We start from the raw sequence: 54,807 nt of genomic DNA, 5'->3' as shown, positions 1-54,807 counted from the left end.
ACGGCGGGGTCGTCGGAGAGCAGGTAGCCGGGCTGGAGCCGGTCGTCGTCCGCCGGGGTGGGCAGCAGGTCGCCGGGGCCGAGGTCGCCCGGCTTGAGCCGCTCCTGCCACGGCAGCCAGCCGGGGGCGAGCATCGCGTCCGTGCCGGGGAGCAGCACCGTCTCGCAGATGGTGACGTGCCGGCTGCGCGGCACCCGGGTCACGGTGACCGCCCATCGCCAGCCGCGGTAGCCGGCGAGCCGACACTCGAAGTAGTGCGTGACGAGTCGGTCGCCCTCCGCGACGGCCTGCAGGTGGTCGCCGATGTCCGAGGGGTCGACCTCGGTAATGGCGTCACGTGCCACCTCGACGGCGGCGGCGCAGACCTGGTCGAGACGAGCGGCACGGGCGGAGGCGGGCCTGGTCACCCGACCATTGTTCCCCATGCGTACGGCCGACCGACAGGCACCCGCCGACGACGTTCTGGGACAGTGGTGCGGCACGGACGGACCGGATGGGTGAGGATGGTGGACATGCCGCTGTTCTCCCGCTCCGGGCGGTCCGTACTCGGGCGGACCGTCGGCACCGGCATCAAGGCCGTCCGCCTGCTGTTGCGCGGCTCGGTCAGCGGTGGGCGCTGGGTGACCCGCCGGGCGGGCCGGGCCCGCGCCCGGGGCGCCGGCGACGAGGTCGGCATGGTCCGCCTCTTCGATTTGCACGCGATCTCCTGCGCCGGGGACACGCTGATCGCCATCGGGCTCGCCGGGACGATCTTCTTCAACGTGCCGCTCGGCGAGGCGCGCAGCAAGGTCGCCCTCTACCTGCTGGTGACAATGGTGCCGTTCGCCATGCTCGCCCCGGTGGTGGGCCCGTTGCTCGACCACTTCCGCCACGGCCGCCGGTACGCGCTGGCCGCCACCATGCTCGGCCGGGCCTTCCTGGCGTGGCTGATCTCCGACTACATCCACGGCTTCGGCCTCTACCCGGCGGCCTTCGGCGTGCTGGCGCTCTCCCGCGCGTACGGGGTGGCCCGCTCGGCGGCCGTCCCACGGCTGCTGCCGGAGGGGCTCGGCCTCTCCCAGGTGGGCGCCCGGGCCAGCGTCTACGGCACGGTGGCCGGCGCCCTGGTCGCGCCGATCGGGCTGGCCGCCTTCTGGTTCGGGCCGCAGTGGCCGCTCCGGGTCGCCTCGATCATCTTCCTGGTCGGCATGGTGATCTCCCTGCGGCTGCCGCCGAAGGCCGACTCCGAGCCGCCGGAGCGGGTGCCCCGGCCGCTACGGGCACTCGGCCGGCGCACCGGCGACCGCCCGCTGGGCCGGGGGCGACCGGCCGGCCGGCTCGTGATCGCCACCCTGATCGGCGCCGCGACGCTGCGCGGGCTGTACGGGTTCCTGCTGCTCTTCCTGGCCTTCGCGATCAAGGCCGGCGACCTGACCACCGTCGTCTTCGGCCGGGACCTGGGCGACGAGGGGGCGCTGGGCCTCGTCGGCGCGGCGCTGGCCGCGGGCACCTTCCTCGCCACCGCGATCGGCACCCGGCTGCGCATCCACCGACCCGTCGCGATCCAGTCCAGCGGCATGATCATCGTGGGCGGGGTGGCGATCCTCGCCGCGTTGAAGTTCTCGCTGCCGATGGTCGCCCTGCTCTGCCTCGTGGCCGCGCTGATCAGCGGCATCGCCAAGCTCACCGTGGACGCCTCGATCCAGGAGCGCATCCCGGAGCGGCTGCGGGCCAGCTCGTTCGCCCATTCCGAGACGGTGCTGATGCTCGCGTTCGTCGCCGGGGGCGGGCTGGGGCTCGTACCCTTCGACGGCCGGATCGGGATCGCCGTCGCCGCCGGGGTCGGCACGTTGGCCGCCGTCCGGGGCGTGGTGGTGGCGGGCCGCCTGCGCGCCGAGCGCCTGGCCGGTCGCCCGCTCGCCGACGACGAACTGGCCGACGAAACCGACGGAACCGTCACGGACACCGGGGCCGGCACGCCCACCAAGGCGGACACGGACGCTGCGGCAAGCACGGGCACCGGGGCCGGCGCGCGCACCGAGGCCGAGGCCGGCCCCGAGAACGGGGTGGCGCCCGTCTCACCCGCCCCCGCGCAAGGCGGCTCGCCGCTGGACGACCCGGCCCTGGCCCCGCCGGGCTACCACATCTACCGGCCGTCGTCGGCCGTCGGCGGGCCGGGCGGCACGGACGACGAGACCCGGCGGGAACCGCAGGGGCCCCTGCCGTGACGGGCCTGCTGGTGGTCACGGCGGTGCCCGCCGAGGCCGAGGCGGTCCGCGCGGGCCTCACGGATCCGTCGACGGCCGTGCTGCCGGTGGGGGTCGGGCCCGCCGTCGCCGCCGCCACCACCGCCCGGCTGCTGCTGCTCGCCGAGGCGGCCGGGCGTCCGTACCGCGGTGTGGTCAGCGCGGGCGTGGCGGGTGGCTTCGCCGGCCGGGTGGAGGTCGGCGCGACGGTGCTGGGCGCCGTCGCCGTCGCCGCCGACCTGGGCGCCGAGTCACCGGCGGGCTTCCTCCCGGTGGACGAGTTGGGCATGCCCCCGGAATGGCTCGGTGGTGGCGTCGCGCTCGCCGCCGACCCGGGGCTGCTGGCCGACCTGCGGGCCGCGCTGCCGACGGCAACGGTGGGCGCGGTGTTGACCGTCAGCACGGTGACCGGCACCGCCGCCAGCACGGACGCCCTGCGCCGGCGCCATCCCGACGCGGTCGCCGAGGCCATGGAGGGGTACGGCGTGGCCGTCGCCGCCGCGCAGGCCGGCGTCCCGTTCGTCGAGCTGCGTACCGTCTCCAACCCGATCGGCCCCCGGGACCGCGACGCCTGGCGCATGCGCGAGGCGCTCGCCGCCCTCACCACCGCCGCCGCGGCCCTGGCCTCATCCGAACTGCCCTGAGCCTGCCCTGCCCGGACCTGGCTCGGGCTGCTCGGGCTGCTCGGCCCGGCGATCATCCGCCGGACGTCGGTCGCCGGTCGAACCGCAGAGCCGTCGGCCGGCTCGCCTCCACCTGGTAGCCACAGGCAACCAGGAAGCTGGCCCCACCAAAGCTGGCGACGGCGCGCACGGTGCGGATACCGGCCCGCTCCAGTTCCTGACCAAGGAGCTGAAGCAGCCGGCGGCCGATGCCCAGGAAGCGCAACTGGGGCGCGACGAGGACACCGTCCAGCACTATCTCCCGCCGGTCGTCCAGATCCTCACCGAGCAGCAGGTCCTCGCTGCGTTCGTGTGCCCGGAGTTCGCCGACCAGCTCACCGCCCGACAGTTGGGCCACGAACCGCCAGCACCCGTCCGGCACCCCATCCGTCACCCGACGAAAACTGACGGTGGCGCGGGCCCGTTCCCGTACCCGTCGCTCGTCGCGTCGCCCACGGTGGAGGTCGTACGTCCTCTCCGGCACCCGCACCGGCCACTGCTCCGGTGGACGTACCAGTGCCCCCACCACGCACCCGGCCAGTCCTTCAGCGTCCGGACCTCGCGGATGTCGAGATGCGCGGGATAGCGGCGGCCTGCCTCGTCGCGTCGTCCGTCGTGCGGGACGGGCGGCGGCACGGCGACGGCTCCCGGACCGCCGTCCGTGCTGGAGTGGTCAGCGGTCCGGACGCCGACCGCCAGCTCTCCGCCAGCAGCCCGGACCAACCGCTCCACCGTCCGCAGCCTCGGGTCGGCTCCCGGATCGGACTCGATCCGCGCCACGGTGCTCTTGGGTACGCCCGACCGACGCGCCAGCTCCCGCTGGCTCAGGTCTGCCTGGCGCCGGAGAGCACGCAGCGCCGCCCCCACCTCGATCGGTCTGGTCGACTCCGCCACCTGTCGATCGTTGCGACGCCACGAGCGACCGTCAACAGGCGCGGCACACCTGTGGACAAGCCTGTGGATAAGTGGCTCAGCGCTGTGCGGTGACGTGTTCTTCGGGGCGCTGTCGAGCTGCCCCGTTCGTGAGACCACCGGTCTACCAGAGCTGCCGGCACCGTTGAACGACCGGCATCCAGGAATGGGCCGTCTGCACTGGTCCCGCCGCGCGATGCGGGTGCACTCGGGCATCAGCCAGGTCATCCGGCAGCAGGAGTGCGTTCCCGCGCTGGTACGGCCGACGCTGGCACGGCCGACGCTGGTGCGGCCATCGCTGGCGCAGCCAACGCTGACACGGCCAACGCTGACACGGCCAACGCTGGCGCAGCCAACGCTGGCACGGCCGACGCTCGTGCGGCGGGCGTTGGTGCGGCCGGCGCTCGCCGGATCGCAACCTGCCCATCTGTTGCATCGCGGCTTGCGCTATCTGCCGGATCGCGGCTTGCCCCATCCATGAGGGCAGCTCGACAGGGCCGAGCAGGACTCCGTTGCCGCCCTGGTTGTCGCCGTCGGGTTCCCACTCTGCCCATGGCTCGTGGCGTCAGGAAGGACGCGGCTCGTCGTCGTGGGACATCTCCCAATCGCGTCGTCGCGAGTACCGTCACCGCACACACCCTTACCTCCGCGCCCCCACCTAGCTGAGCAGGGCCACCTGGCGGAGCAGGTCACAGTCGTGGGGACCGGGCGAAGCCGGGCCGCCGGCGGCGGGGATACGGTGAGGGCGTGGCGCTCTCACTGGCGATCTCGCCCTGCCCCAACGACACGTTCGTCTTCCACGCCCTGGTGCACGGCCTGGTGCCCGGCGCCCCGCCGGTCGACGTCACGTACGCCGACGTGGACGTCACCAACACGGCCGCCGAGCGTGGGGCGTTCGACCTGGTCAAGGTGAGCTACGCGGCGCTGCCGTGGCTGCTGGACGACTACCACCTGCTGCCCTGCGGAGGCGCGCTCGGCCGTGGCTGCGGCCCGCTGGTGCTGACCCGTGGCGGCCACCCCGACCGGCCCGCCGACCCCGGCCGCGCCGACCGGCCCGCCGACCCCGGCGACGGCAGCCTCGGCGGCGTCGACCTGAGTGGCGCCACCGTGGCGGTGCCGGGCGACCGGACCACGGCGTACCTGCTCTTCCGGCTCTGGGCGGCCGAGCGGCCCCCGGCGCGGATCGAGGTCGTGCCGTTCCACGAGATCATGCCGGGCGTCGCCGCCGGCCGGTACGACGCCGGCCTGGTCATCCACGAGGCACGGTTCACCTACCCACGGCACGGCCTGACCGCCCTGGTCGACCTCGGCGAGTGGTGGGAGGCCGACACCGGTCTCCCCATCCCCCTCGGGGCCATCCTGGCCCGGCGCGGCGCGGTCGACCCCGGGGCGGCGGCCGGGTGGATCCGCGAGTCGGTCCGCCGAGCCTGGGCCGACCCGGCCGCCAGCCGGGAGTACGTGCTGGCGCACGCGCAGGAGATGGAGCCCGACGTGGTGGACCGGCACATCGGGCTCTACGTCAACGAGTTCACCGCCGACCTGGGGGACGCGGGGTTCGCCGCCGTGGAGGCGCTGCTCGGCCGGGCCGCCGACGCCGGGCTGGTGCCTCAGACCTCCAGCTCGTTGGCGACCGCGTGGACCAGCTGAGCGATCTTCTGCGCCGTCTTGCGGTCCGGGAACCGACCCCGGCGCAGGTCCGGCTGAACCTTCGCCTCCAGCACCTTGATCATGTCCTCGACGAGGCCGTGCAGCTCCTCCGCCGGCCGGCGACGCAGCTCCGCCATCGAGGGCGGGGCGTCGAGCAGCTTGACCCCCATCGCCTGCGCGCCCCGGCGGCTGTCCACCACGCTGAAGTCGACCCGCTGGCCGCCCTTGAGGTCGGTGACACCCGTCGGTAGCGCGCCCTTGGGCAGGAACACGTCGCCACCCTCGTCACTGGTGACGAACCCGTATCCCTTGGCCGCGTCAAACCACTTCACTCGACCCGTCGGCACCTGAGAACCCCTGCTTCGCTTGAGCTTGAGACGTCTACCGCTCCAAGGCTAGCCGGATCATGCCGTCCAGCGCCGCCGGGAATCCGGTGAGATCATCCAGCACCACCTCCGCGCCGGCCGCGCGCAGCTCGTCGGCGGTGCACGGGCCGGTGGCGACCGCGATGCCCGGGACGCCCGCCGCCCCGGCGGCCACCATGTCGGCCACGTGGTCGCCGACGTAGTGGGTCGCGCCGTGCCGCCGCAGCGCGGTCGCCTTCTCCTCCGCGAACAGGTCGCCGGCCACCTCGTCGGCCACCAGCCCGAGATGGTCGAGGTGCAGCCGGGCCAGGCGGCCCAGCTTGGCGGTCACCACGAGCACGCGGCCGCCGCGTGCGCGTACCGCGTCGAGCGCGGCGACGGCGCCGGGGAGCGGGATGGTGGGCGTGATCGCGTACGCCGGGTACAGCTCGCGGTACGTCCGGACGGCCTCGTCGACCTGCTCCGGCGGGAACCAGCGGGCGATCTCGGTACGCAGCGGCGGGCCGAGCCGCGACACGGCGGCCGCCGCGTCCACGTGCACCCCCGTCCGGGCCGCCAGCGCCCGGAAGGCGTCGGCGATACCGGGACGCGAGTCGACCAGGGTCATGTCGAGGTCGAAGCCGACCGTCAGCGCTGCCATGCAGGAGAACGTACCCGCCCAACCCCGGGCCAGCCGGACGTCCGAGGGGCGGGAGGACCCTCGGCCGGGCTAGCGTGGAACGACGATGACCACCTCACTCGCCGACCACCTGCGGTCGCTGCCCGACGAGTCGCTCGCCGCCCTCCTCCAGCTGCGGCCGGACCTCGTCGTACCCGTGCCGGCCGATGTCTCCGCGCTCGCCACCCGGGCCCAGTCCCGGGTCTCGGTGGCCCGCGCGCTCGACGCGCTGGACCAGTTCACCCTGCTGATGCTGGACGCCGCCCGGCTGACCCGGAACGCGACCGACGGGACGACCTCCACCGAGGCGGTGCTCGCCATGGCCACCGCCGGGCCGCACCCGCCCGCCCCCACCACCGTCCGCGCCGCCGTGAACCGGCTGCGCGCGCTCTTCGTGCTGTACGGCCCCGAGAGTGCCCTGCACGTGGTGGCCAGCGTCGACGAGGTCTCCCCGTACCCGGCGGGGCTGGGTCGACCGGCGACGGAGCTGGACCCACGGGCGGCGGCGCTCTGCGCGGACCCGGCGAAGCTGCGGCGGACGCTGCTGGCCGCGCCGCCCTCGGCCCGGGCGATCCTGGACCGGCTGGCCGCCGGACCGCCGGTCGGCAGCGTGCCGGCGGGCGCGTTGCAGGCGCCCCCGCTCGGCGCGGAGGACGACCTGCCCCCGGACCCGACCAACGGCGGCGCGCCGACCGGCTCGCCGGTGCGCTGGCTCGTCGACCACCACCTGCTGGTGCCGGTCTCCGGCGGCAGGGCCGGCGTCACGGGCACCGTCGAGCTGCCCCGGGAGGTCGGCCTGCTGCTGCGCCGCGACAGCGGCCCGCTCGGCCCGCTGCGCAGCAGCCCGCCGCCGGTGGCGACCGCGCCGCGCGAGCCGAAGGCCGCCGACTCGGCCGGGGCCGGGCAGACCATGGAGGTGGTACGCCACACCGAGGCGCTGCTGGAGCAGCTCGCCGCCGAACCGGCGCCGGTGCTGCGCTCCGGCGGCCTGGGCGTCCGCGACCTGCGCCGGCTCGCCCGGGTCGTCGGGGTGGACGAGCCGACGGCCGCCCTGCTGCTGGAGGCGGCGTACGCGGGCGGGCTGGTCGGCGAGGTCGACCTGCCGGGGGCCACCACCACCCGGCACGGCGCGGACCAGCAGGTCCTGCCCACCGCCGGGTACGAGGTGTGGCGGGCCGGGACGCTCGCGCAGCGCTGGGAGCAGCTCGCCCGGGCCTGGCTGACCATGACCCGGCAGGCCGGCCTGGTCGGGCAGCGCGACGACCGGGACCGGCCGATCACGGTGCTCTCCGCCGAGGCGGAACGGGCCGGCGCGCCGGCCGCCCGGCGGGCCGTGCTGGAGGTGCTCGCCGACCTGGAACCGGCCACCGGGCCCACCCCCGAGGAGGTGCTGGCCCTGCTCGACTGGCGGGCGCCGCGGCGCAGCCGGGGGCGGGAGGCCGCGCACCGCGAGGTGCTGGCCGAGGCGGCCACGCTGGGCGTGACGGGGCTGGGGGCGCTCACCTCGTACGGGCGGCTGCTGCTCGCCGACGTGACCGCCGCCGACGAGCGGGGTGGGGACGACCCCCTCGGGTTGCGTTCGGACGCCGAGAGCGGGGACCCGTCCAGCGCCGTACGAGCGCTGGACGCGCTGCTGCCCGCCCCGGTCGACCACTTCCTCGTGCAGGCGGACCTGACCGTCGTGGTGCCCGGCCCGCCCGATCCGGCGCTCGCCGCCGAACTGGAGGTGGTGGCGGAGCACGAGTCGGCCGGCGGGGCCAGCGTGCACCGGGTCACGCCGGCCAGCGTGCGCCGGGCCCTGGACGCCGGCTACTCGGCCGACGACCTGCACGGCCTGTTCCGGCGGCGGTCCCGCACCCCCGTGCCGCAGGGGCTGACGTACCTGGTGGACGACGTGGCCCGCAAGCACGGCGGGCTGCGGGTCGGCTCCGCCGGGGGGTACGTGCGCAGCGACGACGAGGCGCTGCTGACCGAGGTGCTCGCCGACCGGCGGCTGGAGCCGCTGGCGCTGCGCCGGCTGGCGCCGACGGTGCTGTCGACGCCGTACCAGGTGGGCCGGATGCTGATGGCGCTGCGCGACGCCGGGTACGCCCCGGTGCCGGAGGACGCGAGCGGGGCGGCGGTGCTCGCCCGCCCGAAGACCCGGCGGGCCCCGGCGCGGGTGCCGGTGACGACCAGGACGCTCGACCCGCTGACCACGCCGAAGCTGGCCATGCCCCGCCTGCTGGGCGTGGTGGAGCAGATCCGGCGCGGCGACGCGGCGGCCCGGGCCGCCCGGCGGGCGCCGGCCGTGGTGCGGGGCGCGGTCGGGCACGCCGGTCCGGCGCCGGTGCCCTCGCACAGCGACGCCCTCGCCGTGCTCCAGCAGGCGGTCCGGGACAAGGCGCTGGTCTGGGTCGGGTACGTCGACGCGCACGGGGCGACCGCGTCCCGGCTCGTCCGGCCGGTCTCGATCGGCGCGGGCTACCTGCGCGCCGAGGACGACCGGACGGAGATGCTGCACACCTTCGCCCTGCACCGGATCACGGCGGCGGTGCGGGAGGACTGAGCGGGTCAGCGCCGGCTGCGGCGTACCGTCCCTACGACGGAGACGATCAGCAGCAGCGCGAACCCGGCGCCGGCCGACTCGCCGACCGAGTCGACGAAGCCCTGCTCGAGCACCAGCCAGCCGAAGAGGAACCAGCCGACGAGCACCACCGCCGCCACCGCGTACGCGACCACGGTGGCGGTGGAGACCTCCTCGACGGGCGACCGGTCGTGCGCGGGACTGTGCTCCGGGATCACTTCGCGGTCGACTGTCATCTCCAGCCTCCCCGTCCGGTTCGACGACTGGCATCCAGCGTGACACCGCCGTGGCGGGAGTGACAGGGGATAAGACCCGGATCGGACGGGGTGTGCGACGGCGCCGGGGACGTGCCGGGGCGGCTCAGGTGCCGGGACGCCGACCGACCAGCACCACCTTGCTGCCGACCTTGCCCAGCTCCCAGTAGCGGACGGCGTCGCCGGGCAGCAGGTTGACGCAGCCGTGCGAGCCGATCGCCTTGTCGTGCAGGTAGGTGGTGGTCTGGTGGAAGCCCATCCCCCGGGTGAAGTGCTGCCAGTACGGCAGCCACACCTCGTACGGGTCGGACCACTCCTTGACGTTGCGGTAATTGATCGTGAACGTGCCGGCGGGGGTGCGGTAGCCGGGCATGCCCGTGCGGGTCACGGTCGGCTTCACGAGCACCTTGCCGTTGCGCATGACCCAGGTGGTCTGCCGGGTCAGGTCGATGCAGAAGGTGGTGCCCGAGCCGGCCCGGCAGCGCGCCGTGTCGGTGGTGGCGAGCCGCTTCGCCACGTCGTACGTCGTGGGCCCGGCGCGGCCGTGGGCGGGACGGATGTCGTACCGCTTCTGGAACTTCCTGATGGCGGCGCAGTCGGCGGCGGACTGCCGGCCGTCGACGGTCAGGCGGCCGAACCCGCCCAGCCGGGCCAGGTACGCCTCCACCTCGCGCTGGTGCTCGCCCTGCGGGCAGCCGGCGGCGGACGGCGACGCGGTGGGTTTCGTCGCGGGCCGCGTCGGCTTCACCGCCGGACGCGTCGGTTCGGGCGTGCTCCGCGTCGGCTTGACCTTGCGCTTCGGCGGCGCCGTGCTGGACCGCGCCCGCTGGTCCGGCCCGGGCGCACCGCTCGCCCCCGTTACCCGCTCCGCAGCCCCGGCCGGTACGGGACCCCCGCCCCCGCCACCGTCGGCCTGCGGATCGAACGCGCACGCACCGGCGCCGACCAGCGTGACCACTGCCAGGGCGACGAGCCGGCTGGTGATCCGGACCTTGCGCATGGCGCCTCCCCTGACAGGTGTTCCCTTTGGTAGACGTTGCGAGTACCGCTCCGGTTGCTCCAGGTGACCAGATTTTTCTGCCGTCACCCGGGTGCGTGCAACACTGGTGGGTCGGCCTGGGCGGGTCAGTCGCCTCCCGGACAGCCGGCGACCCGAGGCGGAGGAGAGGCACTGGCGTGAGCGGTGGACCCCTGATCGTGCAGTCGGACAAGACCCTGCTGCTGGAGATCGACCACCCCGACGCGCAGGCGTGCCGGATGGCCATCGCGCCCTTCGCCGAGCTGGAGCGCTCCCCCGAGCACGTGCACACCTACCGGCTGACCCCGCTCGGGCTGTGGAACGCGCGCGCCGCCGGCCACGACGCCGAGGGCGTGGTGGACTCCCTGATCAAGTACTCCCGCTACCCGGTGCCGCACGGGCTGCTGGTGGACGTGGCCGAGACGATGGACCGGTACGGCCGCCTCCAGCTCGCCAACGACCCGGCGCACGGCCTCGTCCTGCGGGCACTGGACCGGCTGGTGCTGATCGAGGTCGCCAAGAGCAAGAAGCTCGCCGGGATGCTCGGCGCGAAGCTCGACGACGACACGATCGCGGTGCACCCGTCCGAGCGGGGCCGGCTCAAGCAGGCGCTGCTCAAGCTCGGCTGGCCGGCCGAGGACCTGGCCGGCTACGTCGACGGCGAGGCGCACCCGATCGAGCTGGCCGAGGCCGGCAAGGACGGCCGGAAGCCGTGGACGCTGCGGTCGTACCAGCGGGAGGCCGTGGAGGCGTTCTGGGCGGGCGGGTCGGGCGTCGTGGTGCTGCCCTGCGGCGCCGGCAAGACGCTGGTCGGGGCGGCGGCGATGGCCGAGGCGAAGGCGACCACCCTGATCCTCGTCACGAACACCGTGGCGGGCCGGCAGTGGAAGCGCGAGCTGATCGCCCGCACGTCGCTGACCGAGGAGGAGATCGGCGAGTACTCGGGCGAGCGCAAGGAGATCCGCCCGGTCACCATCGCCACGTACCAGGTGCTCACCTCGCGCAAGAAGGGCACCTTCACCCACCTGGACCTGTTCGGGGCCCGCGACTGGGGTCTGGTCGTCTACGACGAGGTGCACCTGCTGCCCGCGCCGATCTTCCGGTTCACCGCGGACCTCCAGGCCCGCCGCCGGCTGGGCCTCACGGCGACTCTGGTCCGCGAGGACGGCCGGGAGGGCGACGTGTTCAGCCTGATCGGCCCGAAGCGGTACGACGCCCCGTGGAAGGACATCGAGCAGCAGGGCTGGATCGCGCCGGCCCAGTGCACCGAGGTGCGCGTGACGCTCACCGACGCGGAACGCATGTCGTACGCGACGGCGGAGGCCGAGGAGCGCTACCGGATGGCGGCGACCGCCCGCACCAAGCTGCCCGTGGTGAAGGCGCTGGTCGACCGGCACCCGGACGACCAGGTGCTGGTGATCGGCGGCTACATCGACCAGCTCCATCAGCTCGGGGAGTACCTCGACGCGCCGATCGTGCAGGGCTCGACCACCAACAAGGAACGGGAGCGGCTCTTCGACGCGTTCCGCTCCGGCGAGGTGCGCACCCTGGTGATCTCGAAGGTCGGCAACTTCTCCATCGACCTGCCCGAGGCGGCGGTGGCGATCCAGGTCTCCGGCACGTTCGGCTCCCGCCAGGAGGAGGCACAACGGCTCGGCCGGGTCCTGCGGCCGAAGGCCGACGGCCGCCAGGCGCACTTCTACACCGTCGTCTCCCGCGACACCATCGACACCGAGTACGCGGCGCATCGGCAGCGCTTCCTGGCGGAGCAGGGGTACGCGTACACGATCGTCGACGCCGACGACGTCCTCGGCCCGAAGCTGCCCACCGTCGACTGATCCTCGCGTTCCGGCTCACCGGCTCAGGACGGTCTCCCGTTCCATGTGGGACAGCTTCTCGGGGTTGCGTACGGCGTAGATCCCGGTGATGAGGCCGCCGTCGACGCGTACGGCCAGGACCGTGTCCATCTCGCCCTCGAGTTGGACGATCAGCGCCGGGTGTCCGTTGACCTGCGCCAGCCGCCACGACGTACTGCCCGCGACCTTGCCCCACCCACCGGCCAGCAGGCGGGCCACCTTGTCGGCTCCGAGGATGGGCCGCGGCACTGCCTGTTTGACGCCGCCACCGTCGCCGAGGAGGACCACGTCCGGCGCGAGGATGTCGAGCAGGCTCTGCAGGTCGCCGGTCTCGACCGCCCGCTGGAACGCGTCGAGCGCGTACCGGGTCTCGGCCGCGGAGACGACCCGGCGGGGTCGGCGCGCCGCGACGTGTGCCCGTGCCCGGTGGGCGATCTGACGGACGGCGGCGGCGTTCTTGTCGACGGCCTCGGCGATCTCGTCGTAACCGAGGTCGAACACCTCGCGCAGCACGAACACCGCCCGTTCGGTCGGTGCCAGCGTCTCCAGCACCAGCAGCATCGCCATCGAGACGCTGTCGGCCAACGCGACGTCCTCGGCGACGTCCGGAGCGGTGAGCAGCGGCTCGGGCAGCCAGGGGCCGACGTAGGACTCTCTGCGCCGGCTGAGCGTACGCAGCCGGACGAGTGCCTGGCGGGTGGTGATGCGGACCAGGTAGGCGCGCCGGTCCCGGACCGTGCCCAGCTCGACGCCCGCCCACCGCAGCCAGGTCTCCTGCAGGACGTCCTCCGCGTCGGCGGCCGAGCCGAGCATCTCGTACGCGACGGTGAAGAGCAGGTTGCGGTGGGCGAGGAACGCCTCGGTGGCCGGGTCCGGGCGATCGTCGGCGGCGGTCTGCGGCGTGCCCACCATGGGTGACTCCTGTTCCCTCTCGACTGCGTCACCCATCAGATGCCGGGCCCGGCCGTTCTGTGACACCTCCGGCTGTGGCAGTCGTCACCCCGGCCGCGCCGTCACATGGCGTTGCTCGCCGGCATCTCGTGTTCGTCCAACCGAACACCAGGAGCGAAGGACGGAAGCATGGACGCCCGATTCAACTTGTTCGACAACGAGGTCGCCGGGAAGTTCGCCAAGCGGTTCGCGAACGCCGGCCTGGTGATCCAGCAGTCGCCGCTGCCCAAGGCCACGCAGGAGCTGGTGTCGCTGCGGGCCAGCCAGATCAACGGCTGCGGCTGGTGCATCGACATGCACACCAAGGAGGCCGCGGCGGCCGGCGAGAGCGCGGTCCGGCTCAACCTGGTCGCCGCCTGGCGCGAGTCCACCGTCTTCACCGAGGCCGAGCAGGCCGCGCTGGCGCTCGCCGAGGAGGGCACCCGGCTCGCCGACGCCTACCAGGGCGTGTCCGACGAGACCTGGGCCCGGGTGCGCAAGCACTACGACGACGACCAGGTCGCCGCGCTGGTCGTCCTGGTCGCCCTGATCAACGCGGCCAATCGGCTCGCCGTGATCGTGCACCAGCGGGGCGGTTCCTACCAGCCGGGCATGTTCGCCGCCGCGTTCGACTGAATCGAGGTCCGGCCCGGGATCAGCCGATCCGGGACCGACGGTGGCGGCCGGTCACTGACCGGCCGCCACCTGCGGCACTGCGTCAGCCGGCGCCGCCGGCCCGGAACGCGACCCAGGCGTCGCTCATCCGGTCCGCCTGTCCGGCGGTGAACATGTTCATGCAGGAGTCCTGCGTGTAGTCCATGAAGTTGTGGATCGGGTCCAGCCCGGGTGCGGTGCAGGTGTCCGCGCCCACCGGGCAGTTGAACTGCGGCGTCGCCTCGCGCGGGGTGTCCGCGACGAAGTCGCCGGAGGCCGAGCAGCCGTGCGCGAAGGTGTGCTCCAGCATCAGCCAGTGCCCGACCTCGTGCGTGAGCGTGTCGCCGAGGGCGTACTTGCCCGCCGTGCCGCCCGGCATCGACTCGTCGAGCATCACCACGCCGTCGATGAAGTCCCGGCCGTTGTTGTAGCCCTTCGGGAAGTACGCCCAGCCGAGCAGGCCGCCGCCGATGTTGGCCGCGTAGACGTTCAGGGTGCGGGAGTCGCCGGTGTACAGCGCCTTCTTCATGTCCCGCTCGTTCTTGCCCGGCACGACCGTGTACCAGTCGCTGTTCACCGTCCACGTCGTGTCGACCAGGTCGAACCGGAACGGCGTGTCGGAGGCGTTCGCGGCGGTGCGGCCGGCGAACGAGTCGTTGAGCACCTTCATCTGCGCCGCGATCAGGGTGTTCCACCTGGTCGTCTCGGCCGCGCTGAGGGGGTGGTCGGAGATCATGTGGAAGACCGTCGGCACGGTGACGCTGCCGTTGGCCAGGCGCGGGGCGTCCTTGATGACGCCGTAGGCGTTCGCCTCGTTCTTGGAGTACAGCTCCGGCTCCTGCGCGGTGGCGCCCTCGGCGAGCCGGGCCGCGCCGTGCCCGTGGGCGTCCGGCTCGCACTCGGCGACGCCCGGGGAGACGGTCACGGGGGCCGCCGATGCCGCGCCGTAGGCGCCACCGGACGCCAGGAACGTCGCGGCGGTGGCGGTGAGGACTGCAAGTCGGAAGATCGGTCTCCTGTGCATCGGTGCACCTTTCAGGAGGATGGAGGCGGTGCGGAGACGACGCGGGGGTACCACGACCAGGTCGAAGACGTCGTCATCCCGGTATGAGACCACGTCGATGGCGCGGGCGACAGACCTGCGAAGAGGGCCTGGTTTCCCTGTAACGCCAGGGGGCCGGGGAACGCTGATCCCAGGCGCTCGGGGCGTTCCACGAGCCGCGGGGGTCTCCTCGGGGCGTACCGGCGAGGCTCGTTTCGTCCTTTCGGACGGCTACGGCCGGCGGACCCGGTAGTAGAGGTGGGTCACCCGGTCGCCCTCGACGACCGTCGGGTTCGACAGCTCGACGGGGGCGTCGCGGACCTGGTCGAAGAACGGCACGCCGCCGCCGAGCAGGACCGGCACCAGGTTGACCCGGATCTCGTCGAGCAGCCCGGCCTCCAGGCACTGGCGGGCGATGCTGCCCCCGTTGACCCCCACCCAACGGTCGCCGGCCAGTTCGCGGGCCTGCGCGACGGCGGCCCCGATGCCCTCGGTGACGAAGGCGCTCGCCGCCGAGGTGCGGAACGTCATCTCCGGCTTGGCGGTTCCAATGGCGACGTCGCCGTTCTCGTAGGACTGGAAGAGCTGGTCGAAGCCGGTGTCGCCCGGGGCGGCGATGTAGCCGTCCAGCGACATGCTCGCCTCGGTGTAGACCCCGCCCATCTACAGCACCCGGGTGATCTGCTCGGCGGCGATCCGGGCGTCGAGCCGGGCCGGGTCGAGGTTGGCGCAGAGCACCACCGACGCGCCGACGGCCAGGGGCGCCAGCAGCCAGTACACCGGCTGTTCGTGCTCGGCCACGTCGACCAGCAGCCGGTCGCCGGCCCGCAGGTCGAGCCGCTCCGCCACGGCCAGCGCGACGCTGCCCCACTCGCGGTAGCTCGTGCCGTCGGGGCTGGCCGCGTGGGCGCTGGTCAGCGGGGCGGACGCGGGCAGCGCGTCGCTGTGCCGGGCCACCTCGGCCAGCCAGTCCCGGTATTCCTCGGGCGCCTCGGCGCGCGGGTTGGCACCGAGCCCGAGGACGAACCGGTGCCGCGCCTCGGGCACGTCCTCCAGCCAGTCGTCGAGCCGCTCGGCGCTGACGAAGACGGCGTCGTACGGCTCGTCGGCCCCCGGCTCGATCGGCGGCAGGCCGGCGGTCGCCCGCGGGCGGAAGGACACCGCCACCCCGGCCGACCAGGCGCCCAGCAGCACGGCGGCGCTCTGCCAGTGCGCGGGGAGCAGCACCGCCGCCCGGTCCCCGACGCCCAGCCCGCAGCCCTCGCGCAGCAGCCCGGCGGCCCGCGCCGCCCAGCCGCCCAGCTCCGTCGCGGTCAGGTCGACCCGCGCACCGGTCGCGTCGTCGAGGTAGGTGAGCAGCGGCCGGTCCACCTCCGCCGCCCGGCCCCCGGTCAGCGGCTCCCGGACGAGGGCGTCGGTCGTGTTCATCGAAAACCTCCGTGGAAACCCTGGCTTTAGCCGTGGGGAGGGAACGGAATTCCTGCGGAGCAGGGCAGGGAAAGCCGATCCGTCGCCAAGGAGGATCGGTGTCCAGCCGCATGTCACCGCAGGCTTACTGGCTGGCTTGCTAGGCTGTGAGACGTGACCAAGGCTGTGAAGCGGGCGTTTATGTTCCGCTTCTACCCGAGCCCCGAGCAGGCTTCCGAGCTTGCCCGCACGTTCGGGTGCGTCCGGCTGGTCTACAACATGGCGTTGCAGGCCCGCACCGAGGCGTGGGCCCTGCGCCAAGAACGGGTGAACTACAACGCGACGTCGTCGATGCTGACCGCGTGGAAGAAAACCGACGACCTGGCGTTCCTCAACGAGGTGTCGTCCGTGCCGTTGCAGCAGACCCTGCGGCACCTGCAAGTCGCGTTCACCAACTTCTTCGCCAAACGAGCCCGGTACCCGAGCTTCAAGAGCAAGAAGAAGTCGCGCCGGTCGGCGGAGTACACCACCAGCGGGTTCCGCTACCGCGACGGCCGGCTCACCCTGGCGAAGATGGCCGAGCCCCTGAACATTGTGTGGTCCCGGCCGCTTCCCGAGGGCGCGAAGCCGTCCACGGTGACCGTGTCGCAGGACGCGGCCGGTCGCTGGTTCGTGTCGCTGCTGTGCGACGACCGGATCGAGCAGGCTCCGGCGCCGAGCCCGGCCGTCGGGGTCGATGCCGGCCTGGACAGCCTGCTCACGCTGTCCACCGGCGAGAAAGTCGTCAACCCGAAGCACGAACGCCGCGATCGGGCCGCGCTCGCCCGCGCCCAACGGAACCTGTCCAAGAAGGAGAAGGGCTCCGCGAACCGGGCCAAGGCCCGACTCAAGGTCGCCCGCGTGCACGCCCGGATCACCGACCGCAGGCGGGACTACCTGCACAAGTTGACCACTCGGCTCGTTCGTGAGAACCAAACGATCGTCGTCGAGGACCTGACCGTGCGCAACATGGTCAAAATTCGCAGCCTGGCCCGCGCCGTCAGCGACGCGGCTTGGCGGCAGTTCCGCACCCTGCTCGAATACAAGGCCGACTGGCACGGCCGCAACCTCGTTGTTGTGGACCGCTGGTTCCCGTCGTCCAAGCTGTGCTCGGCGTGCGGTGCGCTCGCTGAGCGGATGCCGTTGAACGTCCGGTCGTGGACCTGCCGGTGCGGCACTGTCCACGACCGCGACGTCAACGCGGCCCGCAACATTCTCGCGGAGGGGCTCTCCGTGATTGCCTGTGGAGGCGGTGTAAGACCCCAACGGACGAACGTCCGGACGGGGCGGCCGTCGGTGAAGCAGGAAACCCAGCGGGCGACCGCTGGAATCCCCCGCCTCTAGGTATGGGGAGGAAGTCAAGTCGCACTCCTCGGCAGGCGGCGGCTGTGGTCAGCCTACTCAACCGCCCGCGGGCCGGCAGGGCACCGGCGCGTCCAGCCCCGACCAGAGCCGCCCCGACCTGCCGCCGCACCCGGGGCGGGACTTTGACCGGCGTTGCCACACTCGTGGCGCGGACGGTCCGCCGAGGCCCAGGGAGGCTGCGATCGTGCAAGAAGATCGACGACTGCTGTCAGGCCTGGTCCGCAGAACGCTATGGGGCGCCGTGGCGCTGGCGGTGCTGCTCGGCGGGGCGACGCTGGCCGGGCCGGCGCCCGCCGCGGCGGAGCCCCTGCCGGATCCCAACCCCACGGTGACGGCCACGGTGTGGGCGCACTCCCCGACCACGACCGAGTACCGGATCACCGGCGGCTACAGCGCGCACTCCGGCGACGGCGACGTCGTGGTGCGGCGCACCGGCGCCGGGGCGTACACGGTGATCCTGGAGGGGGCGGCGACCAGCGGCGGGGTGGCGCACGCGGTCGCGTACGGCGGCGGGCCGGTCTTCTGCACGGTGGCGAGCTGGTACCGCAGCCCGATCGGCGCGCCCGACCTGCTGATCCAGGTGCGCTGCTTCGCCGCGACCGGCAGCCCCGTGGACAGCCGCTTCGTGGCCACCTTCACCAACGTCCGGCAGGTCGGCCAGGGCCGGCTGGCGTGGTTCGTCACCGACCAGGCGCAGCCGACCGGCGTACGCACGCTGCCCGCCGCCTACCGGTACGACTCGACCGGCGGGACGGTCTCCTACGAGCGCCTCGGCACCGGGCGGTACCGCTTCCTGATGAACCCGAACCCGGCCAGCGAGGGCGGGGCGACCTTCCCGATGTCGCACGTGACCGCGCTGGGCAGCGCCGCCGTGCACTGCCAGCTCGATCCGCCGGACGGGTGGGTGGTGCACTGCGCTAACGCCGCCGGCAACCCGGTGGACGCCCGCTTCGTGGTCACCTACGGCTCCCGGGTGGACCTGCTGGGCCAGGCGTTCGGGCCGCGCTTCGCCAGCGGCGTGTTCTACGGCGAGGACGTCCGCGACACCTGGATCGGCGGCGAGAGCTACAACTCGACGATCCCGGGCTTCGGCGGTGCGGCGGGCACGGTGGTGGGCACCGGCCGCTACCAGGTGCGCTTCGCCGGCACCGGGACCGGCTACGGCACCGCCTTCGTGAACTCCTTCGTGACCAGTCTCCAGCGTCCGCCGCGCGGCTACTGCGTACTGGCCGGCTGGTTCCCGTCCGGGGCCGACACCGTGGTCTCGGTCAACTGCTACGCCTGGCTGGGCGTGCCGGCCAACCTGAACGCGCGGATCTCGTACACCACCTGGCCGGCCGCCTGACCCGGCTGCCCGGCCGGCCTTCCCCGCCGGCCGGGCCCGGTCACGGGGCGGGCAGCTCGGGGCCGCCGTCGAGCAGGGGGGCCAGCAGGTCGCCCTGCTTCTCCACCCGCCTGAGCACCTCCCCCGCCGTGTACGGCTTGGTCGCCGGCCGCTTCCCCGCCGCGCCCGCCTCGACCTCGTCCCAGGTCAGCGGGGTGGAGACGGACGGCACGGACTGCGCCCGCAGCGAGTACGGCGACACCGTCGTCTTCGCGGCGTTGTTCTGGCTCCAGTCGATGAAGACCTTGCCGGGCCGCAGGTTCTTCGCCATCTTCGACACGACCAGCTTCGGGTGCGCCCGCTCCAGCTCCTGCGCGATCCGCTTCGCGTAGTCGGACACGAGATCGGAGGACTGCGTGCCGGCGATCGGGCAGCAGAGCTGCATGCCCTTCTTCCCGGACGTCTTCGGATAGCTGTCGATCCCGTCGTCGGCGAGCCGGTCGCGCATCAGCAGCGCCACCTGGCAGCACTGGCGCAGCGCCGCCGGCGGCCCGGGATCCAGGTCGACGACCATCATGTCGGGGTGCTCGCCGACCTTCCACTGCGGCGTGTGCAGCTCCAGCGCGGCGAGGTTGGCCAGCCACACCAGCGTGGGCAGGTCGTCGGCGACCACGTAGTCGATGGTCTCCCGACCCTTGCTGGACCCGGGCGCGGGCAGCGTCTCGGTGCGCACCCAGCCGGGGGTGGCGGCCGGGGCGTTCTTCTCGAAGAACGAGCCCCCGGTGACCCCGTTGGGGAAGCGGATCCGGGTGAGCGCCCGGTCGGCCAGGTGCGGCAGGAGCACCGGGGCGATGCGGGTGTAGTAGTCGATCACCTCGCCCTTGGTGAACCCGGCGTCGGGATAGAGCACCTTGTCCAGGTTGGACAGCTCCAGCGCGCGCCCCTCGACCTCCACCCGGAGCCGCTCACCCGGCATCGTCGACCTCCTCCGCGGGCTTGTCCGGCCGCAGCCGGAGCACCCGGGGGAACCGCAGTCGCCCGTCCGGGGTGCGCTGGCCGTACTTCACCTCCACCACGACCAGGGGTGTTACCCAGATCGCGCCCCGGGCATCCTCGCGCGGCACGTCCCCGGCGAACGGCGACGCGCCGCTGCGCAGCGGCTCCAGCTCGCGGAGCAGCTCGCGCTCGATGGCCGCGCCGATGCCGCCGCCGACGCGCCCCCGGTAGGTGAGCCGCCCGTCCGGGCGCGGCACCCCGACCAGCAGGCCGCCGATCCTGCGCGCCCCGGGCCGCCAGCCGCCGACCACGAAGTCGCCGGTGACCTCCAGCTTGACCTTGACCCAGTCCGGCGAGCGCACGCCCGGCCGGTAGACCGAGTCGACCCGCTTGGCCATCACCCCCTCCAGGCCGTGCTCGCCGGCCGCCTCGTAGGTGGCCAGGCCGTCGCCGAAGACCGGCGACACCGCCCACCGGGCGCCACCGAGCGCCAGGCCGTCCAGGGCGTCGCGCCGGCGGGCGTACGACCAGCCGGTCAGGTCCTCGCCGTCGAGCCGGAGCAGGTCGAAGATCATGTACGTCACCGGGGCGACCGCCGCCAGCCGGGCGGCCTTGTTGCGGTCGCGGACGTGCATCCGCTCCGCCAGGGCCGTGAACGAGGGCTGGCCGGTCTCGCCGAGCAGCACCACCTCGCCGTCGAGCAGCGCGTCGCCCGCCTGCTCGGGCAGGGTGGCCAGCTCGGGGTACGCGACGGTGATCTCCACGCCGCTGCGGGCGTACAGGTGCTGCCGGCCGCCGGAGATGTCGGCCAGCGCGCGGACGCCGTCCCACTTGAACTCGTACGCCCAGCCGGCACCCGCCGGGAGCTGCCCGGTCATCGCGAGCATCGGCTTGAGCGGCGCGCCGGGCACGTTCCGACTGTACTTGCGCACGGAAGCGCTCGCGTGGCCTTCGATCATTTGCGATCCTGGGCTGTACCGGCGAGAGGAGCACGGGGATGCGGGCCATCTGGAAGGGAGCCGTCTCGTTCGGGCTCGTCTCGATCGGGGTCAAGCTCTACTCGGCCACCGAGGAGAAGGACATCCGCTTCCACCAGGTGCACCGGGAGGACGGCGGGCGCATCCGCTACAAGCGCACCTGCCAGGTCTGCGGCGAGGAGGTCACCTACGACGACATCGCCAAGGGCTACGACATCGGCGGCGGCGAGATGGTGATCCTCACCGACGAGGACTTCGCCGAGCTGCCGCTGTCCAGCTCGCGCGCGATCGACGTGCTGGAGTTCGTCCCCGCCGAGCAGGTCGACCCGATCCTCTACAACAAGGCGTACTTCCTGGAGCCGGAGGGCACCGCCACCAAGCCGTACGTGCTGCTGCGCGACGCGCTCGCCGACTCGGAGCGGGTGGCGATCGTCAAGGTGGCGCTGCGCCAGCGGGAGCAGCTCGCCACGCTGCGGGTCCGCGAGGGCGTGCTGCTGCTCAACACCATGCTCTGGCCGGACGAGATCCGGAAACCCGACTTCGGCTTCCTCGACGAGGACCTGAAGGTCCGCCCGCCCGAGCTGGCCATGGCCAGCTCGCTGATCGACTCGATGGCCGGCGAGTTCGAGCCGGACGCCTTCACCGACGACTACCGGGCCGCCCTCCAGGAGGTCATCGACGCCAAGGTGGAGGGCCGCGAGGTGGTCCAGCCGGAGGAGGTCGAGGAGGCCCCGGCCGCGGCGGTGGACCTGATGGCGGCCCTGAAGGCGTCCGTCGAGCGCGCCCGCTCCGCCCGGGGCGAGGCGCCGGCCGGCGGCGGCGGGGAGCCGACCCCGATCTCGGCCGCCCGCTCGGCGCAGAAGAAGGCCGCCGAGAAGAAGGCGGCGAAGGCCCCGGCCAAGAAGGCCGCCGAGAAGAAGGCCGCGCCCAAGAAGACCGCCGCGAAGAAGGCCGCGCCGAAGAAGGCCGAGGGCGAGAAGAAGCCGGCGGCGAAGAAGGCCGCCCCGAAGAAGGCCGCCCGCAAGACCGCCTGACCCCGCCGGGCCGCGTCCCCCGCCGGCCGACGCGCGTCCGGCCGGTCGAGAAGCCTGCCGTCCCCGGCGTCCGCCTTGGACACCCACGCGCCGAGGTTGCCTTGACGCCGGCGACAAGGTCTAGCGTCGATCGCATCGGACGAGGGAGGTCGGATGCTGATCGGTGAGCTGGCGGAGCGCGCCGGCACGAGCACCCGGACCCTGCGCTACTACGAGACGCACGGCCTGGTCCGGGCGGCCCGCTCGGCCAACGGGTACCGGGTCTACGACGAGGCGGAACTGCACGTCGTACGCGAGATCCGGGCGCTGCTCGCGGTGGGCTTCGGCCTGGAGGACATCCGCCCGTTCGTCGCCTGCCTCCGGGCCGGCAACGCCTCCGGTCACGTCTGCCCCGACTCGGTGGCCGTGCTGCGGCGCAAGCTCGCCGAGGTCGACGCCGGCATCGACCGGCTGCACGCGGTCCGCCGGGAGTTGCGCGACCAACTCGCCCACGCCATCACCCACCGGGAGGAAACATGCTCGAGACTGCGCCGGACGGCTCGCTGACCGTCGTCACCGACGACACCTTCGCCACCGTGGTGCTCGCCGCCGACCGGCCGGTGGTGGTCGACTTCTGGGCGGACTGGTGCCCGCCGTGCCGGGCCATCTCCCGCAGCCTCGCGGAACTCGCCGCGGAGTTCGCCGGGCGGATGGTCGTCGCCACGATCGACACCGACGCCAACCCGGCGGCCACCCGCACCTACTCGGTGATGTCCCTGCCCACCCTCCTGGTCTTCCGCGACGGAAAGGTGGTCGGCTCGATCGTCGGCTCCCGCCCGAAGCACCACCTGCGCCAGGCCCTGGCCCGGCATCTGGAGGGCTGAGCCGCCGACCGGCACGGTGCGGCCTCGCCCGGCGAGGCCCGCCGCGGGTACGCTCCGCCGGCCCCCGCCGCGAGAGGAACCCCATGCCGTACACCCCCGACCTGGACCGGCTGCTGACGCCCGGCGCCCGCTTCGCCGACGAGCACGCCACGTACGTCATGGAGGTGCACCCGGTGGGCGACGTCGTGCTGCCGACGGGGCAGGTGGTCGGCTGCGACCCGGTGGCCTGCCCCGAGGACGAACCGTTCACGGTCGGGGTGGCCCCCGGCCGCTACCCGGCGCGGGCGTGGGTCGCGGTGGTGCGCGGCGAGGACGCCGAGGCGGACCGGCGGGTGGCCGCCCTCGAACTGGTGGTGCACGACGAGCCGGCGGTCCGCTGGGAGATGGCGCTGGTCGGCGACCAGGACGTCTCGACCCTCAAGCCCGACGGTTGGTTCGGCTACGGGGTGGACACCGGCATCGGCACCCTGGCCGACCCGACCGCGCTGGCCGCCCTCGAGGCGTGGGACGAGGACGCGGTGACGGACGTCTTCGTCGCGGACGAGCCGGCGGGCGGGCCGGTGCCGGGGCACGTCGCCGCGGTGCTCGACGAGGCGACCGGGGCCAATGTGGTGACGGTCTGGTCCGGCTGGGGCGACGGCTGCTACGGCACCTGGATCGGGCGGGCCGCCGACGGCCGGGTCACCTCGTTCGTGACCGACTTCATGGTGGTGCCGGGGCCGGCGTGACCCGTGCGGCGGGAGCGGCCACAGTCGAGGCGGCGCGGTGGGCGGCCGGGCGGGTACCGTGTGCGTCGGCTTTCCCCCGGCACTCCGATGCCGGCCACCACCTTCGCAGCAGGGAGTCGACGCCGTGAGCGAGCGTACGCAGAACCGGTCCCAGAAGTCGGAGCGGCGGCTGGCCGCCCAGTTGGCCGCACAGAAGGCGGCCGAGGCGAAGCGCCGCCGGCAGGCCTGGGCCGGCGGGCTCGCCGGGGTCGCCGTCGTCGCGGTGCTGATCACCGTCTTCGTGACGATCGGGCGCAACAGCGACGGCGACAAGGACCAGACGGCCAGCGCCCCGTCGGCGGCCCCGTCCGCCAGCGCCCCCGCCGCCGACGCGCCCCCCGCCCCGCAGCTCCCGCAGGGGGCGGACCCGGCCCTGGGCAGCAAGCCGACCGTAACCGCCGGCAAGGGCGAGCTGAAGAAGCTCACCGTGACCCCGCTGATCAAGGGCACCGGCCCGGCGGTGCAGAAGGGCCAGACGATCACCACGAACTACGTCGGCGTCTTCTACAAGGACGGCAAGGAGTTCGACTCGTCGTGGAGCGGCGGCCAGCCGGCGACCTTCGCCATCGGCGTCGGCCAGGTCATCCCGGGTTGGGACCAGGGCCTCGTCGGGGTGACCGTCGGCAGCCGCGTCCAGCTCGACCTCCCGACCGAGCTGGCGTACGGCAAGAACCCCCCCGCCGGCGCACCGGCCGGCCCGCTGCGCTTCGTGGTGGACGTGCTCGCGGCCCAGTGACCCGCGAACCGGCCCGGTCGACCTCGTGACCGGGCCGTTGCCCCGCGATAGCGGCCCGGTTCGCCCGGGATGTCGCCCGCCGTTGATGTAGTAGCCCACACAGGGCTTCCGGCCCCTCAGCCACCGGCAGTAGGTTCAGCGTCACCCCGGGCGGTCCGGCCGTCCGGGGTGATGACCGGACCGGACGCGGAGGTGCACGTGACGGCGCTGGACGACGCGGGGCGGACCGCCCGGGTGTTGTGGACCCACTACGAGCCGGTCCACGCGATCACCTACTTCCACCCCCGCGCCCGGGCCGCCTTCGAGGCGGTCGGGCTGCGGGGCTTCTGGCGCGGCTACTTCGCCGGCCGGGCCGCGCCGCTGGGGCCCGCCGAGCCCGCGCCGGTGACCGCGGCGTTCTTCAACTTCGCCCCGCACACGGTGGCGCGGGCGCTGCCGGCCGTCTGGCGGCTGGCCACCCCGGAGGAGGCCCTGCGGGCGCGGCTCACGGGCGCGGTGCAGGCGCTGGCCGAGCTGACCTACGAGCTGCCCGAGTCGCACCTGGTCGAGGCGGCCGAACTGCTGGAGGCCGCCGCCGCCGAGGCGGAGCCCGCCGGCCGGGTGCTGGGCGCCGCCAACGCCGCCCTGCCGCGCGGCGAGTACCCGCTGGCCCGGCTCTGGCAGGCCGCCACCACGCTGCGCGAGCAGCGCGGCGACGGGCACATCGCCGCGCTGGTCGCGGCCGACCTCGACCCGGTGGAGACGCTGGCCTGGCGGGTCGCGGTCGACATCTCCCCGCTGAACCTGCTCGGGCGCGGCTGGTCGGAGGAGCAGTGGGCCGCCGCCCGCGCCCGGCTGGCCGAGCGGGGCTGGCTCACCCCGGACGGGGAGCCGACCGAGCAGGGCCGGTCCCGCTTCCAGGCGATCGAGGACGCCACCGACGCCGCCGCCGCCCGCCCGTGGCGGACGCTGGGCCCGGAGCGCACCGAACGGCTGCGGGAGCTGCTCGAACCGATCGCCCGCGCCGCCCACACCGTCATCCCCGAGGGCAACCCCATCGGCCTGCCCGCGCTGCGCAGCTGACCCCCCGGCCGGCGACGCGGACGCCCGCCCGTTGGGGCAGGATGGGTTCGTGGCGGATGCGGTGATCTTCGACCTGGACGGCGTGATCGTGGACTCCGAGCCGGTCTGGGAGGAGGTCCGGCGGGCGCACGTCGCGGCGCACGGCGGGACCTGGCAGCCCGACACCCAGCGCCGGCTGATGGGCATGAGCACCGGCGAGTGGTCCCGCTACCTCAGCGGGGAGCTGGGCGTCGACCGGAGCGCCGAGCAGGTCGCCGCCGAGGTGGTCGAGGAGATGACCCGGCGGTACGCGGCCCGCGTACCGCTGATCGACGGGGCCGACGAGGTCGTGCGCCGGCTGGCCGAGCGGTGGCCGCTGGGGCTGGCCAGTTCGTCGCCGACCCGGCTGATCGCGGCGGCGCTGGCCGCGACGGACCTGACCGGGGCGTTCGGCGCCACGCTGTCGACGGAGGAGACCGAGCGGGGCAAGCCGGCGCCGGACGTCTACCTGGCGGTCGCCGAGCGGCTGGGCGTCGACCCGGCCCGCTGCGTCGCCGTGGAGGATTCGTCCAACGGCGTCCGGTCGGCCGCCGCCGCCCGGATGACGGTGGTGGCGGTGCCGCACGGGGCGTACCCGCTGGACCCGGACGCCGAGCGGCTCGCGGCGCTGGTGCTCGACTCGGTCGGGGAGTTGACGCCGGAGACCGTCCACCGGCTCGGGTAGAGCCTCCGTCGCGGCTCCCCGGAGAAGGGGGGCTCAGCCGGGGCGGGCGGCCACGTCGAGCAGCGGCGTCGGCGTGTCGACCCGGGTGACCTCCCCGACGGCCCAGCCGGCGGCGGTCAGCCGGTCGCCGAGCCGGCCCACGAGCGTGTCGAGCCGGGCGGCGTGCGGGGGCTCGTAGACCAGGTGCAGCACGCCGTCGGGGGCAAGCAGGCCGGCGAGGCGGCGGAACTCGGCCGTGGGCGACCTGGTCCAGAACAGGTTCACGTTGACCGCGAGGATCCGGTCGAAGCGTTCCTCGAATGATTCCAGGGTGGACAGGTCGGCGTGCCGGAACACGGCCCGGCCGGCGGTCACCTCTGCGGCGTTGCGCCGGGCGGCCGTGCGCAGCGCCGCCGCGGACCGGTCGACCGCGACGACCCGGGCGACGCCCGGCACGGCGCAGATGAGCGCGACGGCGACGCCGTTGCCGCAGCCGATCTCCAGCACCCGATGGCCGGCGCGCAACTGGAGCCGGCCCACCGCCCAGCGCAACCGCTCCGGCACCGGACTGGTCGCCACCAGGCCAGCCTAGCGACGCGGACCCCGCCGGACCGCCCGGATCCGGCCCGCCCGTCGCCGGAGTCCGCCGCGGCGTACCGCGCTGGCCCCCGGCCCGTCCCGTCCGGACCGCCGACCTGCGCGGACTGCCGGGTTGTCCGGTTCGCGCCCGGTCGGTGCCGGCATGAGCAGGGATCCGCCGGGTACCGCAGCCGACAGCGCCCCGGCCGGGGCCGCCGGGTGAGGAGACGGGGATGAAGGCGATCGTGTACGAGCGCACCGGCGACGCCTCGGTGCTGCAACTGGTCGACCGGCCGGTGCCGGAGCCCGGCCCCGGCGAGGTCCTGGTGCGGGTGGCCGTGTCGGGGGTGAACCCGACGGACTGGAAGGCGCGCCGGCAGGGCCTGCTGCCGGACGGCTGGCAGACGCCCGGGCAGGACGGCGCGGGGGTGATCGAGGCAGTCGGCGAGGGCGTCGACCGGGAGCTGATCGGTGAGCGGGTCTGGCTGTGGGAGGCCGCGTGGCAACGGCCGTGGGGCACCGCCGCCGAGTACACGGTGGTGCCGGTGCGGCAGGCGGTGCCCCTCGGCGACGCCTCCTTCGACCTGGGAGCCTGCCTGGGCATCCCCTTCCTCACCGCGCACCGCTGCCTGACCGCCGGCGAGTACACGCCGGACAGGCTGCACGCGGGCGCGCTCAGCGACCACACGGTGCTCGTGCAGGGCGGGGCGGGCGCGGTCGGCAACGCGGCCATCCAGCTCGCCCGGTGGGCGGACGCCTGCGTGGTCGCCACGGTCAGCAGCCCGGAGAAGGCGCAGCTGGCGGCGGCGGCCGGCGCGTCCTTCGTGGTCGACTACCGGGAGCAGGACGTGGTCGAGGAGGTCCGCAAGATCGCGCCCGACGGGGTGCACACGATCGTCGAGGTCTCCCCGGCGCGCAACGCCGCCGCCGACGTCCAGCTGCTCCGGCGCGGCGGCGCGGTCTGCGTCTACGCCGACGACGGCGGGGACGAGGTGACCCTGCCGATCCGGCCGCTGATGGCGCCGAACGCGCGGTTCCAGTTCGTGCTCGTCTACACCGAGCCGAAGGCGGCCAAGGCCCAGGCGGTGGTGGACGTGGCCGCCGCGGCGGCGCAGGGCGGGATCGGGGTGGGCGAGGCCGCGGGGCTGCCGCTGCACCACCACCCGCTCTCGGCGGCCGGCGCGGCGCACCAGGCGGTGGAGAACGCGGTCGTCGGGAAGGTGCTGATCACCACCAGCGGGGAGGGGTGACGGCCGCAACCCGGAGGCGGGCCCGGGACGAGGGCCGCCGAAACCCCTCCGAGCCCGGCGAATTTCCCCGTCATCGGGACAGAGGCGAACAACTTTCGCAACAATGACGGTGCGGGTCACCCGCGTGGAGCGGGCGGCCCCGGCGCGGTGCGAACGCCGGGGCCGCCCCTGGGGAGGGATTTCAGGAGTGGTCCCTACCCCAACAGGCGACGGTGCGCCTGAGAACGTTACGGGGCCGTCAGCTCCCGGACACTCAGTTCGCCCCCGGCGTAGCGGGAGCGCACCACCTTCTTGTCGAACTTGCCCACGCTGGTCTTCGGCACCGCGTCGATGACGGCCCAGCGCTCCGGCAACTGCCAGCGGGCCACCGACCCGGCGAGGAACTCCCGCAGTTCCTCGGCCGTCGCCGACGCCCCCTCACGGAGCACCACGGTGGCCAGCGGCCGCTCACCCCAGCGCTCGTCGGGCACCCCCACCACGCAGGCCTCCAGCACCGCCGGGTGCGCCATCAGGGCGTTCTCCAGTTCGACCGAGGAGATCCACTCGCCGCCGGACTTGATGACGTCCTTGGCCCGGTCGGTCAGCGTGATGTAGCCGTCCGGCGAGAGGGTGCCGACGTCTCCGGTGCGTAGCCAGCCGTCGCGGAACTTCTCCTCGTCACCGACGTCGTCGCCGACGTACCGGGCGGTCACCCAGGGCCCGCGGACCTCCAGCTCGCCGACCGACGTCCCGTCGGCGGGCAGCGGCTCGCCCAGCGGGCCGACGATGCGGGCCTCGACCCCGGCCGGCACCCGGCCCTGCGTGTAGCGGTAGCGCCAGGCATCCTCGCCGCTCGCCCCGGCCGGCGGGCGGGCCACCGAGCCCAACGGGGACATCTCGGTCATTCCCCAGGCGTGCACGACGTCGATCCCGTGCCGCTCGGCGAACGCGTGCATCAGCGCCGGCGGGCAGGCCGAGCCGCCGACGATCACCTCCTGCAGGGAGGAGCTGTCCACGTCGTGGGTGTCCAGGTGGTCGAGCAGGTCGTTCCAGATGGTCGGCACCGCGCCGCCCAGGGTGGGCCGCTCGGCGGCGATCATGTCGGCGATCGGGGCGGCCTGGAGGAACCGGTCCGGCATGATCAGCGACGCCCCGGAGAGGAAGGCCGCGTACGGCAGACCCCAGGACATCGCGTGGAACATCGGCACGATGACCAGCTCGCGGTCGGTCGGCCCGAGGCCGAAGCCCTCCGGCATGCAGACCTGCAGGGAGTGCAGGTAGATCGAGCGGTGCGAGTAGGCCACGCCCTTCGGGTTGCCGGTGGTGCCGGAGGTGTAGCAGAGCGCGGCGGCGTCGCGTTCGTCCACCTCGGGCCAGTCGTGGACGTCCGGGCGGTCGGCCAGCAGCGCGTCCCAGTGGTGTACGGAGATCCGGTCACCGGCCGCCGCCGTGAGCGGGGCCGGGTCCCCGCCGCCGACCACCACCACGTGCCGCACCGTCGTCATCTCGCCGATCACCCGGGCCAGCAGCGGGATGAGCGTCGAGTCGACCAGCACCACCCGGTCCTCGGCGTGGTTGGCGATGTAGGCGACCTGGTCCGGGAAGAGCCGGATGTTGAGGGTGTGCAGCACCGCGCCCATGCTGGGCACCGCGAAGTACGCCACCAGGTGCTCGGCGTTGTTCCACATGAAGGTGGCGACCCGCTCGTCGCCGGTGACACCGCACTCGTCGCGCAGCGCGTGGGCCAGCCGGGCCGCCATCCGCCCGACCTCGGCGTACGACATCCGGCGCGGCTCGCCGCCCGTCCAGGTGACCACCTCTGCCGTGCCGTGCACCGTGGCGCCGTGCTGGAGGATCCGGGAGACCTGGAGCGGGGCGTCCATCATCGTGCTACGCATGGGTAACAAAGTAGTGTCGCCGGTCACAGGTTGGGAACCCTGGAAAGCCGGTCGGACCCGGACCCGCCCCGTAAATTGTCCGGGTGAGCATCTCCTGGGCCGATTCGTACGTGGGACAGCTGCGCGCGCTCGCCGGTGACCGGACGCTGATGTTCGTCGGCGCCCGCGCCGTGGTCCGCGACAACGCGGGACGCCTCCTGCTGATCCAGCGCTCGGACAACGGGCAGTGGGCCATGCCCGCCGGCGCGATGGAGCTGGGCGAGTCGATCGCCGACTGCGCCGTCCGGGAGGTACGCGAGGAGACCGGGCTGCGCGCGCTGCGGGTCAGCGCGTTCGCCCTCTACACGGGCCCGGACCGCACCCACACCAACATGTACGGCCACACGTACCAGATCTTCACGACCGCGTTCCGCGTCGACGAGTGGGACGGCGAGCTGGCCCGGATCACCGACGAGACGACCGACGCGGGCTTCTTCCACCGGGCGCAGCTGCCGGCCCCGCTCTCCACGAGCGTCGCCGAGACCCTCGCCGACCTGGACGTCTTCGAGCAGACCAACCGCCTGATCCTGAAGTGAGGGCGGCCCTCAGCCGATCCTGACGTGCGGGCCGACCCGCGCTGCTCCTGACGTGAGGGCGGCTCCCGAGGTGAGGGCGGCCCGGTCAGAGCATCGTCTGGCTCTTCGCCTCCATCTCGGCGGCGGCCTCCTGCTTCGACTCCTTGGCCAGCGGCTTGCCGCCGGGTGCCGGGCCCTCGCCGCCGAGGCCGTCCGTGCCGCCCGTGGTGCCGGCCGGGCCCGCGCCGCGCAGCTTCTCGTTCGGCAGCGCCAGGGTGACCAGCACCGCCACGATCGCGATCAGGCCGGTGGTCAGGAAGACCAGGTGCAGCGACTCGACGAACGCCGCCTGGACGGCAGCGCGTACCGGGGCGGGGAGCGCCAGGATGGTCGCCGGGTCGTTGACCGAGACGTCCGCCCCGCCGCTCGCCGCCACCGCGGCCTGCTGCTCCGGCGGCAGGACGGCGATCGCGCCCGGCAGCCGGTCGGCGAGTTCCGAGGTGAGCCGCGACGACAGCACCGCGCCGAGGATGGCGACGCCGAACGAGCCGCCCAGCGACCGGAAGAACGTCGCCGACGAGGTGCCGGCGCCCAGGTCCCGCATCGACACGGAGTTCTGCACGGCCAGGATCAGCGACTGCATGCAGAGCCCCAGCCCGATGCCGATCACGACCATGAAGCCGAAGGCCACCCAGAGCGAGGTGTCCACCTCCAGCCGGGTGAACAGCAGCATGCCGACCAGCAGCACCGCCGCGCCGGCCACCGGGAACCACTTGTACCGCCCGATCCGGCTCATCGCCCGGCCGGTCAGCACCGAGGTGACGATGATGCCGGCCATCATCGGCAGCATCAGCAGGCCGCTGCGGGTCGGCGAGGCGCCCCGGACGATCTGGAGGTAGAGCGGGATGAAGATGATCGAGCCGAACATCACCAGGCCGAGCACGAAGCCGGCCGAGTTGGCCAGCGCGAACGTGGCGCTGCGGAACAGCCGCAGCGGCAGGATCGGCTCGGCCACCCGGGCCTCCTGGAGCACGAAGAGCACGCCGAGCACCGCGCCCGCGACGAAGAGGCCGACGATCACCCCGGAGCCCCAGGCGTACTCGTTGCCGCCCCAGCTCAGCGCGAGCAGCAGGCAGCTCACCCCGGCGACCAGCAGCGCCGCGCCGAGCCAGTCGATCGAGTGGTCGCGCCGGGTGAACGGGATCAGCCGCAGCACCCGGGAGCACACGACGATCGCCAGGATCCCCAGCGGCACGTTGATGTAGAAGATCCACCGCCAGTCGGTCTCGGCGAAGTAGCCACCGACCAGCGGGCCGGCGACCGAGGAGACGCCGAAGACCGCACCGAACAACCCCTGGTAGCGACCGCGCTCCCGGGGCGACACCACGTCCGAGATGATGGTGAACGCGAGCGTCATCAGGCCGCCGGCGCCGAGGCCTTGGACGCCCCGGGTGACGATGAGCTGGGTCATGTCCTGCGACAGGCCGGCCAGCAGCGAGCCGAGCAGGAACGTGCCGATGGAGAAGAGGAAGACGGGGCGTCGCCCGTACAGGTCGGCCATCTTGCCGTAGAGCGGCGTCGAGGCCGTGGAGGCGAGCAGGTACGCGGTCACCACCCACGAGTAGTGGTTGATCCCGCCCAGCTCGCCGACGATGGTCGGCAGCGCGGTGCCGACGATGGTCTGGTCGAGCGCGGCCAGCAGCATGCCGGTCATCAGGCCGAACATCAGCAACCGGATCTGCCGCCCGCCGAGCGCCGGGGCTTCCGTGGTCATCCCGCATCCTTTCCCCGCCCACTCGAAACATGCGTGCGGACGGGCGTGCACCTCGTCGTCGGTCGCGAGGTCGATGGCGCTCCGGGCACCGACCTCACGACCAACGACCGGTCAGCGGGAGGAGTGCGGGCCCTCGGCGAACTCTTCGACGATCCTGGCACAGAAGGCCGGCAGGTCGTCCGGCTTACGGCTGCTGACCAGACCGCCGTCCGCGACAACCTGCTCGTCGACCCAGTTCGCGCCGGCGTTGGCCAGGTCGGTGCGCAGGCTGGGCCAGGAGGTCATCCGGCGGCCCCGCACCACGTCCGCCTCGATCAGGGTCCACGGCCCGTGGCAGATCACCCCGACCGGCTTGCCGGCGTCGAAGAACGCCTTGACGAAGCGCACCGCGTCCGCGTCGGTCCGCAGGAAGTCCGGGTTCGCCACCCCGCCGGGCAGCACCAGCGCGTCGTAGCCGCCGGCGTCCGCGTCGGCCACGGTCACGTCCACGTCGTACGCCTTGGACTGGTCCAGGTGGTTGAAGGACTGGATGGTGCCAGGCCTGAGCGAGACCAGCTCCACCGTGGCGCCGGCCTCCTCCACCGCCTCGCGGGGCTGGACGTACTCGACCTCCTCGACGCCGTCGGCGGCCAGGAACGCGATCCGCTTGCCCTGAAGTGTCGTCGCTGCCATCTCGGTGTCTCTCCTCTCCGGGGTTCCGTCCGTCCCTTCCCGGGGCCCGGTGCCCGAAACCCCTTCCCGGTGGCACCAGGTTTGGCCCGGGTGCCCCGGGGGACCCGGGACGGCATGGCAGGAGGAGCAGCGGAACAGCGCCGGCTCGCAGCAGTGGTGGAGGGCTGGCTGGGGCGTCCCGTCCTGGTCGTCGGCGACGCCATGCTCGACGACTGGCGGTTCGCCGAGTCCGACCGGCTCTGCCGGGAGGCGCCCGCCCCGGTCCTCACCCTGCGCCGGCGGATCTCCGCGGCCGGCGGGGCGGCGAACACCGCCGTCAACGTCGCCGCGCTCGGGGGTCGGGCGGTGCTGGTGGCACCGGTCGGCGCGGACGTCGCCGGCGACGAACTGCACGACTGTCTGGACCGGGCCGGCGTCTGGGACCGTACGGTCAACCAGCCCGGCCGGCCGACGCCGGTGAAGCGACGCATGCTGGCGGGGAACCAGATCCTGCTCCGGGAGGACTCCGGTGACGCCGACGACGCGCTCGACGACGACGGGGTGAGCCGGTTGCTCGTCGCGCTGGACTGCGCCACCGAGGAGCTGCTCGCCGTCGGCGGCGAGCCGCCCACCCTGGTGGTCTGCGACTACGGCTTGGGCGCGCTGCCCGATGCGGTCCGCGCCTGGCTGGTGACCCACCGGGAGCGGTACGCGACGGTCGCGCTGGACGCCCACGACCTGGCCGACTGGCGCGGCCTGGCCCCGACCGTGGTGACCCCCAGCTTCGCCGAGGCGACCCGGCTGCTCGCCCGGGCCGCCGGCGCCCGGCCGGCACCGGGCGCCGGGCTGCACCTGGACCACCCGGACGGCGATCCGGCCGACGGCCCCTCCGAACTCACGGTGGGCGTCTCCCCGGGCGGCGCCTGGCCGCACCAGGACGTCCACCGCTCCGCCGCGACGGACCCGACCGGCAGCGCGACGGACCCCACCGGCGGCAGCGGGGGCGGCACGGCCGGCTCGACCAGCGGCACGGCAGGCCCGACCGGCTCGACCGGCGGCGCGGCGGGCCTCGCCGGACTCGGGGCGACCGGCGAGCCGACGGCCGGCGAGGGTCGGGTGGCGATGACCGGGGACGGGCTCACCGTGACCGGCACCGGCGTCACCGTGAACGCCACGGCCGGCGAGGGCGTCGACCGGGCCGTGCTGGCCGAGTCCCGCCTCGCCGAGCTGCGCGCGCACACCGGCGCGGACGTGGTGGCGGTGACCCTGGACACCGACGGCGCGGTGGTCGGCGGGGCGGACGGCGAGCCCCGGCGCAGCCACAGCACCCCGGTGCCGGCCAGCCACGCGGTCGGGGCGGGCGACGCGTACCTGGCGGCGATGACGCTGGCGCTGGCCGCCGACGCGCCGCTGCCGACCGCCGCCCAGCTGGCCCAGCTGGCCGCGACCATCACCGTCTCGGACACCGGCACCTGCGTGTGCCGCCGGGAGGACCTGCTCGTCGCGCTGGACGCGCCGGTCGACGGGGCGGCCCACCGGGCGCTGGTCGGCACCGGCGAGCTGGCCGCAATCGTCGCGGAGCACCGCCGGGCGGGCCGCGCGATCGTCTTCACCAACGGCTGCTTCGACGTGCTGCACCGCGGCCACGTGCGCTACCTGGAGCAGGCCCGCGCCCTCGGCGACCTGCTGGTGGTGGCGGTCAACTCCGACGGCAGCGTACGCCGGCTGAAGGGCCCGGACCGGCCCGTGAACCCGGTCGAGGACCGGGTCGCCCTGCTCGCCGCGCTGGCCTGCGTCGACCACGTGGTGGTCTTCGAGGAGGACTCCCCGGCGGGGCTGATCGAGACCGTCCGCCCCGACGTGTACGTCAAGGGCGGCGACTACCCGCCGGAGATGGTGCCGGAGGCGCCGCTGGTGCGCCGGCTGGGCGGGCAGGTCCGCACCCTCGGGTACGTCCCCGACCGGTCCACCTCGGCGATCATCGACCGGATCCGGGCGCACGGTCAGGAGCCCCAGGAGGACCCCTCCCTGACGAGCAAGCCGTCGTGAACCGCCCGCTCGATCTCGGCACGGCCGGAGGGTTCCGCGCGGATCGGCTGCTCGACGTGCTGATCCCGACCCGCAACCGCCCCGCCGAGCTGGCGGTGACCCTCTCCGGGCTGGCCGCCCAGGAGGGCGTGCCCGGCTTCGGGGTGGTGGTCAGCGACCAGTCCGACGGCGACGCCGCGTACCGGCACCCGGCGGCGGCCACCATGGCCCGGGCGCTGCGCCACCGGGGGCACCCCGTCCTGCTGACCCGTCGGCTGCCCCGGCGCGGGCTGGCCGAGCACCGGGCGTACCTGCTGGCCGCGTCCGCCGCCCGGTACGTGCTCTGCCTTGACGACGACGTCTGGCTGGAGCCGGGCACGCTGCGCCGGCTGGTCACCGCCATCGAGGAGCTGGCGTGCGGCTTCGTCGGCAACGCGGTGCACGGGCTGTCGTACGCCGACGACGTCCGGCCGGAGACGCACCGGCACTACGAGGAGTGGACGGGTCGGCCCGCCCCGGAACGGATCCGGCCGGGCACCCCGGAGTGGGACCGGGCGTCGATCCATTCGGCGGCGAACCTGCTGCATGTCACGCGGAAGCTGGACCTGCCGCCGGGTGCCTGGCGGGCGTACAAGGTCTCCTGGATCGGCGGCTGCGTGCTCTACGACCGGGCGAAGCTGGTCGACTCCGGCGGGTTCGACTTCTGGCGGCGGGTGGACGAGAAGCACCAGGGCGAGGACGTCGCCGCCCAGCTCGCCGTGCTGGCGCGCTTCGGCGGCGCCGGCGTCCTGCCCAGCGGCGCGTACCACCTGGAGTCGCCGACCACGGTCACCGACCGGGACGTGGAGGCGTGGGAGGTCATGCTCGCCGAGGAGGAGACGGCCCAGCCGGCCTGAGGCCGGCGCGGGCAAATCCCAACGCGCGGCCCGGCGGGGGCAACAGCCGGTTGCGACGCTGGGCGACACCGCGCAGGGGCGTTCAGGGGGCGCCGGGCTCCGGGCGGAGCAGCTCGCGGGCCGCCTCCACGACCTCGACCACCGGCACGTCGGTGACGAAGGAGTCCCGGTGGGGGCACTCGCCGTCGCCGGGGCGGTGCGGATAGATGCCCGGGGTGCAGTCGACCCCGCAGACCGGGCAGAGCACCGTCCACGAGCTGATCGGCCGGTGCCGGCCGCGCAGCAGGTTCGCCACCGTGATCAGGTTGCCGACCCAGTAGATGCCGACGGTCGCGGTGCCCACGGCGGCGGCCAGGTGCAGTGGCCCGGTGTCGTTGGAGACCACCAGCTCGCAGCCGGCGTAGCAGCCGGCCAGCCCGCCGAGGCTGAGCGTGCCCACCTGCGGCCGGAGGGGCACCCCGGCCGCCGCGACCACCCGGTCCACCACCTCCTGCTCGGCGGGGGTGCCCGTGACCAGCACCTCGTACCCGTCGCGGACCAGCTCGCGGGCCACCTCGGCGAAGCGTTCGGCGGGCCACCGCCGGCGGGTGTCCGTGGCGCCGGGGTGCAGCGCCACCCTCGGCCGTTCCGCCGGGCCGAGCACCTCGGCCGCCTCGGCCCGGTCGGCGTCGGTCACGGCCAACGCCGGGACGATCGTGGTGGCGCCCGCGCCGACCAGCCCGGCCACCTCCAGGTAGCGGATCACCTCGTGCTGGTAGTAGACGTACCGGATCCAGCGGTCCAGTGGTGGCGCGTCCTCGGCGCGCAGCCCGGCGGTGACCCGCGCGCCGAGGGCGCCGACGAACGGGTTGGAGTTGGCGCCGCCGCCGTGCAGCTGCAACGCCAGGTCGAAGCGTTCCCGGCGGGCCGCGGCGAGGAAGTCGTCCAGCGCCCACTCCGGCTCGCCCGGATCGGCACCGCGGATCCCCGGCGCGGGCGGCACCACCAGCACGCGGTCCACCGGCCCGGGCCGGTCGCGCCAGAGCTTCGCGTGCCACGGCGCGCCGAGCAGCACGATCTCCGCCTCCGGGTACGCGGCCCGCAACGCGTCCAGCGCCGGCAGGACGAAGATGAAGTCGCCGAGCGCGTTGGCGCGCAGCACGGCGATCCGCTCGACGTCGGGCACGCGCCCGGTGGCCGGGCCGAGCAGGTTCGCGGTGACCATTCGGCTCGTTACGGCCGGTCGGTCTCGTCGAGGGCGATGTCCGGGCGGTGCATCTCCCGGTCCGCGGCCGGGTCGACGACGCCCGGCGTACCCCCGTCGGGGCCGGCGGAACGGGGGCCGGTGCGGCCGACGGTGATGGTGCGCGGCGCGGGCCGGGCGGCCCGGGGCAGCCGCACCCGGAGCAGGCCGTGGTCCATGACCGCGTCGATGGTGTCGGGGTCCACCCGGGACGGCAGGTCGACGCGGTACTCGAAGCCCCGGGTCTCGAAGCCGCCGGGGATGCCGTGGTCGGCGTTGACCTCGGCCTCGGAGCGGGCCCGTACGCAGAGCTCGCGGTCGTCCAGCTCGACCGCCACCTCCTCCGGCGCCACCCCGGGCAGCCGCACCACGACCTCCCAGCCGTCGGCGGTCTCGGCCAGCTCGACGTCCGGCGGCCCGGTCCGACCGCCGACCAGCCGGCGCAGCTCCGAACGCAGGGACTGGAGCTCACCCATCGGGTCCCAGCCCTGCTGCCGGCCGCGCCAGCCCCGCCCGGACCCGCCGCTCTGCTCGCTCATGCCGCCCCTCCGCTGATGGCTCGCTCGCCGCGCTCGCTCATGCCGGCCCTCCGCTACGCTCCGCGCCGCCACGAGGCACCACCGCACTGAGTCTCATGGCTCGCTCGCTGCGCTCGCTCATCGCGCCTCTCCGATCCGCTGGGTGGCCGCCGGGGGCCGCAGTGAGCTGGGCGCGTCCAGCCCGGCCTCCCGGTCCACGCCGACGCCGAGCCGGTCGACCAGCTCCCCGCCCAGCCAGGCGCTGATGCCGAGGATGGCCAGCGCGACCACCTCGATGGCGATCAACGCGCCGCCGGCCGCCCGGGAGTCGGCGTTGAGCCGGACCACCCAGATCGCGGCGAAGAGCAGGATCACCGCCACGTTGGCGGCGGCGTGGGTCAGCGCCACCCGCTTCGCGCGGGTCGCGGACGGGATGGCCAGCAGGTCGAACGTCCCGGCCGCCGCGGCCAGCAGGCCGCCGACCAGGCCGACGGTGATGTTCCAGTACGCGACCTCGCCGAGGAAGTCCGGCCCGCCGACGGTGTCCACCAGGTCGAACAGGACCGCGGTGACCAGCAGGCCGACGGGGAACATGACCAGCATCGGGTGGACGGGATGGCCCAGTACCTTGAGTCGGCTCTCCATCGGGCCTCCACTGCTCGGTCTCTCCGGGCGGGTCGGGTGAGGCGGTACCCCCGCCCCGGAGGGACAAACCTCGCGCTGGTCTCGCTCCCCTAGGCTGGCGGGCGGCGGCCACGCCGCCACCGGGGTCAACGCACGGGGGAAGGATCACGTGACGGTGGAGATCACCTCGCACGAGGAACTGCGCGAGCTGCTGGGGGCGCCGGTCCCACGGGCGCTCACCAAGGACCGGCCCGTCCTGCACGCCCGGGACCGGGACTGGCTGGCCGCGTCGCCGTTCTGCCTGGTGGCGACGGCGGGCGCAGACGGCAGCTGCGACGTCTCGCCGAAGGGCGACCCGCCCGGCTTCGCGATGGTGCTCGACGACCGGACCATCGCCATTCCGGAGCGGCCCGGCAACAAGCGCGCCGACGGCTACCGCAACATCCTGGACAACCCGCACGTCGGGTTGATCTTCCTGATTCCCGGCCGCACCGACACGCTGCGGATCAATGGCCGGGCCAGGCTGGTCCGCGACGCCCCGTGGTTCGACGACATGATGGTCAAGGGGCACCGCCCGGTCCTCGCCGTGGTGGTGGAGATCGAGCAGATCTTCTACCACTGCGCCAAGGCGTTCCTGCGCTCCCAGCTGTGGCAGCCGGAGAGCTGGCAGCCCGACGCCCTGCCGTCCCGGGCCCGGCTGATCAAGGAGGTCGAGAACCCGGCCGAGAGCCTGGCCGACCTGGAACGCCACTACGGCCCGGCCTACCTCAGCACGATCTACCGCTGAACCCGCGAACTACCGGCCACGGTCAACGTCGCTGACGCCTCCATCTCGCCGGGGCACCGGGAACCCCGACCAAGCCCCGAACCGCCCGAAAGCCCCCGAACGGCCCGCTATGCCCGGTCCCGGCGGCCAGGCTTGATCCCCTGCGCCAGGCACGCCGGGCCACACCCCGTCGATGCCCGCTCGCCGTCCTCGGCTCACCCTCCATCCCGGGCCGCGCCCGCCCTGCACCCCTGGCACCCACCTGCCCGCCTTCCCCCGTAGCGTCCGGTGATCAGGACGGCGTGGACGTTTCCCGGCCGTTGTGGGTACATGACGCCCTGATCACGGCCGGTGGTCCAGGGTCGCGTCTCATGATCCGTTGACGTGGGCCCGGGCCGCAGGGCAGCGGGGAGCCCGGCGGAGCGTCAACCGATCATGAGTGCCTCCCGGCGGCACCGGTGGTTCCTGGTACGAAACCGTCCGCCGTGGGCCGTCTCGTAGCAAGATCCCCACCCGGTTGCGCCTCGGCCCCAGATGCGGATGGTGTCCGGTTGCGCCTTGGGTGTCGGGTGCGGCATGGGCGGGCGGGCGTCATGGGGTCTCGATCGGGGCCGGTGTCCGGTTGCGGGTGTGGCCGGGGGCATCGTGGGGGCGGAATCGTGGCCGGGGCGGGGTCGTTACACCCTGCGTACGACCGAGCAGGACCGCGCCGCCGCACGGATGGTGGGGCCCGGAATGATGGCGGGCCGGCGGTCGTTACACATGGTCCGGCCGACGTGAGGGCATCCCCCGCCCCGCGAACAGCCCGGATCCTCCCGGCCGACACGGCCAATCTGATCCCCCGGCCGACACGGCCGAGCTGTCTTTCCTTCGGCGAGACGCCGGAGAACTCCCCTGAGTTTCGTTGAGCGCCGCACGGTGCTTGCACCCACACGAGCCGGATCCCCCTTCGGTGTGGGTGCCGACCCCCGAATGGAGCATCTTGATGAACACGTTCATTCGTAACAGCGTTCTTGGTATCGCCGGTCTGGCGTTCGCCGGTGGTGTGGCCGCCGGCCCGATGACCGACACCACCCACACCCCGAGCGTGGACGCGACGGCGGTGGCGGTGGCGGTGCGGGCCGACAAGCCGGACATGGGCAAGCTGGTGCCGCATGGTGTGCAGGGTGCGCAGTCGCGTATCGAGCTGTCCGACGAGCAGGTCGGCAACGTCAAGGCGATCATCGCGGCGACGAAGAAGGCCGGCATGGACGAGCGGGCCGCGGTGGTGTCGATCGCGACCGCGTTGCAGGAGTCGAAGTTGGAGAACCTGGGTCACCTGGGTGAGCGCAACGACCACGACTCGCAGGGCCTGTTCCAGCAGCGTCCGACCTCGGGTTGGGGCACCGTCGAGCAGATCACCGACCCGGAGTACTCGACCACGGCGTTCCTCAAGGCCCTGAAGCAGGTCGACGGGTGGCAGGACATGCCGCTGACCGAGGCCGCCCAGACCGTGCAGGTCTCGGCGTACCCCGACCACTACGCCCAGTGGGAGCAGCAGGCCGCCGACCTCGTCGCCGAGCACTGGAACAGCTGACACACGACCACCACAGACTTTCCACCACAAGGGGATCGCTGGCCGGCACCCGAACCCGGGGTGCCGGCCAGCGGCACATCCACGGCCGCCGCTGCCCTGAGCCCCGATCCCGTTGCTAAAGACAGCTTTATAAAGATAACTTTAGCGTATGTCACTGCCCGAGGTGAAGCTCTCCGACCCCAAGGCCCTGCGCGGTTACGCGCATCCGCTGCGGATGGCCCTCATCGGGCTGCTGCGCCAGCACGGCCCGATGACTGCCACCCAGACGGCCGAACGCCTCGGCGAGAGCGTGCCGAACTGCTCGTTCCACCTCCGGCAGCTCGCCAAGTACGGGCTCGCCGAGCGGGTGCCCGGCGCCGACGCCCGGGAGCGGCCCTGGCGGGCCACCGCACACAACACGTCCTGGGACGACGCCTCCGACGACCCGCAGGTGCGCGCCGCCACCGACGCTTTGAGCGCGACGCAGCTCGCCCTCTACACCCGCCGCGCCGAGGAGTTCCTCGCCCGGCGCGCCGACGAGCCGGTGGCCTGGCGGGCGGTCACCGGGTTCACCGACCGGCCGCTCTACGTCACCGCCGACGAGATGGCCCGGCTGACCGAGCGGATCGAGACCCTGCTCGCCGAGTACGACGACCGGGTCACCGACCCGACGAGACGGCCGGCCGACAGCCGCAAGGTCACCCTCGTGCAGATGGCCGTCCTCACCGACCCACCGCCGGTGGCAGCCCCCGCCGGCCCCGCCGCCGAGGCGGGCCGCCTGCGCGGCGAGCCCGCCGACCCCGCCGCCGAGGCGGGCTTCCCGCCGGACGGGTCGGCCGACGACGAGCCGGGCAGCCACCGGTGAGCGGCGGAGCCACCGTCGCCCCGGACACCACCCCGCCCGGCGGCCCCGCCCGACGCGGTCCACTGCCGCGACTGCTGCGCGAGCGGGTGTTCCGCCGGTACTGGTCGGCGCAGACGGTGTCGTACTTCGGCGACGAGATCTCCACTCTGGCCCTGCCGCTGCTGGCCGTGCTGGTGTTCGACGCGACCCCGGCCGAGATGGGCTACCTGACGGCCGCCGCGCTCGCCCCGAACCTGCTCTTCCCGCTGCTCGCCGGCGCCTGGGTGGACCGGCACCCGCACAAGCGTCGGGTCATGATCCTCACCGACCTCGGTCGGGCGCTGCTGCTCGTCGCGGTGCCGGTCGCGCACCTGCTCGGCATGCTCACGATGGCCCAGCTCTACGCGGCGGCCTTCGCCGTCGGCACGCTCGCCGTGTTCTTCGAGGTCGCCCGGGGGCCGCTCTTCGTGTCCATCGTGGCCCGACCCGACTACGTGGAGGCGAACACGCTGATCAACGGCAGCCGGGCGATGTCCCTGGTGGCCGGACCGAGCATCGGTGGCGTCCTCGTGCAGGTGCTCACCGCCCCGATCGCCCTGGTCGCCGACGCGCTGTCGTACGTCGTGTCCGCGTACTTCCTGGGGCGGATCCGGCCGACGGAGCCGGCGCCCGCGCGCGGCGGCGGACTCGCCCTCGGCGCCGGGCTGGGGTTCATCGCGCGGACGCCGATGATGCGCGCGATCCTGCTCGGCACCACCACCGTCAACCTGTTCAACTTCATGTTCATCGCGCTCTTCGTGCTCTACGCGACGCAGGAACTGCACCTCGCGCCCGGGCTGCTGGGCGCGGTGCTCGGCGCGGGCGCGGTCGGCGGGCTGATCGGCGCGACGCTCACCGGCCGGCTGGTCCGCCGCTTCGGCGTCGGCCCGGCGCTGGTCGCCTCCTTCGTCCTCTTCCCCGCTCCCCTGCTGCTCGTCCCGCTGGCCGGCGGGCCGACCCCGCTGGTGCTCGGGATGCTCTTCGCCGCGGAGTTTCTCTCCGCCGTCGGAGTGATGATGCTCGACATCGTGGGCGGCTCGGTGCAGACCGCGCTCACCCCGCAGGCGCTGCTGGCCCGGGTGACCGGGGCCCGGCGCACCGTCAACTACGGCATCCGGCCGATCGGCGCGCTGCTCGGCGGCGCGCTCGGCAGCACCCTCGGCGTACGGCCCGCGCTCTGGATCGCGACGGCGGGCGCGCTCGCCGGGGTGCTGTGGGTGGCCTTCTCGCCGGTCCGCCGCCTGCGCGGGCTCCCGGAGCAGGCCGACTGACCGGCCGGGCCGGGGTCGCGCCGCGGTCGTCCGATGTGGTGTCCCGACAGGTCCGGCGATTGAGCGTCCCAGCCGGGGGTAGGAGTTTGGTCGACGAGGACGGCTCTCCCCACCGAACGAGAGCGGTTCGACCTGACGAGGAGGATTGCCATGACCACGAAGGTCGAGAAGTCCATCGAAGTACAGGTTCCGGTCAGCACCGCCTACAACCAGTGGACGCAGTTCGAGGAGTTCCCCCGCTTCATGGGGGGCGTGCGCGAGGTGCGCCAGCTCGACGACCGGCGGATGCACTGGGTCGCCGAGATCGGTGGCGTCCAGCGCGAGTGGGACGCCAAGGTCCTGGAGCAGGTGCCCGACCAGAAGGTGGCCTGGGCGGCCACCGAGGGCGTGACCAACGCCGGGGCGGTCTACTTCCAGCCCGTCGGCACCGACCGCACCATGGTCCGGCTGCACCTGGAGTACGAGCCCGAGGGCCTGCTCGAGAAGGCCGGCGACAAGCTCAACATCGTCGAGCGGCAGGCCGAATCCGACCTGCGGAAGTTCAAGACGTACATCGAGGAACGGGGCGTGGAGACCGGCGCCTGGCGAGGCACGGTCGACAGCGGCCTCGGTGTCGGCACGCCGGGCGTCGAGCACGCCGCCGCGACCCGCGGCGACAGCGGTAGCGCCGGGGTGTCCGGCAAGGCCGTGGCGGCGGGCGCCGCCGTGGCCGGGGCTGCGGCGGCCGGAGCCGCCGCGGCCGCGAAGCGCCACTCCGACAACGACGACCGGCCGGCCACCACCACGACCGACACGGAGTACGTGGTGACCGAGGTCGAGGTCGTCCCGGAGACCGGCACCGCCGGCTACCCCCCGCACCGAACCCTCTGATCCAGCTTCACCACGCCTGCCCCTGTCAGCGGACGGCCCGGGTCCTCGCGACCCGGGCCGTCCGCTCGTCCCGGGTCCGCTCGGCTGGCGTCAGTGCGCCTCCGCGAGCACCGTCCACAGGTGGCCGTCCGGGTCCGCGAAGGTGCCCGTGTAGCCCCACGGCTGCGGACCCGGCTCGACGACGACCTCCGCGCCGGCGGCCCGGGCCCGCCCGACGAACTCGTCGACCTCGGCCGGCGTCGCGGCGGGAAGGTTGACGACGCACTCGCTCTGCCCGCGTCGGGCCACCTCGCGGCCACCGATGGCCCAGCCGAAGCCGCCGGTGGGCACCAGCATGACGCGGAGACCGTCGTTGAGCGCGTACTGCAGGGGCTCGGGGACGCCGTCGTCGGCCGGCTCGCCGACGGCGTCCAGGCCGAGTCCGTCGGAGAAGAAGCGGTACGAGGTCGGACGATCGGCGATCGGCAGGGCGACGACGACGGGTGCGTACTGCATCAGGCTGCCTCCAGAGGGCTGACGACTACGTACGGTCAGTGTGTATGCCGCCGGGCGAACCCAAGGGTTCCCACCCGACATCGGGCGCGCGAGTCAGGCGCTCCAGCCGGTGGGATTGCTGCCGGACTCCCGGGAGATGCCCGAGCCGGTGTCCGGCCAGCCGCCGAACCGCTCCTCGTGCGGGTGGGCGAAGAAGTAGCACATGGCCTCGCACTCGCCGTCGGGCACGGCCACGGTGGGATCGGCGGTCACCGCCTCGTAGAACCCGCGCCCGAGCGCGACGATGTGCCCCCGGCAGTAGAGGAAACCGTCGTCGGAGCCGTCGGTCACCTCGTGCACGTCGGCCCGGTCGATGTCGTGCAGCTTGCGCTCGACCACCCGGTCCAGGTCTGTCAGCTCCTGGCTGGACAGCCCGGCGGTGAGCTGGCGGAGGCTGTCGAGGAACCGGTCGAGCCACGCGTCGATGGCGTAGACGCCCTCGTCGTCGGCCTCGGGGTTTCGGGTCAGGAGCGCCCGCCGGAGCGCCGCGGGCTCGTCGCCGAGCCGCTCCCAGGCCGCCTCGACGAGGGCCCAGAACCTGGCCTCGTCCTCGACGCTCGGCACCCGCAGGCCATCCACCAGATCAGTCACGCCGGGAGGGTAGCGACCACGACCGACAGGAAATCGTCGTCTACCCACGTACCCGTAGCTCCCGGCCCGGCCGCCAGCGGCAGGGTCGCGTCACCGCCCGGTCGGTCCGGGTGCGACGGGGTCAGCGACCGTCGTCCCGGGCGTGCCGACCGCCCGCGACGGGCGCCGCCGCGACCGCACCCTGCTCCGTGTGCCGAGCGGCCCGCTCGAAGACCAACTGCCCGAACAGCCCGCTGGGCCGGCCGCAGTCGCCGCACAGGAAGTTGTCGTCCAGTCGACCGCCGCCGCAGTGGTCGCAGCGGCCCCGGTCGCGCGGGTCGTGGTACGCCCGCAGCGCCTCCACCAGGGCGCGGGCGACCGGGGCGCTCAGCGCCAGCCTCGACTCCACGCCGCGCAGGCCGACGACCAGCTCGCCCTGCGGCGGGGCCGCCGGATCGAGCGCGTCGACACGGGCCACGAAGTCACGGAGAGCGGCCAGGACGTCATCGGGTGCGGACATGGATCGACCGTACGACACGCGTCCTCGACCCGGCCGGCCGCCGCGTGCAAACAGGGCTGTCCGGTGACGACCTGACCGCGATGGCCAACGGGCTGGACGCTGCGCTGAGAGGCGTGGCACGCGTTGTACGGTGCGGAGCGCGGGCTTCCTGGCCTACTTCGGTTCACTGCGGTCGTACGAGGAGTTCCTTACCTCGTTCGGGACACCCGACAGCGTCGAACGCAATGAGGTCTACGGCGACCTGTTGGGATGCGGCGGATCTCCTCGTCGGGCAGTCGTAGACCGTCGATCTCTGAGGAGGGCCGGGGTTCGGGGCGGAGCCCTCGAGGTCTTCCAGGTCTTGTCGTCCGTCAGCGCGGCCGGCCGGTGTGGTCGACCTCGGAAAACGGCGAAGCCCAGGTCGTTGACCTGGGCTTCTGTACCGAGCCGCCTGACGGAATCGAACCGTCGACCTACGCATTACGAGTGCGTCGCTCTAGCCGACTGAGCTAAGGCGGCAACGATCGTCAAGTGTACGGCACGACCCACCCCGCAGCCGAACGGGATCCCCACCCCGCCCGTCGAGCCGGACTTCCGACCCCGAACCGTCGTCCGCCGGACAGCGACCGCGGCGGGCCGGGACTACGCTGCGGCGGGTGAACGACGATCGCGCCCCCGACGTGGATCCGCAGGACGGCGCGGCGGGAAGCGCGCACGCGAGCGAGGCGGCCGGCGGGCGGGCGGCGCGTCGACCGCGCGGCATCGACCCCCGGGAGCTGGGCTTCACGCCGCGCAAGCCGGTGCCGTGGCTCGCGCCGTTCCTGCTGGTCAGCACCGGCATCCGTACGCTGCTGGCGATGCTCTTCGGGGCGTACCTGGACAAACGGGAGCTGCAGAACTCCCTCGACGCGGGCATCGCGCGGCAGGTCGGGCCGGACGGCGGTCTCTGGCTGGACTACGTCGCCGACCTGGGCGACGGCTTCAACGCCACCTACTCGGTCGCCTACCTGATCGCCCAGCCGGAGCTGGAGGTGGACGGGCACCGGCTGCCCCGCGCGCAGACCCTGGTGATGGGCGGCGACCAGGTCTACCCGTCGGCGGCCTTCGAGGCGTACGAGGACCGGTGCAAGGGGCCCTACCAGGCGGCGCTGCCGGTCACCCCGCCCGAGCGGCCCACGCTGTTCGCGGTCCCCGGCAACCACGACTGGTACGACGGCCTGACCGCCTTCCTGCGGCTCTTCGTCCGGTCCCGGGACCGGCACTTCGGCGGCTGGGACACCGGCCAGTCCCGCTCGTACTTCGCGGTCGAGCTGCCCGCCGGCTGGTGGCTGCTCGGCCTCGACGACCAGTCCGGCTCGTACCTCGACGATCCGCAGCTGACCTACTTCGACCGGGCCGCCGAGCGGCTGGGCCCCGAGAGCCGGGTGATCCTGGCCGTGCCGGCGCCGACGTGGGTCAAGGCCGTCGACCACCCCACGGCGTACGACTCGATCGACTACTTCGTCCGCACGATCGTCGCGCCGACCGGGGCGCAGGTACGGCTGCTGATCTCCGGCGACCTGCACCACTACGCGCGGTACGCCGGCCCGGACCGGCAGCTGATCACCTGCGGGGGCGGCGGCGCGTACCTCTACCCGACGCACAAGCTCCCGGAGCGCATCGAGGTGCCGCCGCGCGACACCCTCGCCCGGCGGGCCAGCGCCTCCCACCCGTACGAGCTGGCCGGCCGCTATCCGGACGCCGCCCGCTCCCGGCGGTACGCCTGGGGGATCTTTCCCCGCCTGCCGCTGCGCAACCCGGGGTTCACCACCCTGCTGGGCACCCTGCACACGCTGCTGATGCTGGCGATGGCGGGCGTCGCGACCAACCCGAGCGGGACGGACCAGCGGCTGTTCAGCGTGCCGCTGATGGCGATGCTGATCGTCACGATGCTCGCCGCGGCGTTCTTCGCCAAGCCGCCCAGCTCCGGCGGCAAACGGCACGCCCGGCACTGGATCCTCGGCGTGGGCCACGGCCTGGCCCAGATCGGGCTGGCCGCCGCCGGCACCTGGGCCTGGCTGGGCCTGCCCTTCTACGACTGGCCGTGGCCGCTGCCGGCCGTCGCCGCGGCGGTGCTCTACGGCCCGGTGAGCGGGCTGGTGGCGAGCCAGTTGGTGGCCGCGTACCTGCTGGTGGCCGGCGCGTTCGGGGTGAACGTCAACGAGCTCTTCGCCGGGCAGGGCATCGAGGACGCGAAGGCGTTCCTGCGGCTGCGCATCGACCCCGACGGCACCCTGACGATCTACCCGATCGCCGTCGACCGGGTCGCCCGCGACTGGCAGGTCAACCCCGACCGGGCCCCCGAGTCCTCCTGGCTGGTTCCGAAGCAGCCGCTGCGGCCCCGCCTGGCCGAGCCCCCCACCACCCTCACCTGACGGGTCAGGAGGTGTAGTGCTGGTCGTGGGCCTGGCGGGGGCCGCAGACCGAGGCGCGGGAGCAGGAGCAGCGGGAGCCGTCGGCGTCGAGGCGCACGGTGACGGAGTCCCGGGGAACGCTGTGGCCGACCACCCGGCCGTCGCCCTCCGGCGTCGACACCCGCGTGCCGATCGCCGGGGCGGACTCCTGGAACCGCTGGTACAGGGGATGTTCGTACTTGAGGCAGCACATCAGCCGGCCACACGCGCCGGAGATGCGCAGCGGGTTGAGCGGCAGGTCCTGGTCCTTCGCCATCCGGATGGTGACCGGCTCGAAGTCGGTGAGGAAGGTGGCGCAGCAGAGGTCCCGGCCGCAGGAGCCGATGCCGCCCTGCACCCGCGCCGAGTCCCGGGCGGAGAGCTGGCGCAGCTCCACCCGGCAGTGCAGGGTGGCGCCGAGGTCCCGGACCAGCGCGCGGAAGTCGACCCGGTGCGGGGCGGTGAAGTAGATGGTGCTCCGCTCGCCGCCCCCCTCGGCGGCCCCCAGCACGTGGTCGATCGCCACCACCTTCATCGGCAGGGCGTGCTCCCGGATCAGCCGCTTCGCCGCGACCTTGGCCTCGGCCTTGCGGCGGCGCACCGTCTCGTCGCGGCGCAGGTCCTCCTCGCCGGCCAGGCCGGCCAGGCGGGGGAAGCCCCCGGTCTCCTCGGTGACCCACTGCGCGGCCCAGACGCACTCGGCCACCTCGGGCCCGTCGTCGGTCGGCACCAGCACCTTGTCGCCGACCTGGGGGCGCAGCTCGCCCGGGTCCAGGTAGTAGAGGCGCCCGTACCGCTGGAAGCTGACCGCGCAGAGCATGCCCATGCCTCACACCCTACGACGCGCGGGCCGGGGCGGCCCGGCCGGCCGTCGCCGCCCGACTACAGGGCGCAGTCATCCGCGCCCGCCGAATCAGCCCGGTCCGACGCGCTGCGTGCCGGCGCGGCCGGACCCCGGCGCTCCGACGCGCTGCGCGAAGAGCCTGCCCACACCGGCGCGTCACCAGCCGACGCGGGTGGGGGTGTCGTAGCGCGGGCGTTCGGCCACCGGCGCACGCCAACGGGACTCGGCGAGGCTCGGCGCCCACTGGCGCAGCAGGGTCTCGGCCCCGTCGTACGCGACGCAGAGCACCGCCAGCACCCGCGTGGCGATCTCGGCGGCCTCGGTCCCGCCCGGCCCCGCCGCCCCCCGCTGCTCCGGCCCGCCGGTCGGCATCGACGTCGCGGCGACCACGGTCACCGCCTCGGCGCAGCGGAGGACGTCGGCCAGCGCCCGGGCCAGCGCGAGCCGGCTGCCCTCCACCCAGTCGGCGAGCGCGTCGGCGTAGCCGGCCGTCGACTCCAGCCGCCCGACCAGGCTCTCCGGCCCCTCGTCGAGGTGGCGCAGCAGGGCCGCCCGGGCCTGCCCGTACGACGACGCGGCCGGGCCGGACCAGAGCAGCGGGTCGGTCAGCGCGGCGCTGACGTCGTCGTACCCCCGGATCAGGCGGCGCGCGGTGTGGCCGGCGGCGGCGAGCGGTGCCGGATGCAGGTCGAGGAAGTTCCGCACGGCCTCGCCCGGGAGCACCTGCATCCGGCGCAGCAGCGGCCACACGCGGTGGCCCTCGGGGGCCCCGGCGGCGAGCAGCGTGTCCACCCGGCGGAGCAGGTCGAGGCCGGGCTCGGCGAGCCGGTCCAGCGCGTCCATCACGCCTCCCCGGTCAGCCGGTGCCGCGCGGCGCGGTCGACGTCGGCGTAGTGGTCGGCGGCGGCCCGGACGGCCGCCGCGGCGGCGGCCAGCCGCTGGGCGGCGACGTGCGCCTCCCGGGCCCGGTCGCCGGTGGCGGCGGTCCACTGCCGGTGCAGGGCCCGCCCGATCTCCCCGGGCCGGCCGGGGGCGTCGGCGCCGAACGCGGCCTGCGCCGGATCGCCGGCGGTGACCGTGCGGGACACGGTGGTCATGGTCTCGCTCGCCTCGTCGAGCCGGGCGGCGAGGGCGCGCAGGCTCTCCATCTCACGCTCCCGCCAGCGGCCGGTAGGCGGCGAAGGTCTCGTTGTGCAGCTTCTCCCGGGCCCACTGGGCGGCGTCGGCCGCCGCGGTGACCGCCGCCTGCACCGAGCCGGCGACGTCGCGGGGGTTGCGGGTGTGCAGCGGGCCGAGGAACCGCACGTCGGTGATCCGCCCGCCGGCGGTGACCACCACCTCGACCAGCCCGTCGGGCGATCGGACGGTGACCTCGACGGTCGACACCGCCTGGTCGAACTCGGCCTGCAGGGACTCGATCCGGCGGTAGCGCCGCACCGCCTCCTCGATCCAGGCCTCGTCGATCTCCCCCCGCGGCATCGGCGGACTCCTCCCGGACCAGGCAATCACTGTGCGTGCCGCCACCGTCACCGCGGCACACCGGACCGTACCGCACAGCAATCGCGCCTGTCGATGCCTGTGGACGGCCGGTCCGGCCGGCGGGACCTCCCGGGGGCGGGTCGACCGCCGGAGGCCCGGCTCGGCCGCCCCTCGGCGGAGGGTTCGGAGGGCTCAGCCCTTCCAGAGCGAGAGCATCATCGCCTCGACGGCGATGCGGGGCTTGACGTTCGCCTCGATCGCCGCCCGGCACTCCAGCACCGCCTCCAGGCGGCGCAGCGCCCCCTCGGCGTCCCACTTCTGCGCGCCCGCCCCGGCCAGCGCGGCGGTGTCGGTGTGCACCGGCGCCACGGGGGCGCGCAGCGCCATGGTGAGCGCGTCCCGGTAGAAGCCGGCCAGGTCCACCAGCGCCCGGTCCAGCGCGTCCCGCTGCGCCCGGGTGGCCCGGGACTTCTGCCGCTTCTCCAGGTCCTTCAGCTGCCCGGCGGCGCCCCGCATCGCGCCGGCCGCCCCCCGCCCGGTGCCGCCGGCGCCGAGCGCGGTCTCCAACGCCGCCCGCTCGGCCGCGTCGGCCTCCGCTACGGACGCCTCGGCCTCGGCCTCGGCCGCCTCGATCAGCGCCGACGCCGCGTCGAACGCGGCACCCACGCCGGTCAGCCGGCGCGGCACCGCGAGCACGGCCTCCCGGCGCTTGCGGGCCTCCGGGTCGCGGGCCAGCCGGCGGGCCCGTCCCACGTGTCCCTGCGCGGCCGCCGCCGCCCACCGCGCCACGTCGGGTGCGACACCGTCCCGGCGGACCAGCACCTCGGCCACCGCGTCCGGCGCGGGCTGCCCCAGCGGTACGAGCCGGCAGCGCGACCGGATGGTCACCGAGATGTCGTCCGGGTGGGTGGACGGGGCGCAGAGCAGGAAGACCGTGCGTGGCGGCGGCTCCTCGATGGCCTTGAGCAGCGCGTTGCCGGCCGCCTCGGTGAGCCGGTCGGCGTCGGAGATCACCACCACCTGCCAGCGCCCGCCCGACGGGGTGCTGGCGGCGCGCAGCACCAGCGCCCGCATCTCGTTGACGCCGATGGAGAGCCCCTCCGGCACCACCATCCGGACGTCGGCGTGCGTGCCGGTCATCGTGGTGTGGCAGCCCGGGCACTCGCCGCAGCCGGTGCCGTGCACGCACTGGAGGGCGGCGGCGAAGGCCCGTGCCGCCACCGACCGGCCCGACCCGGGCGGTCCGGTGAAGATCCAGGCGTGCGTCATCCCCGCACCCGCGTCGACGACGGCTGCCGGCTGCGCGCCGTCGGACTCCTCGGCGAGCGCGTCGAGCTCGTCCCCGGCGGCGGTCGTGGGCCCGACGGCGGCGGCACGCAGCACGGCGGACGCCGCGGCGGCGGCACGACGCAGCGTGTCGACCGCCTCGTCCTGCCCGACCAGGTCGGCGAAGACGTCGGGCATCAGGTCCGGTGCTCCATCGGTACCAGCTCCGATTCGGATAACTCCGGCTGCACCGAGGTGTCCGGCCCGTGCGCGGGGCGCGGGTGCACGATGCCGCCGGGGGCGCCGAGCATCTCCTCGATCCGCCGAACCACCTGCCCGGTGATCTCCTCGACCGGGCGGGACGCGTCGAGCACCAGGTAGCGCTTCGGGTCGGCGGCGGCGAGGTCGAGGAAGGCGTACCGGACCCGCTCGTGGAAGGCGACGGACTCGGCCTCCACGTGGTCGGCCGCCTCGGCGCGGGCCGCCACCCGGGCCAGGCCGGTACTCGGGTCGACGTCCAGCAGCACCACCAGGTCGGGCTTGAGCCCGCCGGTGGCCCAGGACGAGAGCCAGGAGACCTCGTCGACGGGGAGCGTCCGCCCCGCCCCCTGGTACGCCAGGGACGAGTCGACGTACCGGTCGCTGATCACCACCGCGCCCCGGACGAGCGCCGGCCGGACGACGGTGGCAACGTGGTGCGCCCGGTCGGCGGCGTAGAGCAGCGCCTCGGCGCGCGGCGACGGCACGTCGGAGCCCGGCGCGCCGAGCAGCAGCGACCGGATCCGCTTGCCGACGGCGGTGGCCCCCGGCTCACGGGTCACCACGACGTCGCGCCCCTGCCCGCGCAGCCGCTCGGCGAGCGCGGCGAGCTGGGTGGACTTGCCGGCGCCCTCGCCGCCCTCGAAGACCACGAAGAGGCCGGCGGAGACGAACGGTTCGGCCGGCATCAGCGGGCGGCCCCGGATCGAGCCCCAGAGGTCGGCCAGGACGGGGACGCCCTTCTTGTCGTCCATCTGCCCGAACGCGCTGATCCCGGCGAAGATGCCGGCGGCGCCGGCGGCGAGCAGCAGCAGTCGGGTGGACGAGATCGACACGCCCAGGTCGGCCAGCTCCAGCCGGCGCGAGCCGCCGACGCCGGCGAGCAGGCTGCTGAGGCCGATCGCCAGGATCAGCACCAGGCGGGTGCCGATCTGCACCACCGCGAAGACCCGGCCGCGCACCTCGTCGGCGATCTCCCCGCCGAGCAGGGTGGTGCCGGAGAGGAAGGCCATCCCGGCGCCCGCGCCGACCAGGATCGCGCCGACCATGGCCATGGAGAGGTGGATGGCGAAGGCCAGGGCCATCACCGAGGCGCTGGCCAGCACGATGCTCATGCCGAACCAGCGCCGCCGGGACATGTCCTTGACGATCATCGGGCCCAGCCCGATGCCGAGCGCGAGGCCGATGAAGATGGCGCCGAAGAGCAGGTAGAAGGCGGCGTCGCCGGCGCCGAGCGAGGTGGCGAAGAACTTGGCGGTGCCGATCACGATGCCGCCGCCGGCGAACGCGCCGAAGATGCCGAGCACCAGGCCACGGACCAGCGGGGTCTGGCCGATGTAGCGCCAGCCCTCCTTGAACTGGCGCAGCATGCTCTGCTCGGTGCGGTCCCGCTCGTCGGCCTGCCCCTGGCTGATCTCCTTGATGCCGTACGCCACCACCAGCGCGGTGGCCAGCCGGGAGAACGCGTTGAACCAGAGCGCCAGCTGGGCCGGCTCGGCCCAGTCCGGCGTCTCGCCCCCGGTGGCCGCCCGCACGGCGCCGTCGAGCGCGGCGAGGATCAGCGCGGCGAGGACCGGCGTGAGGCCGTACGTGGTGATCAGCGTGAGCTGGTTGGCGGCCTCCAGCCGGGCGCGCGGGATCAGGTTGGGGACCGCGGCCTCCTTGGCCGGGATCCAGAGCAGCGTGAGCGACTCGATCAGGAAGGTGGCGATCGCCGCCCAGGCGACCACCGCCCCGCCGGGGGCGCCGAGCAGCGCGGCCAGCGGGATCGAGGCGAAGAGCAGGAACCGCAGCACGTCGCAGATGACCATCGTCCAGCGCCGGTCGAAGCGGTCGGCCAGCACGCCGGCGATCGGTCCGAGCACCAGCGCCGGCAGCAGCCGGATGGCGATGACGCCACCGAAGGCCGCGCCCTTGGCGGTGCTCCCCTCGACCTGGGAGGCGGCGAAGACACTGGTGGCGAGCAGGCCGAACCAGTCGCCGAAGGAGGCCGCCCCGAGCACGATCCAGAGCCGGCGGAACGGGGTGATCCGCAGCACCGAGCGGATGCCCGCGTAGCCGGACGGGTCGGCCCCGGGCTTCTCGGCGGCCCCGGGCGGGTTCGAGGACGGCGACGCGCCGGGCGACTCGCCGTTGAACTGGCTTTCGATGGCCGTACCTCCACGTGCCGGCCCATCGCTGGGCAGTCCCGGTGGAACACTCTAGACCCGGCGGGGACCTGCCCCGCCGCGACATTCTCCTGTTCGCCGAGCCTAGGCCGCCGCGACCACCGCCCGCAGCCCGGACAGACGCGAGGGTATTTCGCATTGACCGCCAGACAGTTAGCGTGCACACGTGGCCATCGAAAGCGACGAAATTCGTGAGCGCCTCGACCGGGCGACCGCGCACCTCGACCCGCCGTACGCCGTCGTCGACCTCGCGGCCTTCGACGGCAACGCCGCCGCGCTGGCCGACCGGGCCGCCGGCAAGCCGCTCCGGATCGCCAGCAAGTCGGTCCGCGCCCGGGACCTGATCGGCCGGGCGCTGTCGCGACCCGGCTGGCAGGGCGTGATGGCCTTCACCCTGCCCGAGGCGAGCTGGCTGGTCCGCGCCGGCGTGACCGACGACGCGCTGGTGGCGTACCCCACGGCCGACCGGGGAGCGCTCGCCGCACTCGCCGCCGACCCGTCGCTCGCCAGGGCCGTCACGCTGATGATCGACGGCACCGACCAGCTCGACCTGGTCGACGCCGTGGGTCCGCCCGGGCGCCGCCCCGAGCTGCGGGTCTGCCTCGACCTGGACGCCTCCTGGCGACCGCTGGGCGGGCGGGTGCACGTCGGGGTGCGCCGCTCGCCGGTGCACAGCGCCCGGGCGGCCGGCGCGCTCGCCGCCACCGTCGCGGCCCGCGCGGGCTTCCGGCTGGTCGGACTGATGGCGTACGAGGCGCAGATCGCCGGCCTCGGCGACGCGCCGCCCGGGCGGGCGGTGCTCGGCTCCGCGATCCGGCTGGCCCAGCGCGGGTCGTACCGCGAGTTGCTGGCCCGCCGGGGCGCGGCCGTGGCCGCCGTACGCGAACACGCCGACCTGGAGTTCGTCAACGGCGGCGGCACCGGCAGCGTGGCCGCGACCAGCGCCGACCCCGCGGTCACCGAGGTCACCGCGGGGTCGGGCCTGTACGGGCCGACGCTGTTCGAGGCGTACCGCGCCTGGCGCCCCACCCCGGCGGCGGCCTTCGCCTGCGCGGTGGTCCGCCGTCCGGGGCCCGACCTGGCCACCGTGCTCGGCGGCGGCTGGATCGCCTCCGGCCCGGCCGAGGACAGCCGGCTGCCCCGGCCGTGGCTGCCGGAGGGACTGAAGCTGATCGGCACCGAGGGGGCCGGCGAGGTGCAGACCCCGCTGGCCGGCACGGCGGCCGGCGCGCTACGGGTCGGCGACCGGGTCTGGTTCCGGCACGCGAAGGCCGGCGAGCTGTGCGAGCACGTCAACGAGTTGCACCTGGTCGAGGGGGATGCGGTCGTGGCCACCGTGCCCACCTACCGGGGCGAGGGCCACGCCTTCCTCTGACCCGGCGGCCCGCACCGCGGGCC

55 protein-coding genes, 1 tRNA gene and 1 pseudogene (1 of these 57 only partly in view) are annotated in these 54,807 nt (G+C 74.0%); 27 read left to right on the top strand and 30 right to left on the bottom strand.

Going from position 1 to position 54,807, the window contains the following annotated elements; genetic code table 11:
* Positions 1-425 carry the 5' portion of a DUF3027 domain-containing protein gene (locus AB0G13_RS12775; RefSeq protein ID WP_357872912.1) on the bottom strand. The gene continues 415 nt to the left of window position 1, outside the view, so the window shows 425 of its 840 coding nt (coding positions 1-425); it begins with the start codon at positions 423-425; its stop codon lies off the left edge, out of view.
* Positions 426-512: 87 nt separating this feature from the next.
* Between AB0G13_RS12775 and AB0G13_RS12770 the strand changes: the two genes are divergently transcribed.
* Together AB0G13_RS12770 and AB0G13_RS12765 are read left to right on the top strand one after the other, a co-directional pair.
* Positions 513-2,207, top strand: coding sequence for an MFS transporter (locus AB0G13_RS12770; RefSeq protein WP_357872909.1), 1,695 nt, complete (start codon positions 513-515; stop codon positions 2,205-2,207).
* Positions 2,204-2,869, top strand: coding sequence for a futalosine hydrolase (locus tag AB0G13_RS12765; RefSeq protein WP_357872906.1), 666 nt, complete (start codon positions 2,204-2,206; stop codon positions 2,867-2,869). The genes AB0G13_RS12770 and AB0G13_RS12765 overlap by 4 nt, the downstream gene beginning before the upstream one ends.
* 52 nt (positions 2,870-2,921) lie before the next feature.
* Here AB0G13_RS12765 and AB0G13_RS12760 read toward each other — a convergent pair whose 3' ends face one another.
* Positions 2,922-3,281: a GNAT family N-acetyltransferase gene (locus tag AB0G13_RS12760; protein ID WP_357872903.1), complete on the bottom strand. Its 360-nt coding sequence runs from the start codon at positions 3,279-3,281 to the stop codon at positions 2,922-2,924.
* Positions 3,278-3,781 carry a helix-turn-helix transcriptional regulator gene (locus tag AB0G13_RS12755; protein ID WP_357872900.1) on the bottom strand — a complete coding sequence of 168 codons (504 nt, stop codon included), beginning with the start codon at positions 3,779-3,781 and terminating at the stop codon, positions 3,278-3,280. The genes AB0G13_RS12760 and AB0G13_RS12755 overlap by 4 nt, the downstream gene beginning before the upstream one ends.
* A gap of 184 nt (positions 3,782-3,965) precedes the next feature.
* Here AB0G13_RS12755 and AB0G13_RS12750 point away from each other — a divergent pair, with 184 nt between their 5' ends.
* Positions 3,966-4,280: a hypothetical protein gene (locus tag AB0G13_RS12750; RefSeq protein WP_357872897.1), complete on the top strand. Its 315-nt coding sequence runs from the start codon at positions 3,966-3,968 to the stop codon at positions 4,278-4,280.
* A 266-nt stretch (positions 4,281-4,546) separates the two neighbouring features.
* Positions 4,547-5,446: a 1,4-dihydroxy-6-naphthoate synthase gene (locus tag AB0G13_RS12745; RefSeq protein WP_357872894.1), complete on the top strand. Its 900-nt coding sequence runs from the start codon at positions 4,547-4,549 to the stop codon at positions 5,444-5,446.
* On the opposite strand, the gene AB0G13_RS12740 is transcribed toward AB0G13_RS12745, so the two are convergent.
* Positions 5,407-5,793, bottom strand: coding sequence for a cold shock domain-containing protein (locus tag AB0G13_RS12740; protein WP_101413859.1), 387 nt, complete (start codon positions 5,791-5,793; stop codon positions 5,407-5,409). The genes AB0G13_RS12745 and AB0G13_RS12740 overlap by 40 nt on opposite strands.
* Before the next feature lie 34 nt (positions 5,794-5,827).
* The gene (locus tag AB0G13_RS12735; protein ID WP_357872891.1) at positions 5,828-6,451 is read right to left on the bottom strand and encodes an HAD family hydrolase; all 624 of its coding nucleotides are present in this window, start codon (positions 6,449-6,451) and stop codon (positions 5,828-5,830) included.
* Positions 6,452-6,536: 85 nt separating this feature from the next.
* Between AB0G13_RS12735 and AB0G13_RS12730 the strand changes: the two genes are divergently transcribed.
* A complete protein-coding gene (locus AB0G13_RS12730; protein WP_357872887.1) occupies positions 6,537-9,017 on the top strand; it encodes a helicase-associated domain-containing protein in 2,481 nt (826 codons plus the stop codon).
* Between the two features lie 5 nt (positions 9,018-9,022).
* Here AB0G13_RS12730 and AB0G13_RS12725 read toward each other — a convergent pair whose 3' ends face one another.
* Positions 9,023-9,271: a hypothetical protein gene (locus AB0G13_RS12725; protein ID WP_357872884.1), complete on the bottom strand. Its 249-nt coding sequence runs from the start codon at positions 9,269-9,271 to the stop codon at positions 9,023-9,025.
* 124 nt (positions 9,272-9,395) lie between these two features.
* Positions 9,396-10,289, bottom strand: a complete 894-nt coding sequence (locus AB0G13_RS12720) for a L,D-transpeptidase family protein (RefSeq protein WP_357872881.1) — start codon at positions 10,287-10,289, stop codon at positions 9,396-9,398.
* Positions 10,290-10,465: 176 nt separating this feature from the next.
* Between AB0G13_RS12720 and AB0G13_RS12715 the strand changes: the two genes are divergently transcribed.
* Positions 10,466-12,145, top strand: a complete 1,680-nt coding sequence (locus AB0G13_RS12715) for a DNA repair helicase XPB (RefSeq protein WP_357872879.1) — start codon at positions 10,466-10,468, stop codon at positions 12,143-12,145.
* A gap of 15 nt (positions 12,146-12,160) precedes the next feature.
* Here AB0G13_RS12715 and AB0G13_RS12710 read toward each other — a convergent pair whose 3' ends face one another.
* Positions 12,161-13,075, bottom strand: a complete 915-nt coding sequence (locus AB0G13_RS12710) for an RNA polymerase sigma-70 factor (RefSeq protein WP_357872877.1) — start codon at positions 13,073-13,075, stop codon at positions 12,161-12,163.
* 168 nt (positions 13,076-13,243) lie between these two features.
* Here AB0G13_RS12710 and AB0G13_RS12705 point away from each other — a divergent pair, with 168 nt between their 5' ends.
* Positions 13,244-13,729 (top strand): carboxymuconolactone decarboxylase family protein, encoded by a 486-nt coding sequence (locus AB0G13_RS12705; RefSeq protein ID WP_357872875.1) that lies wholly within the window; start codon positions 13,244-13,246, stop codon positions 13,727-13,729.
* Positions 13,730-13,811: 82 nt separating this feature from the next.
* Here AB0G13_RS12705 and AB0G13_RS12700 read toward each other — a convergent pair whose 3' ends face one another.
* From AB0G13_RS12700 to AB0G13_RS12690, 3 genes are all read right to left on the bottom strand, one after another.
* A complete protein-coding gene (locus tag AB0G13_RS12700; protein ID WP_357872871.1) occupies positions 13,812-14,771 on the bottom strand; it encodes a zinc metalloprotease in 960 nt (319 codons plus the stop codon).
* 249 nt (positions 14,772-15,020) lie between these two features.
* Entirely contained in the window at positions 15,021-15,452 is a 432-nt protein-coding gene (locus AB0G13_RS12695; protein ID WP_357872869.1) for a dihydrofolate reductase family protein, read from the bottom strand.
* The gene (locus AB0G13_RS12690; RefSeq protein WP_357872866.1) at positions 15,453-16,217 is read right to left on the bottom strand and encodes a TIGR03089 family protein; all 765 of its coding nucleotides are present in this window, start codon (positions 16,215-16,217) and stop codon (positions 15,453-15,455) included.
* Positions 16,218-16,370: 153 nt separating this feature from the next.
* Between AB0G13_RS12690 and AB0G13_RS12685 the strand changes: the two genes are divergently transcribed.
* Together AB0G13_RS12685 and AB0G13_RS12680 are read left to right on the top strand one after the other, a co-directional pair.
* Positions 16,371-17,579, top strand: coding sequence for an RNA-guided endonuclease TnpB family protein (locus tag AB0G13_RS12685; RefSeq protein ID WP_357872863.1), 1,209 nt, complete (start codon positions 16,371-16,373; stop codon positions 17,577-17,579).
* A gap of 262 nt (positions 17,580-17,841) precedes the next feature.
* Entirely contained in the window at positions 17,842-18,945 is a 1,104-nt protein-coding gene (locus AB0G13_RS12680; RefSeq protein WP_357872861.1) for a hypothetical protein, read from the top strand.
* A 40-nt stretch (positions 18,946-18,985) separates the two neighbouring features.
* Here the strand turns inward: AB0G13_RS12680 and ligD (AB0G13_RS12675) are convergent, their stop codons facing one another.
* Positions 18,986-19,900, bottom strand: a complete 915-nt coding sequence (ligD, locus tag AB0G13_RS12675) for a non-homologous end-joining DNA ligase (protein WP_357872858.1) — start codon at positions 19,898-19,900, stop codon at positions 18,986-18,988.
* On the bottom strand, positions 19,890-20,831 hold the full coding sequence (gene ligD / locus AB0G13_RS12670; RefSeq protein WP_357872855.1) for a non-homologous end-joining DNA ligase: 942 nt from the start codon (positions 20,829-20,831) through the stop codon (positions 19,890-19,892). The genes ligD (AB0G13_RS12675) and ligD (AB0G13_RS12670) overlap by 11 nt, the downstream gene beginning before the upstream one ends.
* Positions 20,832-20,917: 86 nt before the next feature.
* Between ligD (AB0G13_RS12670) and AB0G13_RS12665 the strand changes: the two genes are divergently transcribed.
* The 7 genes from AB0G13_RS12665 to AB0G13_RS12635 all read left to right on the top strand — a co-directional run bounded on the left by AB0G13_RS12665 (position 20,918) and on the right by AB0G13_RS12635 (position 26,062).
* Positions 20,918-21,931, top strand: coding sequence for a Ku protein (locus tag AB0G13_RS12665; protein WP_357872852.1), 1,014 nt, complete (start codon positions 20,918-20,920; stop codon positions 21,929-21,931).
* A 153-nt stretch (positions 21,932-22,084) separates the two neighbouring features.
* Positions 22,085-22,477: a MerR family transcriptional regulator gene (locus AB0G13_RS12660; protein WP_357872849.1), complete on the top strand. Its 393-nt coding sequence runs from the start codon at positions 22,085-22,087 to the stop codon at positions 22,475-22,477.
* Positions 22,447-22,794 (top strand): thioredoxin, encoded by a 348-nt coding sequence (gene trxA / locus AB0G13_RS12655; protein WP_357872846.1) that lies wholly within the window; start codon positions 22,447-22,449, stop codon positions 22,792-22,794. Before AB0G13_RS12660 ends, trxA begins: the two co-directional genes overlap by 31 nt.
* Before the next feature lie 83 nt (positions 22,795-22,877).
* On the top strand, positions 22,878-23,522 hold the full coding sequence (locus AB0G13_RS12650) for a DUF4241 domain-containing protein (RefSeq protein WP_357872844.1): 645 nt from the start codon (positions 22,878-22,880) through the stop codon (positions 23,520-23,522).
* Between the two features lie 124 nt (positions 23,523-23,646).
* On the top strand, positions 23,647-24,297 hold the full coding sequence (locus AB0G13_RS12645) for an FKBP-type peptidyl-prolyl cis-trans isomerase (protein WP_357872841.1): 651 nt from the start codon (positions 23,647-23,649) through the stop codon (positions 24,295-24,297).
* Positions 24,298-24,468: 171 nt separating this feature from the next.
* The gene (locus AB0G13_RS12640) at positions 24,469-25,359 is read left to right on the top strand and encodes a hypothetical protein (protein ID WP_357872839.1); all 891 of its coding nucleotides are present in this window, start codon (positions 24,469-24,471) and stop codon (positions 25,357-25,359) included.
* A gap of 49 nt (positions 25,360-25,408) precedes the next feature.
* Positions 25,409-26,062 carry an HAD family phosphatase gene (locus AB0G13_RS12635; RefSeq protein ID WP_357872836.1) on the top strand — a complete coding sequence of 218 codons (654 nt, stop codon included), beginning with the start codon at positions 25,409-25,411 and terminating at the stop codon, positions 26,060-26,062.
* Between the two features lie 33 nt (positions 26,063-26,095).
* Here the strand turns inward: AB0G13_RS12635 and AB0G13_RS12630 are convergent, their stop codons facing one another.
* Positions 26,096-26,620: a class I SAM-dependent methyltransferase gene (locus AB0G13_RS12630; RefSeq protein WP_357872833.1), complete on the bottom strand. Its 525-nt coding sequence runs from the start codon at positions 26,618-26,620 to the stop codon at positions 26,096-26,098.
* A 233-nt stretch (positions 26,621-26,853) separates the two neighbouring features.
* On the opposite strand from AB0G13_RS12630, the gene AB0G13_RS12625 reads away from it, so the two are divergent.
* Entirely contained in the window at positions 26,854-27,870 is a 1,017-nt protein-coding gene (locus AB0G13_RS12625) for an NADPH:quinone reductase (RefSeq protein WP_357872830.1), read from the top strand.
* A 227-nt stretch (positions 27,871-28,097) separates the two neighbouring features.
* Here AB0G13_RS12625 and AB0G13_RS12620 read toward each other — a convergent pair whose 3' ends face one another.
* Positions 28,098-29,747 (bottom strand): fatty acid--CoA ligase, encoded by a 1,650-nt coding sequence (locus AB0G13_RS12620; protein ID WP_357872827.1) that lies wholly within the window; start codon positions 29,745-29,747, stop codon positions 28,098-28,100.
* Between the two features lie 83 nt (positions 29,748-29,830).
* Here AB0G13_RS12620 and AB0G13_RS12615 point away from each other — a divergent pair, with 83 nt between their 5' ends.
* A complete protein-coding gene (locus AB0G13_RS12615; RefSeq protein WP_357872824.1) occupies positions 29,831-30,322 on the top strand; it encodes an NUDIX domain-containing protein in 492 nt (163 codons plus the stop codon).
* Between the two features lie 85 nt (positions 30,323-30,407).
* Here the strand turns inward: AB0G13_RS12615 and AB0G13_RS12610 are convergent, their stop codons facing one another.
* Together AB0G13_RS12610 and AB0G13_RS12605 are read right to left on the bottom strand one after the other, a co-directional pair.
* Positions 30,408-32,075 carry an MDR family MFS transporter gene (locus tag AB0G13_RS12610; protein WP_357872822.1) on the bottom strand — a complete coding sequence of 556 codons (1,668 nt, stop codon included), beginning with the start codon at positions 32,073-32,075 and terminating at the stop codon, positions 30,408-30,410.
* Positions 32,076-32,186: 111 nt separating this feature from the next.
* Positions 32,187-32,747 (bottom strand): type 1 glutamine amidotransferase domain-containing protein, encoded by a 561-nt coding sequence (locus AB0G13_RS12605; protein WP_357872818.1) that lies wholly within the window; start codon positions 32,745-32,747, stop codon positions 32,187-32,189.
* A 114-nt stretch (positions 32,748-32,861) separates the two neighbouring features.
* On the opposite strand from AB0G13_RS12605, the gene rfaE2 reads away from it, so the two are divergent.
* Complete coding sequence (gene rfaE2 / locus AB0G13_RS12600) at positions 32,862-34,775, top strand: D-glycero-beta-D-manno-heptose 1-phosphate adenylyltransferase (RefSeq protein WP_357872816.1); 1,914 nt, start codon at positions 32,862-32,864, stop codon at positions 34,773-34,775.
* On the top strand, positions 34,772-35,650 hold the full coding sequence (locus AB0G13_RS12595; protein ID WP_357872814.1) for a glycosyltransferase family A protein: 879 nt from the start codon (positions 34,772-34,774) through the stop codon (positions 35,648-35,650). The genes rfaE2 and AB0G13_RS12595 overlap by 4 nt, the downstream gene beginning before the upstream one ends.
* Positions 35,651-35,732: 82 nt before the next feature.
* Here the strand turns inward: AB0G13_RS12595 and AB0G13_RS12590 are convergent, their stop codons facing one another.
* From AB0G13_RS12590 to AB0G13_RS12580, 3 genes are all read right to left on the bottom strand, one after another.
* Positions 35,733-36,854 carry a glycosyltransferase family 9 protein gene (locus AB0G13_RS12590; RefSeq protein ID WP_357872811.1) on the bottom strand — a complete coding sequence of 374 codons (1,122 nt, stop codon included), beginning with the start codon at positions 36,852-36,854 and terminating at the stop codon, positions 35,733-35,735.
* An 8-nt stretch (positions 36,855-36,862) separates the two neighbouring features.
* The gene (locus tag AB0G13_RS12585) at positions 36,863-37,411 is read right to left on the bottom strand and encodes an Hsp20/alpha crystallin family protein (protein ID WP_357872808.1); all 549 of its coding nucleotides are present in this window, start codon (positions 37,409-37,411) and stop codon (positions 36,863-36,865) included.
* A gap of 117 nt (positions 37,412-37,528) precedes the next feature.
* Positions 37,529-38,035 carry a DUF2231 domain-containing protein gene (locus AB0G13_RS12580; RefSeq protein ID WP_357872806.1) on the bottom strand — a complete coding sequence of 169 codons (507 nt, stop codon included), beginning with the start codon at positions 38,033-38,035 and terminating at the stop codon, positions 37,529-37,531.
* 148 nt (positions 38,036-38,183) lie between these two features.
* Here AB0G13_RS12580 and AB0G13_RS12575 point away from each other — a divergent pair, with 148 nt between their 5' ends.
* The 5 genes and pseudogenes from AB0G13_RS12575 to AB0G13_RS12555 all read left to right on the top strand — a co-directional run.
* On the top strand, positions 38,184-38,801 hold the full coding sequence (locus AB0G13_RS12575) for a pyridoxamine 5'-phosphate oxidase family protein (protein WP_357872804.1): 618 nt from the start codon (positions 38,184-38,186) through the stop codon (positions 38,799-38,801).
* 964 nt (positions 38,802-39,765) lie between these two features.
* Positions 39,766-40,356 carry a hypothetical protein gene (locus AB0G13_RS12570; protein ID WP_357872801.1) on the top strand — a complete coding sequence of 197 codons (591 nt, stop codon included), beginning with the start codon at positions 39,766-39,768 and terminating at the stop codon, positions 40,354-40,356.
* 148 nt (positions 40,357-40,504) lie between these two features.
* Positions 40,505-41,200 carry a helix-turn-helix domain-containing protein gene (locus tag AB0G13_RS12565; RefSeq protein ID WP_357872798.1) on the top strand — a complete coding sequence of 232 codons (696 nt, stop codon included), beginning with the start codon at positions 40,505-40,507 and terminating at the stop codon, positions 41,198-41,200.
* 62 nt (positions 41,201-41,262) lie between these two features.
* Positions 41,263-42,489, top strand: a complete 1,227-nt coding sequence (locus tag AB0G13_RS12560; protein ID WP_357872925.1) for an MFS transporter — start codon at positions 41,263-41,265, stop codon at positions 42,487-42,489.
* Between the two features lie 150 nt (positions 42,490-42,639).
* A pseudogene (locus tag AB0G13_RS12555) lies at positions 42,640-43,089 on the top strand (SRPBCC family protein); the annotation flags it as partial.
* A gap of 360 nt (positions 43,090-43,449) precedes the next feature.
* Here the strand turns inward: AB0G13_RS12555 and AB0G13_RS12550 are convergent.
* From AB0G13_RS12550 to AB0G13_RS12535, 4 genes are all read right to left on the bottom strand, one after another.
* Entirely contained in the window at positions 43,450-43,854 is a 405-nt protein-coding gene (locus tag AB0G13_RS12550) for a VOC family protein (RefSeq protein WP_357872795.1), read from the bottom strand.
* Between the two features lie 93 nt (positions 43,855-43,947).
* The gene (locus AB0G13_RS12545; protein WP_357872792.1) at positions 43,948-44,484 is read right to left on the bottom strand and encodes a DUF4240 domain-containing protein; all 537 of its coding nucleotides are present in this window, start codon (positions 44,482-44,484) and stop codon (positions 43,948-43,950) included.
* A 121-nt stretch (positions 44,485-44,605) separates the two neighbouring features.
* Positions 44,606-44,983, bottom strand: a complete 378-nt coding sequence (locus AB0G13_RS12540; RefSeq protein WP_357872789.1) for a hypothetical protein — start codon at positions 44,981-44,983, stop codon at positions 44,606-44,608.
* 424 nt (positions 44,984-45,407) lie between these two features.
* Positions 45,408-45,481: transfer RNA gene (locus tag AB0G13_RS12535), tRNA-Thr, on the bottom strand.
* A gap of 137 nt (positions 45,482-45,618) precedes the next feature.
* Between AB0G13_RS12535 and AB0G13_RS12530 the strand changes: the two genes are divergently transcribed.
* Positions 45,619-47,376, top strand: a complete 1,758-nt coding sequence (locus AB0G13_RS12530; protein ID WP_357872786.1) for a metallophosphoesterase — start codon at positions 45,619-45,621, stop codon at positions 47,374-47,376.
* 4 nt (positions 47,377-47,380) lie between these two features.
* On the opposite strand, the gene ricT is transcribed toward AB0G13_RS12530, so the two are convergent.
* The 6 genes from ricT to tmk form a co-directional block, all read right to left on the bottom strand.
* Positions 47,381-48,220 (bottom strand): regulatory iron-sulfur-containing complex subunit RicT, encoded by an 840-nt coding sequence (gene ricT, locus AB0G13_RS12525; RefSeq protein ID WP_357872784.1) that lies wholly within the window; start codon positions 48,218-48,220, stop codon positions 47,381-47,383.
* A 174-nt stretch (positions 48,221-48,394) separates the two neighbouring features.
* A complete protein-coding gene (locus AB0G13_RS12520) occupies positions 48,395-49,081 on the bottom strand; it encodes a hypothetical protein (protein ID WP_357872781.1) in 687 nt (228 codons plus the stop codon).
* A complete protein-coding gene (locus AB0G13_RS12515; RefSeq protein ID WP_357872778.1) occupies positions 49,081-49,386 on the bottom strand; it encodes a hypothetical protein in 306 nt (101 codons plus the stop codon). The genes AB0G13_RS12520 and AB0G13_RS12515 overlap by 1 nt, the downstream gene beginning before the upstream one ends.
* Before the next feature lies 1 nt (position 49,387).
* On the bottom strand, positions 49,388-49,717 hold the full coding sequence (locus AB0G13_RS12510; RefSeq protein ID WP_091624089.1) for a YbaB/EbfC family nucleoid-associated protein: 330 nt from the start codon (positions 49,715-49,717) through the stop codon (positions 49,388-49,390).
* Positions 49,718-49,909: 192 nt separating this feature from the next.
* Positions 49,910-51,181 (bottom strand): DNA polymerase III subunit delta', encoded by a 1,272-nt coding sequence (locus tag AB0G13_RS12505; protein WP_357872775.1) that lies wholly within the window; start codon positions 51,179-51,181, stop codon positions 49,910-49,912.
* Positions 51,181-53,280 carry a dTMP kinase gene (tmk, locus tag AB0G13_RS12500; protein WP_357872772.1) on the bottom strand — a complete coding sequence of 700 codons (2,100 nt, stop codon included), beginning with the start codon at positions 53,278-53,280 and terminating at the stop codon, positions 51,181-51,183. The genes AB0G13_RS12505 and tmk overlap by 1 nt, the downstream gene beginning before the upstream one ends.
* 295 nt (positions 53,281-53,575) lie before the next feature.
* Here tmk and AB0G13_RS12495 point away from each other — a divergent pair, with 295 nt between their 5' ends.
* The gene (locus tag AB0G13_RS12495) at positions 53,576-54,784 is read left to right on the top strand and encodes an amino acid deaminase/aldolase (protein ID WP_357872769.1); all 1,209 of its coding nucleotides are present in this window, start codon (positions 53,576-53,578) and stop codon (positions 54,782-54,784) included.
* The last annotated feature ends 23 nt before the right edge of the window (positions 54,785-54,807 follow it).

Origin of the sequence: Micromonospora sp. NPDC023633, from assembly GCF_040640035.1 — a bacterium.
GTDB lineage: Bacteria > Actinomycetota > Actinomycetes > Mycobacteriales > Micromonosporaceae > Micromonospora.
This window is presented reverse-complemented; position numbering and strand designations above follow the sequence as displayed.

What these genes read in the sequence shown, in the direction of transcription:
- AB0G13_RS12770 (WP_357872909.1), top strand. Translation starts at nt 513, where the DNA reads ATGCCGCTGTTCTCCCGCTCCGGGCGGTCCGTACTCGGGCGGACCGTC.
- AB0G13_RS12750 (WP_357872897.1), top strand. Translation starts at nt 3,966, where the DNA reads ATGGGCCGTCTGCACTGGTCCCGCCGCGCGATGCGGGTGCACTCGGGC.
- AB0G13_RS12735 (WP_357872891.1), bottom strand. Translation starts at nt 6,451, where the DNA reads ATGGCAGCGCTGACGGTCGGCTTCGACCTCGACATGACCCTGGTCGAC.
- AB0G13_RS12730 (WP_357872887.1), top strand. Translation starts at nt 6,537, where the DNA reads ATGACCACCTCACTCGCCGACCACCTGCGGTCGCTGCCCGACGAGTCG.
- AB0G13_RS12725 (WP_357872884.1), bottom strand. Translation starts at nt 9,271, where the DNA reads ATGACAGTCGACCGCGAAGTGATCCCGGAGCACAGTCCCGCGCACGAC.
- AB0G13_RS12720 (WP_357872881.1), bottom strand. Translation starts at nt 10,289, where the DNA reads ATGCGCAAGGTCCGGATCACCAGCCGGCTCGTCGCCCTGGCAGTGGTC.
- AB0G13_RS12710 (WP_357872877.1), bottom strand. Translation starts at nt 13,075, where the DNA reads ATGGTGGGCACGCCGCAGACCGCCGCCGACGATCGCCCGGACCCGGCC.
- AB0G13_RS12705 (WP_357872875.1), top strand. Translation starts at nt 13,244, where the DNA reads ATGGACGCCCGATTCAACTTGTTCGACAACGAGGTCGCCGGGAAGTTC.
- AB0G13_RS12700 (WP_357872871.1), bottom strand. Translation starts at nt 14,771, where the DNA reads ATGCACAGGAGACCGATCTTCCGACTTGCAGTCCTCACCGCCACCGCC.
- AB0G13_RS12695 (WP_357872869.1), bottom strand. Translation starts at nt 15,452, where the DNA reads ATGGGCGGGGTCTACACCGAGGCGAGCATGTCGCTGGACGGCTACATC.
- AB0G13_RS12690 (WP_357872866.1), bottom strand. Translation starts at nt 16,217, where the DNA reads ATGAACACGACCGACGCCCTCGTCCGGGAGCCGCTGACCGGGGGCCGG.
- ligD (WP_357872858.1), bottom strand. Translation starts at nt 19,900, where the DNA reads ATGCCGGGTGAGCGGCTCCGGGTGGAGGTCGAGGGGCGCGCGCTGGAG.
- AB0G13_RS12665 (WP_357872852.1), top strand. Translation starts at nt 20,918, where the DNA reads ATGCGGGCCATCTGGAAGGGAGCCGTCTCGTTCGGGCTCGTCTCGATC.
- AB0G13_RS12660 (WP_357872849.1), top strand. Translation starts at nt 22,085, where the DNA reads ATGCTGATCGGTGAGCTGGCGGAGCGCGCCGGCACGAGCACCCGGACC.
- trxA (WP_357872846.1), top strand. Translation starts at nt 22,447, where the DNA reads ATGCTCGAGACTGCGCCGGACGGCTCGCTGACCGTCGTCACCGACGAC.
- AB0G13_RS12650 (WP_357872844.1), top strand. Translation starts at nt 22,878, where the DNA reads ATGCCGTACACCCCCGACCTGGACCGGCTGCTGACGCCCGGCGCCCGC.
- AB0G13_RS12640 (WP_357872839.1), top strand. Translation starts at nt 24,469, where the DNA reads ATGACCGGACCGGACGCGGAGGTGCACGTGACGGCGCTGGACGACGCG.
- AB0G13_RS12625 (WP_357872830.1), top strand. Translation starts at nt 26,854, where the DNA reads ATGAAGGCGATCGTGTACGAGCGCACCGGCGACGCCTCGGTGCTGCAA.
- AB0G13_RS12620 (WP_357872827.1), bottom strand. Translation starts at nt 29,747, where the DNA reads ATGCGTAGCACGATGATGGACGCCCCGCTCCAGGTCTCCCGGATCCTC.
- AB0G13_RS12610 (WP_357872822.1), bottom strand. Translation starts at nt 32,075, where the DNA reads ATGACCACGGAAGCCCCGGCGCTCGGCGGGCGGCAGATCCGGTTGCTG.
- AB0G13_RS12605 (WP_357872818.1), bottom strand. Translation starts at nt 32,747, where the DNA reads ATGGCAGCGACGACACTTCAGGGCAAGCGGATCGCGTTCCTGGCCGCC.
- rfaE2 (WP_357872816.1), top strand. Translation starts at nt 32,862, where the DNA reads ATGGCAGGAGGAGCAGCGGAACAGCGCCGGCTCGCAGCAGTGGTGGAG.
- AB0G13_RS12590 (WP_357872811.1), bottom strand. Translation starts at nt 36,854, where the DNA reads ATGGTCACCGCGAACCTGCTCGGCCCGGCCACCGGGCGCGTGCCCGAC.
- AB0G13_RS12585 (WP_357872808.1), bottom strand. Translation starts at nt 37,411, where the DNA reads ATGAGCGAGCAGAGCGGCGGGTCCGGGCGGGGCTGGCGCGGCCGGCAG.
- AB0G13_RS12580 (WP_357872806.1), bottom strand. Translation starts at nt 38,035, where the DNA reads ATGGAGAGCCGACTCAAGGTACTGGGCCATCCCGTCCACCCGATGCTG.
- AB0G13_RS12570 (WP_357872801.1), top strand. Translation starts at nt 39,766, where the DNA reads ATGAACACGTTCATTCGTAACAGCGTTCTTGGTATCGCCGGTCTGGCG.
- AB0G13_RS12565 (WP_357872798.1), top strand. Translation starts at nt 40,505, where the DNA reads ATGTCACTGCCCGAGGTGAAGCTCTCCGACCCCAAGGCCCTGCGCGGT.
- AB0G13_RS12550 (WP_357872795.1), bottom strand. Translation starts at nt 43,854, where the DNA reads ATGCAGTACGCACCCGTCGTCGTCGCCCTGCCGATCGCCGATCGTCCG.
- AB0G13_RS12540 (WP_357872789.1), bottom strand. Translation starts at nt 44,983, where the DNA reads ATGTCCGCACCCGATGACGTCCTGGCCGCTCTCCGTGACTTCGTGGCC.
- ricT (WP_357872784.1), bottom strand. Translation starts at nt 48,220, where the DNA reads ATGGGCATGCTCTGCGCGGTCAGCTTCCAGCGGTACGGGCGCCTCTAC.
- AB0G13_RS12520 (WP_357872781.1), bottom strand. Translation starts at nt 49,081, where the DNA reads ATGGACGCGCTGGACCGGCTCGCCGAGCCCGGCCTCGACCTGCTCCGC.
- AB0G13_RS12515 (WP_357872778.1), bottom strand. Translation starts at nt 49,386, where the DNA reads ATGGAGAGCCTGCGCGCCCTCGCCGCCCGGCTCGACGAGGCGAGCGAG.
- AB0G13_RS12510 (WP_091624089.1), bottom strand. Translation starts at nt 49,717, where the DNA reads ATGCCGCGGGGGGAGATCGACGAGGCCTGGATCGAGGAGGCGGTGCGG.
- AB0G13_RS12505 (WP_357872775.1), bottom strand. Translation starts at nt 51,181, where the DNA reads ATGCCCGACGTCTTCGCCGACCTGGTCGGGCAGGACGAGGCGGTCGAC.